General features: G+C 64.6%; 58 protein-coding genes (2 of these 58 running past the window's edge). 40 read left to right on the forward strand and 18 right to left on the reverse strand.

Translation table 11 applies throughout. The features are described from left to right. Positions 1–457: the 3' portion of a L,D-transpeptidase family protein gene (locus tag NDO48_RS07930; RefSeq protein ID WP_026227657.1), read on the forward strand. Its footprint begins 47 nt before the window's first position; 457 of the gene's 504 nt are visible here — the last part of the coding sequence; its start codon lies beyond the left edge, outside the window; it ends in the stop codon at positions 455–457. Positions 458–562: 105 nt separating this feature from the next. Here NDO48_RS07930 and NDO48_RS07935 read toward each other — a convergent pair whose 3' ends face one another. Beyond that, a complete protein-coding gene (locus NDO48_RS07935; RefSeq protein ID WP_040457101.1) occupies positions 563–811 on the reverse strand; it encodes a hypothetical protein in 249 nt (82 codons plus the stop codon). 133 nt (positions 812–944) lie between these two features. Here NDO48_RS07935 and gcvA point away from each other — a divergent pair, with 133 nt between their 5' ends. Further along, the gene (gene gcvA / locus NDO48_RS07940) at positions 945–1862 is read left to right on the forward strand and encodes a transcriptional regulator GcvA (protein ID WP_018430282.1); all 918 of its coding nucleotides are present in this window, start codon (positions 945–947) and stop codon (positions 1860–1862) included. A gap of 121 nt (positions 1863–1983) precedes the next feature. Here the strand turns inward: gcvA and NDO48_RS07945 are convergent, their stop codons facing one another. The 5 genes from NDO48_RS07945 to tsaD all read right to left on the reverse strand — a co-directional run bounded on the left by NDO48_RS07945 (position 1984) and on the right by tsaD (position 5493). Then, the gene (locus NDO48_RS07945; protein WP_267321332.1) at positions 1984–2583 is read right to left on the reverse strand and encodes a class I SAM-dependent methyltransferase; all 600 of its coding nucleotides are present in this window, start codon (positions 2581–2583) and stop codon (positions 1984–1986) included. 68 nt (positions 2584–2651) lie between these two features. Further along, entirely contained in the window at positions 2652–3086 is a 435-nt protein-coding gene (locus NDO48_RS07950; RefSeq protein ID WP_018430280.1) for an EVE domain-containing protein, read from the reverse strand. A gap of 21 nt (positions 3087–3107) precedes the next feature. Next, entirely contained in the window at positions 3108–3404 is a 297-nt protein-coding gene (locus NDO48_RS07955) for a YciI-like protein (RefSeq protein ID WP_018430279.1), read from the reverse strand. A gap of 23 nt (positions 3405–3427) precedes the next feature. Continuing rightward, positions 3428–4411, reverse strand: a complete 984-nt coding sequence (locus NDO48_RS07960; protein ID WP_267321267.1) for an NAD(P)H-dependent glycerol-3-phosphate dehydrogenase — start codon at positions 4409–4411, stop codon at positions 3428–3430. Then, positions 4408–5493: a tRNA (adenosine(37)-N6)-threonylcarbamoyltransferase complex transferase subunit TsaD gene (gene tsaD, locus NDO48_RS07965; RefSeq protein WP_198292914.1), complete on the reverse strand. Its 1086-nt coding sequence runs from the start codon at positions 5491–5493 to the stop codon at positions 4408–4410. Before tsaD ends, NDO48_RS07960 begins: the two co-directional genes overlap by 4 nt. 98 nt (positions 5494–5591) lie before the next feature. Between tsaD and hemC the strand changes: the two genes are divergently transcribed. The 6 genes from hemC (at position 5592) to NDO48_RS07995 (ending at position 11552) form a co-directional block, all read left to right on the forward strand. Beyond that, positions 5592–6521, forward strand: a complete 930-nt coding sequence (hemC, locus tag NDO48_RS07970; RefSeq protein ID WP_026227654.1) for a hydroxymethylbilane synthase — start codon at positions 5592–5594, stop codon at positions 6519–6521. After that, complete coding sequence (locus NDO48_RS07975) at positions 6522–7238, forward strand: uroporphyrinogen-III synthase (RefSeq protein ID WP_018430275.1); 717 nt, start codon at positions 6522–6524, stop codon at positions 7236–7238. Between the two features lie 110 nt (positions 7239–7348). Beyond that, positions 7349–8716, forward strand: a complete 1368-nt coding sequence (locus NDO48_RS07980; RefSeq protein ID WP_018430274.1) for a COG4223 family protein — start codon at positions 7349–7351, stop codon at positions 8714–8716. Between the two features lie 10 nt (positions 8717–8726). Further along, positions 8727–10310, forward strand: a complete 1584-nt coding sequence (locus NDO48_RS07985) for a heme biosynthesis protein HemY (protein ID WP_018430273.1) — start codon at positions 8727–8729, stop codon at positions 10308–10310. 44 nt (positions 10311–10354) lie between these two features. Next, a complete protein-coding gene (locus tag NDO48_RS07990) occupies positions 10355–10828 on the forward strand; it encodes a TerB family tellurite resistance protein (RefSeq protein ID WP_018430272.1) in 474 nt (157 codons plus the stop codon). A 7-nt stretch (positions 10829–10835) separates the two neighbouring features. Further along, the gene (locus NDO48_RS07995) at positions 10836–11552 is read left to right on the forward strand and encodes a glutamine amidotransferase (RefSeq protein WP_026227653.1); all 717 of its coding nucleotides are present in this window, start codon (positions 10836–10838) and stop codon (positions 11550–11552) included. 38 nt (positions 11553–11590) lie between these two features. Here the strand turns inward: NDO48_RS07995 and NDO48_RS08000 are convergent, their stop codons facing one another. The 5 genes from NDO48_RS08000 to NDO48_RS08020 all read right to left on the reverse strand — a co-directional run bounded on the left by NDO48_RS08000 (position 11591) and on the right by NDO48_RS08020 (position 16078). Then, positions 11591–12046 (reverse strand): SgcJ/EcaC family oxidoreductase, encoded by a 456-nt coding sequence (locus NDO48_RS08000; protein ID WP_018430270.1) that lies wholly within the window; start codon positions 12044–12046, stop codon positions 11591–11593. A 142-nt stretch (positions 12047–12188) separates the two neighbouring features. Further along, on the reverse strand, positions 12189–13430 hold the full coding sequence (locus NDO48_RS08005; protein ID WP_018430269.1) for an MFS transporter: 1242 nt from the start codon (positions 13428–13430) through the stop codon (positions 12189–12191). A 110-nt stretch (positions 13431–13540) separates the two neighbouring features. Then, a complete protein-coding gene (locus NDO48_RS08010) occupies positions 13541–14806 on the reverse strand; it encodes an AGE family epimerase/isomerase (RefSeq protein ID WP_040457096.1) in 1266 nt (421 codons plus the stop codon). A gap of 127 nt (positions 14807–14933) precedes the next feature. Next, positions 14934–15848 (reverse strand): LysR family transcriptional regulator, encoded by a 915-nt coding sequence (locus NDO48_RS08015; protein ID WP_018430267.1) that lies wholly within the window; start codon positions 15846–15848, stop codon positions 14934–14936. Then, a complete protein-coding gene (locus tag NDO48_RS08020; RefSeq protein WP_157632821.1) occupies positions 15845–16078 on the reverse strand; it encodes a hypothetical protein in 234 nt (77 codons plus the stop codon). The genes NDO48_RS08015 and NDO48_RS08020 overlap by 4 nt, the downstream gene beginning before the upstream one ends. Here NDO48_RS08020 and NDO48_RS08025 point away from each other — a divergent pair. From NDO48_RS08025 to NDO48_RS08060, 8 genes are all read left to right on the forward strand, one after another. Then, a complete protein-coding gene (locus tag NDO48_RS08025) occupies positions 16062–17036 on the forward strand; it encodes an ABC transporter permease (protein WP_018430266.1) in 975 nt (324 codons plus the stop codon). The two genes, NDO48_RS08020 and NDO48_RS08025, sit on opposite strands and share 17 nt — an antisense overlap. Further along, positions 17033–17938, forward strand: coding sequence for an ABC transporter permease (locus tag NDO48_RS08030; protein WP_018430265.1), 906 nt, complete (start codon positions 17033–17035; stop codon positions 17936–17938). Before NDO48_RS08025 ends, NDO48_RS08030 begins: the two co-directional genes overlap by 4 nt. A 1-nt stretch (position 17939) precedes the next feature. After that, positions 17940–18905: an ABC transporter ATP-binding protein gene (locus NDO48_RS08035; protein ID WP_018430264.1), complete on the forward strand. Its 966-nt coding sequence runs from the start codon at positions 17940–17942 to the stop codon at positions 18903–18905. After that, positions 18902–19933 carry an ABC transporter ATP-binding protein gene (locus tag NDO48_RS08040; RefSeq protein WP_018430263.1) on the forward strand — a complete coding sequence of 344 codons (1032 nt, stop codon included), beginning with the start codon at positions 18902–18904 and terminating at the stop codon, positions 19931–19933. The genes NDO48_RS08035 and NDO48_RS08040 overlap by 4 nt, the downstream gene beginning before the upstream one ends. Before the next feature lie 23 nt (positions 19934–19956). Next, positions 19957–21531: an ABC transporter substrate-binding protein gene (locus NDO48_RS08045; protein ID WP_267321268.1), complete on the forward strand. Its 1575-nt coding sequence runs from the start codon at positions 19957–19959 to the stop codon at positions 21529–21531. Positions 21532–21538: 7 nt separating this feature from the next. After that, positions 21539–23476, forward strand: a complete 1938-nt coding sequence (locus NDO48_RS08050) for a CocE/NonD family hydrolase (protein WP_018430261.1) — start codon at positions 21539–21541, stop codon at positions 23474–23476. A 484-nt stretch (positions 23477–23960) separates the two neighbouring features. Further along, positions 23961–24665, forward strand: a complete 705-nt coding sequence (locus NDO48_RS08055; RefSeq protein WP_018430259.1) for a GntR family transcriptional regulator — start codon at positions 23961–23963, stop codon at positions 24663–24665. 122 nt (positions 24666–24787) lie between these two features. After that, positions 24788–25750: a dihydrodipicolinate synthase family protein gene (locus NDO48_RS08060; RefSeq protein ID WP_018430258.1), complete on the forward strand. Its 963-nt coding sequence runs from the start codon at positions 24788–24790 to the stop codon at positions 25748–25750. A gap of 218 nt (positions 25751–25968) precedes the next feature. On the opposite strand, the gene NDO48_RS08065 is transcribed toward NDO48_RS08060, so the two are convergent. Next, positions 25969–27006 (reverse strand): Ldh family oxidoreductase, encoded by a 1038-nt coding sequence (locus NDO48_RS08065; RefSeq protein ID WP_026227652.1) that lies wholly within the window; start codon positions 27004–27006, stop codon positions 25969–25971. A 151-nt stretch (positions 27007–27157) separates the two neighbouring features. On the opposite strand from NDO48_RS08065, the gene NDO48_RS08070 reads away from it, so the two are divergent. The 24 genes from NDO48_RS08070 to NDO48_RS08185 all read left to right on the forward strand — a co-directional run bounded on the left by NDO48_RS08070 (position 27158) and on the right by NDO48_RS08185 (position 50320). Further along, complete coding sequence (locus NDO48_RS08070; protein WP_018430256.1) at positions 27158–28675, forward strand: aldehyde dehydrogenase (NADP(+)); 1518 nt, start codon at positions 27158–27160, stop codon at positions 28673–28675. A 188-nt stretch (positions 28676–28863) separates the two neighbouring features. Beyond that, positions 28864–29670, forward strand: a complete 807-nt coding sequence (locus NDO48_RS08075; protein ID WP_018430255.1) for a transporter substrate-binding domain-containing protein — start codon at positions 28864–28866, stop codon at positions 29668–29670. 70 nt (positions 29671–29740) lie between these two features. Next, positions 29741–30406, forward strand: a complete 666-nt coding sequence (locus NDO48_RS08080) for an amino acid ABC transporter permease (RefSeq protein WP_267321269.1) — start codon at positions 29741–29743, stop codon at positions 30404–30406. Between the two features lie 12 nt (positions 30407–30418). Next, positions 30419–31072: an amino acid ABC transporter permease gene (locus NDO48_RS08085; protein ID WP_026227651.1), complete on the forward strand. Its 654-nt coding sequence runs from the start codon at positions 30419–30421 to the stop codon at positions 31070–31072. Then, positions 31065–31787: an amino acid ABC transporter ATP-binding protein gene (locus tag NDO48_RS08090; protein ID WP_018430252.1), complete on the forward strand. Its 723-nt coding sequence runs from the start codon at positions 31065–31067 to the stop codon at positions 31785–31787. Before NDO48_RS08085 ends, NDO48_RS08090 begins: the two co-directional genes overlap by 8 nt. A gap of 4 nt (positions 31788–31791) precedes the next feature. Further along, positions 31792–33039: an FAD-dependent oxidoreductase gene (locus NDO48_RS08095; protein ID WP_018430251.1), complete on the forward strand. Its 1248-nt coding sequence runs from the start codon at positions 31792–31794 to the stop codon at positions 33037–33039. A 14-nt stretch (positions 33040–33053) separates the two neighbouring features. Next, positions 33054–34055 carry a 4-hydroxyproline epimerase gene (locus NDO48_RS08100; protein WP_018430250.1) on the forward strand — a complete coding sequence of 334 codons (1002 nt, stop codon included), beginning with the start codon at positions 33054–33056 and terminating at the stop codon, positions 34053–34055. After that, positions 34052–35743, forward strand: coding sequence for an aconitase X (locus NDO48_RS08105; protein ID WP_018430249.1), 1692 nt, complete (start codon positions 34052–34054; stop codon positions 35741–35743). Before NDO48_RS08100 ends, NDO48_RS08105 begins: the two co-directional genes overlap by 4 nt. 61 nt (positions 35744–35804) lie before the next feature. Beyond that, positions 35805–36833 (forward strand): trans-3-hydroxy-L-proline dehydratase, encoded by a 1029-nt coding sequence (locus tag NDO48_RS08110; RefSeq protein ID WP_018430248.1) that lies wholly within the window; start codon positions 35805–35807, stop codon positions 36831–36833. Between the two features lie 204 nt (positions 36834–37037). Beyond that, the gene (locus NDO48_RS08115) at positions 37038–37598 is read left to right on the forward strand and encodes an RNA polymerase sigma factor (protein WP_018430247.1); all 561 of its coding nucleotides are present in this window, start codon (positions 37038–37040) and stop codon (positions 37596–37598) included. Next, positions 37595–38155 (forward strand): hypothetical protein, encoded by a 561-nt coding sequence (locus NDO48_RS08120; RefSeq protein ID WP_018430246.1) that lies wholly within the window; start codon positions 37595–37597, stop codon positions 38153–38155. The genes NDO48_RS08115 and NDO48_RS08120 overlap by 4 nt, the downstream gene beginning before the upstream one ends. A gap of 303 nt (positions 38156–38458) precedes the next feature. Further along, complete coding sequence (locus NDO48_RS08125; protein ID WP_157632820.1) at positions 38459–38626, forward strand: hypothetical protein; 168 nt, start codon at positions 38459–38461, stop codon at positions 38624–38626. 478 nt (positions 38627–39104) lie between these two features. Further along, positions 39105–41096 carry a methyl-accepting chemotaxis protein gene (locus NDO48_RS08130; protein ID WP_018430245.1) on the forward strand — a complete coding sequence of 664 codons (1992 nt, stop codon included), beginning with the start codon at positions 39105–39107 and terminating at the stop codon, positions 41094–41096. 7 nt (positions 41097–41103) lie between these two features. Further along, positions 41104–41406: an STAS domain-containing protein gene (locus NDO48_RS08135; RefSeq protein ID WP_018430244.1), complete on the forward strand. Its 303-nt coding sequence runs from the start codon at positions 41104–41106 to the stop codon at positions 41404–41406. Then, entirely contained in the window at positions 41403–41768 is a 366-nt protein-coding gene (locus NDO48_RS08140; protein WP_018430243.1) for a response regulator, read from the forward strand. Before NDO48_RS08135 ends, NDO48_RS08140 begins: the two co-directional genes overlap by 4 nt. Positions 41769–41786: 18 nt before the next feature. Next, positions 41787–43958, forward strand: coding sequence for a chemotaxis protein CheA (locus NDO48_RS08145; RefSeq protein WP_416377187.1), 2172 nt, complete (start codon positions 41787–41789; stop codon positions 43956–43958). Positions 43959–43962: 4 nt separating this feature from the next. Next, entirely contained in the window at positions 43963–44427 is a 465-nt protein-coding gene (locus NDO48_RS08150) for a chemotaxis protein CheW (protein WP_026227648.1), read from the forward strand. Beyond that, complete coding sequence (locus NDO48_RS08155) at positions 44424–45320, forward strand: CheR family methyltransferase (protein ID WP_018430240.1); 897 nt, start codon at positions 44424–44426, stop codon at positions 45318–45320. Before NDO48_RS08150 ends, NDO48_RS08155 begins: the two co-directional genes overlap by 4 nt. Next, on the forward strand, positions 45317–46387 hold the full coding sequence (locus NDO48_RS08160; RefSeq protein ID WP_018430239.1) for a protein-glutamate methylesterase/protein-glutamine glutaminase: 1071 nt from the start codon (positions 45317–45319) through the stop codon (positions 46385–46387). Before NDO48_RS08155 ends, NDO48_RS08160 begins: the two co-directional genes overlap by 4 nt. After that, positions 46365–46754 (forward strand): response regulator, encoded by a 390-nt coding sequence (locus NDO48_RS08165; RefSeq protein ID WP_018430238.1) that lies wholly within the window; start codon positions 46365–46367, stop codon positions 46752–46754. Before NDO48_RS08160 ends, NDO48_RS08165 begins: the two co-directional genes overlap by 23 nt. Beyond that, positions 46751–47293, forward strand: coding sequence for a hypothetical protein (locus NDO48_RS08170; RefSeq protein WP_018430237.1), 543 nt, complete (start codon positions 46751–46753; stop codon positions 47291–47293). Before NDO48_RS08165 ends, NDO48_RS08170 begins: the two co-directional genes overlap by 4 nt. Before the next feature lie 77 nt (positions 47294–47370). Beyond that, positions 47371–47694 (forward strand): hypothetical protein, encoded by a 324-nt coding sequence (locus NDO48_RS08175; protein WP_018430236.1) that lies wholly within the window; start codon positions 47371–47373, stop codon positions 47692–47694. A gap of 153 nt (positions 47695–47847) precedes the next feature. Further along, complete coding sequence (locus tag NDO48_RS08180) at positions 47848–48822, forward strand: AraC family transcriptional regulator (RefSeq protein ID WP_267321270.1); 975 nt, start codon at positions 47848–47850, stop codon at positions 48820–48822. Positions 48823–49147: 325 nt separating this feature from the next. Continuing rightward, positions 49148–50320 carry a MalY/PatB family protein gene (locus NDO48_RS08185; RefSeq protein ID WP_026227647.1) on the forward strand — a complete coding sequence of 391 codons (1173 nt, stop codon included), beginning with the start codon at positions 49148–49150 and terminating at the stop codon, positions 50318–50320. Positions 50321–50401: 81 nt separating this feature from the next. On the opposite strand, the gene NDO48_RS08190 is transcribed toward NDO48_RS08185, so the two are convergent. The 6 genes in view from NDO48_RS08190 to NDO48_RS08215 are tightly spaced (at most 19 nt apart) and all read right to left on the reverse strand, a layout consistent with a single transcriptional unit that may run on beyond the window. Further along, complete coding sequence (locus NDO48_RS08190; RefSeq protein ID WP_018430233.1) at positions 50402–51853, reverse strand: M81 family metallopeptidase; 1452 nt, start codon at positions 51851–51853, stop codon at positions 50402–50404. A 19-nt stretch (positions 51854–51872) separates the two neighbouring features. Further along, a complete protein-coding gene (locus tag NDO48_RS08195) occupies positions 51873–52787 on the reverse strand; it encodes a CobW family GTP-binding protein (RefSeq protein ID WP_018430232.1) in 915 nt (304 codons plus the stop codon). Then, on the reverse strand, positions 52784–54277 hold the full coding sequence (locus NDO48_RS08200; RefSeq protein ID WP_267321271.1) for an amidohydrolase family protein: 1494 nt from the start codon (positions 54275–54277) through the stop codon (positions 52784–52786). The genes NDO48_RS08195 and NDO48_RS08200 overlap by 4 nt, the downstream gene beginning before the upstream one ends. Next, the gene (locus tag NDO48_RS08205; protein WP_267321272.1) at positions 54270–55091 is read right to left on the reverse strand and encodes an ATP-binding cassette domain-containing protein; all 822 of its coding nucleotides are present in this window, start codon (positions 55089–55091) and stop codon (positions 54270–54272) included. Before NDO48_RS08205 ends, NDO48_RS08200 begins: the two co-directional genes overlap by 8 nt. After that, positions 55084–55911, reverse strand: coding sequence for an ABC transporter ATP-binding protein (locus tag NDO48_RS08210; RefSeq protein ID WP_018430229.1), 828 nt, complete (start codon positions 55909–55911; stop codon positions 55084–55086). Before NDO48_RS08210 ends, NDO48_RS08205 begins: the two co-directional genes overlap by 8 nt. 2 nt (positions 55912–55913) lie before the next feature. Further along, a protein-coding gene (locus tag NDO48_RS08215; protein ID WP_018430228.1) for an ABC transporter permease crosses the window boundary here: on the reverse strand, positions 55914–56493 show its 3' portion. It continues 308 nt past the right edge of the window; 580 of the gene's 888 nt are visible here — the last part of the coding sequence; its start codon lies beyond the right edge, outside the window; it ends in the stop codon at positions 55914–55916.

Here is a 56493-nt window from a genome sequence, read left to right on the forward strand (position 1 = left end):
CAACCAGGTGTTTCCCTGCGCGCTCGGGCGCGGCGGCATCACCTCAAACAAGCGCGAAGGCGATGGCGGCACGCCGCTGGGGACGATGCGTTTGCTTTCGGGTTACTTCCGCAACGACCATTTTCGTGGACGCGGCACGCGATTGGCGATGAGCCCGATCGATGCGGACCTCGGCTGGTGCGAGGTGCCCGATGACCGCAACTACAACAGGCCGGTGAAGATACCCTATGGCGCCAGCCATGAGCGGATGAAGCGCGATGACCGCCTTTATGACGCCTGCATCGTGCTCGACTGGAACATCAGGCCACGCCGGCGCGGGCGCGGCAGCGCCATTTTCTTTCATCTGGCGCGGCCCGGCTTCACGCCGACACAAGGCTGCGTGGCGGTGACCGACAAGGTCATGGCGCGGCTGTTGCCGCTCCTGTCCAGCCGGACAGTGCTGAAGGTGGTTCGCTAGAGCAGACCCGGAGTGCCAAAAAAAGCGGCCCGAAGATCCCAGGGGATCGTCGGGCCTTAGGTACTGCTTCCAATGTAGCAGTGGGAGATGCGGAGTAAGGTCGGCTCAGCGGCGCGTGGGGCGGCGCGGCTGCTGCCAGCCAATGTCGAGCAGGCCAAGATGGCCGAGTTCGGCGTCGACCGCCTTGGCAATGTCTTTCCGGGCAATGCCGGTGTCGCGGAGGTAGTGCTCGGACAGCTCGGCCGCATCCTGCGCGGGCACGTTGAGGGCTGCCTTCATTTGGCGAAACCAATCGAAAACCTGATGCAGTCGTGCCGGCTGGGCATAGGTGGCTTTCAGGATATCGGTCGTCATGGTCATTTCCGTTCGTCCGGATATCAAATCCGGTTTGACATTGTTTCAACTGGTCCCATGATGGAGCGCGGAAAGACAAAAGAGAAACGAGTAGTTCTTTCTCGATCATCAAGTTTGGTTTGAAGATCCTGCGATGCGTTCGATGCCTGGGACACGTGCGCTGAGGACACTTGAGGCTGCCGGCCGGCACCTCAATTTCACGCGCGCCGCCGACGAGCTGGGGCTGACGCCGGCGGCCGTCAGCCATCAGATCAAGGAAATAGAGGACCAGCTCGGCGTGGTGCTGTTCACCCGCACAAGCCGTAGCATCAGGCTGACGGAGGCGGGTGCTGCACTCTGCGACGCAGCGGCAGATGCCATTGACGTGCTCAATCGGGCCGTGTCGAGGGCGCGAAAGCTGACGCGCGGCACGGCGTTGCTGAAGGTGACGCTCGATGCGCAGTTCGCTTCGAAATGGCTGATGCGGCGCATCGACGGCTTCCGCAAGCTGCATCCCGATATCGAACTGCGCTTCGACATCAGCTACGACGTGCGCGACTTCGACCTCGACGACGTCGATGTCGGCATTCGCTTCGGCACGGGCAAATATCCGGGGCTGGGTGCCGACCGGCTGTTCGACAACATGATCATTCCGGTGTGCAGCCCCAGGCTGCTGCGCTCGGGGCCGCCGCTGCGTGTGCCGCGCGACCTGTTCCACCACACGCTGGTGCATATCGAATGGTCACAGCAGGGCGTGACCTGGCCGAACTGGCGCATGTGGATGGCGGCGGCCGGTGTCGACGACTTCGACGACAGCCGCTCGGTCGTGTTCACCACCTCGTCGGATGCGGTGCAGGCGGCGATCGACGGCAGTGCCGTGGCGCTGGCCGATTTTGCCATGGTCGCCAACGACCTGTCGGAGGGGCGGCTGGTGCGGCCCTTTGACCTCGGCATCCGGGTGTCGCGTGAGTTCGCCTATTTCCTGGTCTATCCCAAGGCAACGGCAGACGATCCGCGCATCGCGGCGTTCAGGGCCTGGATCCTGGACGAGGCGGAGAAGACGCAGGCTTGAAGAAGCAGATCCTTGGGCTCTCGCGTTCCTTCGCCCCCCACAAGGGGGAGATCAGCAGCTTCGTCCTTGCCGCTCATCCTTCCAAGTTTCGCTTCACCGGCCCGAGATGACGGAGGCAGCGTCAGGCGAAGCGCCAGACGGTGGTGCGCTTGACTTCGGCGTCTTCGAGGGCGCGGGTGACCGACACCTCGTAGGTCGCGAGCTTCTGCAGCCGGTCCTTGGGAAGGTAGGCGCGGCCGGGGTCGCCGACGAGGACCTCGGCGCCGCGGGCCCGCAGCGCTTCGAACCATGGCACGAGGCGGTCGGCGAACGGTTTTTCGTAGAAGACGTCACCGGCGAGCACGACGTCCCAGCCGTCGTCATGGCCGACGAGGTCGGAGCCTTCGAAACCGACCACAACGTTGTTGGCCTTGGCGTTGAGGCGGATGGCCGCTTCGCAGAACGGATCTATGTCGGCGCCGATGACGGAGGCCGCACCCGCCTTCATCGCCGATATGGCAACAAGGCCTGAGCCCGAGGCGAAGTCGAGGACGCGTTTGCCGGCCGTCGTTTCAGGGTGATCGAGCACATAACGCGCCAACCCCTGGCCGCCGGCCCAGGCGAAGGCCCAGAAGGGCGGCGGCAAGCCGATTTCGGACAGCTCTTCCTCGGTGCGGTGCCAGAGGTCATGCGCCTCGTCGGCGAGGCGCAGCGAAATCTCGGGCACATGAGGCGGCTGCATCAGCGCCGTGTTGGCAAAGATGAAGCTTTCCGCGCTTTCGGGCGTCAGACGGGCAGAGAGAGCAGCGGTCACGGTGCCTTGGCGAGCCCGGCCATGCGGCAGACTTCCCGCCATTCGTCAGGCGTGACCGGCTGGACGGACAGGCGCATCGAGGTGACCAGCGCCATCTTTTCCAGGGCCGGGTTGGCCTTGACGTCGGCTAAGGTGACCGGCTTCGGGATTTCGCTGTGGTAGCGGATGTCGACGCATTCCCAGCGCGGGTCTTCTGTTGTGGTGTCGTGATGGGCGAGCGCGCAGACCTCGGCGATGCCAACGACCTCCAGGCCTTCATTGGAATGGTAGAAAAAGCCGAGGTCGCCGATCTGCATGGCGCGCATGTTGTTGCGGGCGAGGTAGTTGCGCACGCCGTCCCACTGGGTGCCGTCTTTACCCTTGGCCTTCAGCATCTCGAAGGAGAATTTGAACGGCTCGGATTTGAACAGCCAGTATTTCTTCTCGCTCATGTCGTCCCCTCGATGTGCCGATCAGGCGCTGGCCGGGTTGTTGAACACCCAGTTCCATGGGCGGATGTCGACACTGTCGAACAGGCCGGCCTTGGCGTAAGGATCGGTGTCGGCGATCGCCTTGGCCGCCGCTGCGTCAGCCGCCTCGATGACCACCAGGCTGCCGTCCGGCTTGCCGTCTGCGTCGAGGAAGGGGCCAGCGAACTTCAGCGTGCCCTTGGCGTTGAGGTCGTTGAGAAAGGCGACATGATCAGGGCGCGCGTCGAGGCGGACCTGGAGATGACCAGGCTTGTCCTTGCAGATCAGTGCGAAAAGCATCGTTGTCCCTCTATGGCTGAATTTCAGTCGGCTTCGGCACGCAGCGGGCGGGTCATCAGCCCGGCGACGGCCTCGTTGATGGTGATGGCATTGTCGAGCAGGGCAGCGACGGCCTCGATGATCGGCGCGTCAAGGCCTCGCTCGCGGGCGATGCGGGCGGCGATGTAGGCGGTAGCGACGCCCTCGGCGAGCGGACGGCCGGAAAGCTCCTCGCCTTTGCCGAGCGCCACGCCATAGGCGAAGTTGCGCGACTGCACCGACGAGCAGGTCAGCATCAGGTCGCCGAGGCCGGACAGGCCCATCAGCGTTTCGGGCCGGGCGCCGAAGGCAGCACCGATGCGGCGCAGTTCGACGAAGCCACGGGTGACGAGCGCTGCCTGCGCCGAGGCGCCGAGGCCGGCACCTGTCACGGCGCCCGCGGCAATGGCAAAGACGTTCTTCAATGCGCCACCGATCTCGACGCCGATGAGGTCGTCGGAAGAATAGCACCGCAGGTTGGCGGCGGAAAAGCGCAGGGCGAGCGCCGAGGCGCGGGCCTCGTCCTCAGCTGCGACGACGACTGCCGTGGGCAGGCCGCGCGAGACGTCGGTGGCGAAGCTCGGGCCGGAAAGGGCGGCTACCGGGTTCTGCGGCAGGGTCTCGGCGGCAATGTCTGACAGAAGTCGGCCCGTGTCGCGTTCGATGCCCTTGGCGCACAACACAAGCGGGACATGAACGGCGACATGCGGCTTGGCCTCCGACAGCACGCTGCGCAGGGCCTGTGCCGGGGTGACGACCAGAACACAGTCGGCACCGGCGAGGGCGGTTGCCAGGTCGGTGGTGGCGACTATGCCTGTTTCGAAGCTGATGTTGGGCAGGTAGCGCGGGTTCTGGCCCTTGGCTATGGCCGCAACGCTGTCGGCATCGCGGGCCCATAGCGAGACGGCATGGCCGGCGCGCAGCATGGCGAGTGCCAGGGCCGTACCCCAGGCGCCGCCGCCAAGAACCGTGACCTTGTATGTGCTCATGCCTTGGCTCCTCGTCTGCCGGAGCCGACGACAGGGGCCGACACGCTGTCCAGCGGCCAGCGCGAGCGCGGCACGAAATCGAATGCGTCTTGCTCGACAAGATCGGCGCGCAGCCGCTCGATGCCAGCCCAGGCGATCATTGCGGCGTTGTCGGTGCACAGCGCCATGGGCGGTGCGATGAAGGCAAAGCCGTTCTTGGCGCAGAGTGTTTCAAGCCGGGTACGGATCTGCTTGTTGGCGGCGACGCCACCGGCAACCACGAGTGCCGGGGCAGCAACGCCGGGGAATTCGTCACGGAAGCGGGCCAACGCGCGCTTGACGCGGTCGCCGAGCGTGTCGGTTACGGCGGCCTGGAAGGAGGCACAGATGTCGGCGACGTCCTGGTCGCTGAGCGGCGCGACAGATGTCGCTGCCTGGCGCACAGCCGTCTTCAGCCCCGAGAAGGAGAAATCGGGCTGGGCCGAGCCCTTCATCGGGCGCGGAAAGACAAAGCGGCTGGCGTCGCCCGAGGCTGCCGCCATCTCGACATTGGGGCCGCCGGGATAGGGCAGGGCCAGCATCTTGGCGGTCTTGTCGAAAGCCTCGCCGAGCGCATCGTCGATGGTGGTGGCCCAGCGCTGGTAGTCGCCGACGCCGCGCACCAGCACGATCTGGGTGTGGCCGCCGGAAACGAGAAGCAAAAGATAGGGAAATTCGAGCCCGTCGGTCAGCCGCGCCGTCAGCGCATGGCCTTCGAGATGGTTGATGGCGATCAGCGGCTTGCCGGCTGCGGCAGCCACGGCCTTGGCGGTCATCAGACCGACGATCAGGCCGCCGACGAGGCCGGGGCCGGCAGTGGCGGCGACAGCGTCGATGTCAGCAAGCGAAACGCCGGAATCCTCGAGTGCTGCCTCGACGATGCCGTCGAGCGCCTCGACATGGGCGCGGGCCGCGATCTCGGGCACGACGCCGCCGAATGCCGCGTGTTCCTCGATCTGGCTGAGCACCGTGCTCGACAGGATCACCGGCGCCTTGCCCGGTTCGAGCGCAACGACGCTGGCCGCGGTTTCGTCGCAGCTTGTCTCGATGCCAAGAACACGGATCAATTGGTCGCTACCCTGCATGATTGCCCGGTGGTAATTTCCTAGATAGGAGGTACGGAACCGCCCCGCCAGCGCGGGGTTATCACGGACCGGGCGTCATGCAAACCAGAGCCTTGAAAATCGGAACCCGCGGCAGTCCGCTTGCCCTTGCGCAGGCGCAGGAGACGCGTGCGCGGCTGATGGCGGCGCATGGCTTGCCGGAAGAGGCGTTCGAGATCGTGGCGATTTCGACCAGCGGCGACCGCATCCAGGACCGCCCGCTGTCGCTGGCCGGCGGGAAGGGGCTGTTCACCAAGGAACTGGAAGAGGCGATCTATGCCGGTGAGGTCGATTTTGCCGTGCATTCGTCCAAGGACATGCCGACGCAGCTGCCCGACGGGCTCGAGCTTTCGGCTTTCCTGCCGCGCGAGGATGTGCGCGATGCCTTCATCGGCCGCGCAGCAAAGAAGATCATGGACCTGCCCGATGGTGCTGTCGTCGGCTCGTCGTCGCTGAGGCGCCAGGCACTGATCCGCCGCATGCGGCCGGACCTTGAGGTGGTGATGTTCCGCGGCAACGTGCAGACCCGGCTGAGGAAGCTGGACGAGGGCGTTGCCGAGGGTACGATCCTTGCCCATGCCGGCCTGCGCCGGCTCGGGCTGGCCGACATCATCACCGACCTGATGCCGGTGGACCAGTTTCCGCCGGCGCCGGGGCAGGGCGCGATCTGCATCGAAAGCCGCATTGGCGACGCACGCGTGCGCGACATGCTCGATGCGATCGACCACAAGCCGACAGGGCAGGCGCTGGCCTGCGAGCGGGCGTTCCTCGCCGCACTCGACGGTTCCTGCCGCACGCCGATTGCCGGCTACGCCGAGATCGAGGGCGACAGGCTGTCCTTCTCCGGGCTGATCCTGACGCCCGACGGCACGCAATGGCATGAAGCGAAAGCCGAAGGGCGCGCTGCCGACGGTGCTGAGATCGGCCGCAAAGCCGGCGAAGAGGTCAGGGCACGCGCCGGAGAGCAGTTCTTCGAGGGGTGGAGCTAGATGGCACGCCGCGTACTGGTGACGAGGCCGGATCCCGGCGCCACCCGTACCGCGCGGCGCCTCGAAACGCTCGGCTTCGAGCCGGTGCTTCTGCCGCTTTCCGAAACGCGTCCCGTGCCTGTGGCGCGTGATATCGTTCCGATCAATGCAACTGCGGTTGCCGTTACCAGTTCCAACGCGCTGCGCCATGCGCCCAGCGGCCTGGTCGAGCGTCTCAGCCACCTGACCTGCCATGCGGTGGGCGCCAAGACCGCTGACAGCGCCCGCCAGGCCGGCTTCACCTCGGTCAGGGAAGGCCCAGGTGATGCGGCAGCGCTTGCCGACCAGGTGGCACGCCAGCTCGGCAAGGCGACGCTGGCCTATCTCTGCGGCCGGGTGCGGATGCCGGAATTCGAACGTCGCCTCGAAGTGGGTGGCGTGCGGGTGATATCGATCGAAACCTATGACACCGTGGCGCTGACGCCCGACCCGGGGCTTGTCCGCCACAGGCTGGGCGGGCAGCCGGTCGATGCAGTGCTCGTCTATTCGGCGCGGGCAGCGGCAGCCTATGGCGAATTGCTTGCGGCCCATGTCGAGGCCGACATGCTGATGCGCCGGGCGCGCTGCCTGTGCCTGTCGGGGCGGATCGCTGCGGCCATGGGCGAGGGGCTCAACATCGAAGTGGCGCTCGATCCCAACGAAGACGCGCTGCTGGCACTTCTCGGCGATCCCGATTGACTGTGCCTTATGCTGGCCTTTTTTCGAAGGCCGGTGGATGTTACTGATTTTTATCTTCGACCCCGCAATGGTCGCGGGACTGTGCCAACGAAAATCGCGGAGCCCCAAGCATGGTCAAGACGCCGAAGACGCGCCATTCGAAATCGCACCGCGAGCCGGTGACAATCGAGCTCGAGCCGGGCGCCGTCTCGCGCGTCGAAGAGGCCAATGCTTCTGCTGACAGCGGCGCAGAAAACGTTGCCGCCACTGTTGGCGACGAGGCCGTGACCGAAGCCCCGACTGAGGCCGCTGCATCTGAGGCGAAAGCCGAGGCCGCCCCTGTCTACGACTACAGTTTCGAAAACACTAAGCCGGCGAATGAGCCGAAAGCCGAGGCCAAGGCTTCCGCCCCATCGAGCGCTGCCGGCAACGGTTCCAGGGCATCGAGCTCCGCGCCGAAAAACGCGCCGGCGCGCCAGCCGACATCGGGCCTGCTGCCCGGCCTGGCCGGAGGTCTTGCCGCATTGGTGATTGCCGGCGGGCTGCAATATGCCGGTATTCTGGGCGCGCCGTCGTCGGGCGCCGACGACAACGGGCAAACGCAGGCCGAAATCGCATCGCTGAGATCGCAGATCGCCGACCTCGCCGCGGCGCGCAATGGCGGCGACGACGCGGGGCGGATGGAGGGCCTGTCGAGCGAGATCGCCCAGATGAAATCGGAGGTCGAGGCACTCAAGTCCGCCGGCAGCAAGGCTGGAGCACCCGAAGCGCTTGCCGGTCTCGACCAGCGCATCAAGGATGTCGAGGCGGCGGTGACGTCGCTTGGGCAGGGTGGTGGCGCCGCAGGCGAGATCGCGGCGCTGAACGACAAGGTCGGCGCGCTCGATACGGCATTGAAAGCCGCCGGCGAGACGGCAACCGCCGATGACGGCAAGATCGCCTCGCTGGAGCAATCGGTGTCGCAGCTGACGTCAAAAGTCGATGCGCAGGCGTCGCAGCCGAAGATCGCGCTGGCGATCGCGGCTTCGGCGCTCAAGTCGGCTGTCGACAGGGGCGGCGCGTTCAAGGCGGAACTTGAGACCTTTGCGGCGATTTCGCCCGAGGCGCCGGAGCTTGCGACGCTGCGCGCCCATGCCGAAAAGGGCGTTGCGACGCGTGCCGACATCGTCGCCGAGACGGACGCTGCGGCCAATGCGATGATCGCGGCGGCCAAGCCCGTCAACCCCGATGCCGGCATCGTCGAGCGACTGGTGTCGAGCGCCGAATCGTTGGTCAAGGTTCGGCCGATCGGCGCCGTGGAAGGGCCAGGCGTGCCGGAAACGGTGGCACGCATGGAGTTCGCCGTGAGCCAGGGCGATCTCGCCAAGGCGCTCGCCGAATACGAGACCTTGCCGGAGCCGGCCAAGGCAGGGGGCGCTGAATTCGCCGCCAAGCTCCAGGCGCGGCTGGAGGTGGAGGCGCTTGTCGACCAGCTCGTCGCCGGCGCGATGAAGGCGTGAGGCGCACCAGATGATCCGCATCCTGTTCTATCTTGCCGTCGTCTTCCTGCTCGGGCTGGGCTTTGCCTGGCTCGCCGACCGTCCAGGCGAAATGGTGGTGACCTTCAGCGGCTATCAGTACCAGGTCAGCCTGATGGTGGCGGCGGTGACCGTAACTGCGATCGTGGCTGCGGTGATGCTGCTGTGGTGGCTGACCAAGTCGATCTGGAACAGCCCCTATGCGATCGCCCGGCATTTTCGCGCCCGCCGGCGTGACCGCGGCTACCAGGCGCTGTCGACCGGCATGATCGCCGCCGGCGCCGGTGACGCGGCACTTGCCCGCAAGAAGAACAAGGAAGCAGCCAAGCTGATCCGCTCCGACCAGGAGCCGCTGATCCATCTGCTCGAGGCGCAGGCGTCGCTGCTTGAAGGCGACCATGACGCGGCACGGCAGAAATTCGAGGCTATGCTCGACGACCCCGAGATGCGTCTGCTCGGCCTGCGCGGCCTTTATCTCGAGGCAGAGCGGCTGGGCGACCGTGCCGCAGCCCGCCATTATGCCGGACGCGCGGCAGGCCACGCACCGCAGCTGGCCTGGGCAGCGGATGCGACGCTCGAGGAAAAGGCCGAACGCGGCGATTGGGACGGCGCGCTGGCGCTGATCGAGGCGCAGAAGTCGTCGCGGCAGGTCGAGCGCCACATCGCCAACAACAAGCGCGCGGTGCTGTTGACCGCCAAGGCTATGTCGCTGGGCGACAGCGATGCCAATGCGACGCGCACGGCGGCACTGGAAGCCAACAGGCTGCGGCCCGAATTCGGACCGGCGGCGATGGTGGCGGCCAAGGCGCTGTACCGCCAGAACGACGTGCGCAAGGGCTCGAAGGTGCTTGAGGCCGCGTGGAAGGCCGAACCTCTGCCCGAGATCGCTGATCTTTATGTTCACGGTCGGGCGGGAGATGCGGTGCTCGACCGGTTGGCTCGGGCCAAAAAATTGCAGTCGCTGCGGCAGAACCATCCGGAATCGTCGCTCGCCGTGGCGCGCGCGGCGCTGGAAGCGCAGGACTACAAGCTGGCGCGTTCCGAGGCTGAAGCCGCCGCACGGATGCAGCCGCGTGAAGGCGCCTATCTATTGCTCGCCGACATCGAGGAGGCGGAGACCGGCAACCAGGGCAAGGTGCGGCAGTGGCTTGGCAAGGCGGTGCGTGCGCCGCGCGATCCGGCCTGGGTTGCCGATGGCGTCGTGTCCGAACGCTGGGCGCCGTTCTCGCCTGTGACCGGACGCCTCGACGCTTTCGAGTGGAAGGCGCCGGAAGAGCGGCTTGGCCACCTGATCGAGCAGGACGAGGAGCCGGCCGAGCGGGTGTCGATCCCCAGCATCCCGGCAGCCCAGCCGGCGGGCGACGACATTGTCGAGGTGGAGCCCGAAACGGAGAGCACACCGACGCCGCCGCAAGTGGCCAAGGCCGACGCCGCCGATGACGGTGCGGCGGACCTCAAGGCTGAGAAGGCAGGCGAGGGCGACGCAGAAGATCTCTCCGAGCCTATCCGCCTGCCCGACGATCCCGGCGTCGACCCCGATGAGGCGCGCGACAAGGGCCGCTTCCGGTTGTTTTGACGGCCGTCGCTGCCTAAATCCACGGCAACAAACAGGATTTGCCGATGTTCGAACGCATGATCTCCTTCCTCAAGGACCTGCCATCCGCAGGCGCCAGACACACCCGAGAAGACGATGTGCGTGTTGCCGCGGCGGCACTGCTCTACCATGTCATGGATGCCGACGGCGAGCGCCAGGACATCGAGTGGGAGCGGCTGAAGCAGTTGCTGGCGCAGGCCTACGGTCTTTCGGGGGCCGAACTCGAGCGCCTGGTGAAGGCCGGCGAGCAGGCCGACAACGAGGCTATCGACCTCTATGCCTTCACCAGCGTGCTGAAGCGCAATCTCGACGAACAGGCGCGCAAGGACTTCATCGGCATGATGTGGGAACTGGTCTATGCCGACGGCGACGTGCGCGAGATGGAGGACAACACCATCTGGCGGGTAGCGGAACTGATCGGCGTCGAAAGCCGCGACCGCATCGAGGCCAAGCGCAGGGTGGCGGGCAAGGCGGCTCATCCGGCCGCCAGCGACGACTAGGCCCGTCATGCCGGGGACAGCGCGGCCCAGGATACTGGTGGTTCTGCACCAGGAGCATTCGAGCGCAGGCCGCGTCGGCCATGTGCTGATCGAAAACGGCTTCGACCTCGATATCCGCCGGCCTCCGCTGGGTGATCCGCTTCCCGAAACACTCGATCGACATGCTGGTGCTGTTGTCTTCGGCGGGCCGATGAGCGCCAACGACCATGACGAGTTCGTGCGCCGCGAGACCGAATGGCTGGCAGTGCCGCTCAGGGAGAACCGGCCGTTTCTCGGCATTTGTCTCGGCGCGCAGATGCTGGTCAACCATCTCGGCGGCAAGGTCGAGGGTCATGGCGATGGGCTGGTGGAGATCGGCTGGTATCCGATCAAGGCGACCGAAGAGGGTCGCAAGCTGATGCATTGGCCCGAGATGGTCTACCAGTTCCATCGCGAGGGCTTTTCATTGCCGGGCGATGCCGTGCTGCTGGCGTCCTCGGACAGCTATCCAAACCAGGCGTTTCGTTATGGCGACAACGCCTGGGGCATCCAGTTCCACGCCGAGTTGACGCGGGTGATGATGCAGCGCTGGGTGGTGCGCGGCGCGGAGCGCTTCGTGCTGCCGGGGGCTCAGCCGGGCCGCGACCATCTTGGCGGACGGCTGATCTGGGACATGCATCTCAAGCGTTGGCTGGACGAATTCCTGCAGGTCGTTTTCAGCCGGCCGGCCAAGGCGCGCCGCTGATTCTTTTCCCTGCCGCACGCGTACGCGCTCTCCGCGAGTTACTTCTTGCCGTCGCGCGTTTCGATTTCCGTCTGTTGCGTGTCGATGGCTGATGTCTGGACCTTGGTGTTCTGGCCGGCGCCGATCATCCAGCGTCCGTTCTCCTTGACCAGCACATAAAGCGGCGCTCCTTCGAGGTCGCCTTCGATCGGCGTGCCGTCCTTGTGCACCGGGCGCTGGCGCACGTTCACGGCCGCCACGTTGGGGCTGAGCATGGTGATGTTGGCGATATCGTAGCGGGCATACTGGTCGCCGAGATCAGGGGTGAGCACCTTGCGGGTAAAGGCGGCGATCTCGTCCTTGCTGGAGAAGCGCCGGCCGAAGGCGGTGACCCAGACCGCATCGGACCGGAACAGCGCCAGGAAATCGTCGGCGGAGCGTTCGTTCTGGGCGCGCTCGACCAGCGCAATCAGCTTGCTGATCTCAGCGAGATCGGTGTCGTCGATCCTTATCATGTCATCCCCCAACAGGCGATTGACGCGCTTCCGGGCGCAACAATCGTGCGGGGCGAAGGCAGTGCAGGCCCCGCTTCTGTAGGTGAATGTATGAATGCCGGCGCCAATTGCAACGCCGGCTTACTGTCGGATGCCGGAAAACTCAGACGCGGCCGTCGAGCCGCCTGACCTTGCGCAGTTGCGGGAAGGCCCAGCACCAGATGCCGGCGACCGCGACAGCGCCGACGCCGCCGATAACCACCGCGGGCACCGTGCCGATCAGGGCGGCCATGGTGCCGGCGCGGAACTCGCCGAGCTCGTTGGAAGCGCCGACGAAGACACCGTTGACGGCATTGACGCGGCCACGGACACGGTCGGGCGTCCACAGCTGGATCAGCGTTTCCCTGATGTAGACGCTGACCATGTCGGTGGCGCCGAGCAGCGCAAGGGCCGTGATGGACACCCAAGGGATGGTCGAAATGCCGAAGACGGCGGTGCAGATGCCAAACAGGGCGACGAAGAACAGCATGACCATGCCGGCATGGTCGCGGATCGGATGGCCGGCCAGCCAGACGGCAACGACAATGGCGCCGACGGCCGGCGCGGCGCGCAGCAGGCCAAGGCCCCAGGGGCCGAGATCAAGGATGTCGCGGGCATAGACCGGCAGCAGGGCGACCGCGCCCGACAGAAGCACGGCGAACAGGTCGAGCGAGATGGCGCCGAGCACGATCTTTTCGCCCCAGATGTAGCGGAAGCCGGCAAACAGCGTTTCGACAGTCGGTTTGGCGCTTTCGCTGCGCTGAGCGGGCTTGGGGATCGAGAAGATCAGGATGGTCGAGGCCAGCATGACCACGGTCGCGGTGCCATAGGCAGCCTCGGCCGAGATGCCGTAGAGCAGGCCGCCGGCAACCGGGCCGACGATGGTGGCGGTCTGCCAGGCCGACGAATTCCAGGCGACTGCGTTGGCAAAGACCTCTGCTGGCACGAGATTGGCCACCAGCGATGCCGATGCAGGGCCGAAGAAGGCGCGGGCGATGCCGAACATGGCAAGCACCAGGAATATAGGAGCAGGGCTGGCGAGACCGTGCAGCGCGAGCATGAGCAGGGCCGCAGCGCAGCCTGCCTCGACAAGTGCGGCGAGGCCCATGACCAGGCGGCGGCCGAAACGGTCGGCGACAACGCCGGTGACAAGCACCAGCAGTAGCGCCGGAGCAAACTGGATGACGCCGACCATGCCGAGGTCGAACGGATTGCGCGTCAGATCGTAGATCTGCCAGCCAACGCCGACGGAGACAATCTGGGTCGAGAAGGTGGCAAGGAAGCGCGCGATCCAGAAGCGCGAGAAGGCGCTGTGGCGGAAGGCGGCGAAGCGCTCCTGCGGCGCTTGGGCAGGTTGGGAGGTCATCGATCCGGAAGCTGTTGCGACGCCGGCGATCGACCGGCGTCGGTGCCATAGCGCAGATTCAGGCACAGCGCGCGCCCAAATCGCCTTGGATCAATCAATTCCGTGCAGCGTCAGAGCCTGATGCCCGTCTTGACGAGCCCGCGGGTGATGGAGCCCGTGGTCGGCAGAAGCGGGATCAGGCAGGCTTGCAAAGCGTGGTAGATATCAGGCTTGCCATAGAACGGGCCGGCATTGGGCTTGAGGTCGTTGTCGAGCTGGGCGTGCCAGCCGCCGTTGCGGCGGTCGATGAAGCGGGTGGCGCAGAAGTTCCAGACACGGCGGTACCACTCCTCATATTCGGGAGCGCCGTCGATGGCGTTGAGCACGCTCGCCGCCCCTATGGCCTCGCAGCATGGCCACCAGTAGCGGTCGCGGATGCGGGCTGAGCCATCCCATTCGAGCGTGTAGTAGAAGCCTCCCCTGGCCGCGTCCCAGCCGTCCGATGTCGCCTGGGCGAACAGGTTCTTCGCCGCGTCGGGCAGCCAGCCGAGCTTGCGCCCACCAAGCTCCCAGAGCTGCAGCAGTAGCCGCGCCCACTCCAGCGAATGGCCCGGCGTGGTGCCGAAGGGACGGAACATCGGGTCACCGGAATAGTCGCGGTCGAGTTGCCAGTCCGAGGTGAAATGCTCGGGCAGGCGCCAGCCGGCGGTGGCCGCATGCTTTGATATGATGAGGTCGGCGATGCGCTCGGCCATGGCGAGGTAGTTGGCGTCGCCAGTGGCTTCGAAAGCGGCCATCAGCGCCTCGGTCAGGTGCATGTTGGAGTTCTGGCCGCGATATGTGTCGTAGGACTTCCAGTCGGCGGTGAATTCCTCCGCCACAGCGCCATGCGCCTGTTCCCAGAATTTCTCTGACAACACGGTCGAGATGTCGGTCAGCAGACGGTCGGCATCCGGGTGCCCGGCGACCTTGGCGCTGGAGGCGGCAAGCAGCACGAAGGCATGGCCATAGGCCTGCTTGGTGTCGTTGGACGGTCCTTCGTAGCCGACGCCCCAGAAATAGCCGCCATTGGCCTGGTCGCGATGACCGTTCCAGAGAAAGTCCATGCCGTGGTCGACAAGCGCATCAGCGCCGGGGCGGCCCATCAGATGGGCGATGGCGAAGCAATGGACCATGCGTGTCGTGACATGGATCTGGCGGCCGGCATGCTTGCCGGGCACGGCGCCTGCCGCAAAGGGACGGCCATGGTCGTCAAGCTCGTAGAACCCGCCGAGCGGATTGAGGCTTGCGCGCTCGAAGAAGGAAAACAGGGCTTCCGCCTGTTGCAGCAGCCACAGGCGGTGGGTCTGCAGCGTCGTCCACTTCGCCGCGCCGGGCTGAAATTGCAGTGAAGCCATGATCGTGTCCTTGCCTGATCCCCGGGCGCGCTTCATCGCAACGCGCCATATGCGACGTAAGCCGTTCCCGGCCCTCCGCTCAACTGGAAAACGCTGGGCGTGCGGATTTGGGTTTCGGTGGGCGCGCTTAACCTATCGCCTTGGTCATCACGCCGTCGCCGACCAACCGTTCTTTGAGCATCTCGATGAAGCCAAGCACGGGCCGGGACAACTGGGTGTCGCGCAGGGTGGCGATGCCGTAGTCGTTCCACAGCGGCGGCGAGAAGGGGCGCATGACGACGCGGTCGGATTTGAGCAGGTTGCCGATCAGCGCCGGGATGATCGAAACACCGATGCCTTCGGCGACCATCGCCACGCTCGATTCGACCGAATGTGTCTCGACACGGCAGCGCACCGTCCCCTGGGCGCGGCGCAGCCTTTCCTCGATGTCCTCGCGGCTTGACCGCAAGCGACCGAGCAGCACGAGGTCGGTTCGCGACAGATCGTCGGCACTGACGGCATCCTGCTCGGAGAGCGGGTGGCCAACGGGCAGGGCACAGAGCTGGCCGCTCGAAACCAGCGGCATGGTCTGCAGCCCGCGATCCTCCGTCGGCAGCCGGACGAAACCGAAGTCGACAGTGCGGCCCATGACAGCGCGCTCGATGGCGTCATAGGGTCCTGCCACGAGTTCTATGCTCACCTCGGTCTGCATGGCGAGGAAATCGCGGACCAACGCGGGCAGCAAGGTGGTCGTCAGCGAATGAGGAAAGCCCATCTTGATCAGCGTCTTGCCCGACCAGCCGGCGCTGAGTTCGTCGGTGCGGCGCTTAAGGCGGGCGAGCACGTCGGACAATTCGCCGACTTCCTGCAGCAGGGCGGCGGCCTCGGGCTTGGGGATCAGTCGGCCTTTTTCGCGGCGGAACAGCTCCAGCCCGATCTCCTCTTCGAGGCTGGTGAGCTGGCGGCTGATCGCCGATTGCGACAGGCTGAGCACGCCCGACGCGCCGATGGTCGAGCCGGTCTGCATGACCGCCCGGAAGACTTCGAGCTGACGCAGGTTCATCCGCCCGCCTCTGAAGCGGGCAGGCCGATCACCGCGCCAAACGCTGCTTTCGCATCGGGCAATGCACAAAACTCATAAGATTGCGCCTCTGTCGACGTCACTGCTAACTCGATCCTCAAATGGCAGCCGGCCGAACCGGCGCAGCGAGGAGAACACTCTTTTGCCACCCAAGCCAAGCCCTTGCGGGCGAGCCAGGCCGGACGGCCGCGCACGATGACCGTCTTCATCATCCGTCGGGTCGTACAAAGCCTGCTCGTGCTGTTGGCGACCTCGGTTCTTGTCTTCATCGGCATCTACGCCATCGGCAACCCGATTGACATCATGATCCCCGCCGATGCCAGCGCCGCCGAGCGCGACGCGGCGATCCAGGCGCTTGGCCTCGACCGACCGCTGATCGTGCAATACTGGTCCTTCCTGGTCGATGCGCTGCATGGCGATCTCGGCCGCTCCTTCGTCTTCAACCAGCCGGCTGTCGGCCTGATCTTTCAGCGCCTGCCCGCCACGCTGGAGTTGGCCTTCGTGGCTCTCGCCATTGCGCTCATCCTTGGCATCCCGCTTGGCCTGATCGCCGGCCTCAGGCCGAAGTCGGTCACCGACGAAACCATCATGACCGGCTCGATCCTTGGCTTCAGCCTGCCCAACTTCTGGCAGGGCATGATGCTGATCATGATCTTCTCGGTCTGGCTCGGTTGGCTGCCGTCGTCTGGACGCGGCGAGACCGGCGAAATCTTCGGCATCACCACGAGCCTCGCCAGCCTCGACGGCCTCAAGCACCTGATCCTGCCGGCAACGAACCTTGCGCTGTTCAAGCTTTCACTCGTGATCCGCCTGACGCGCACCGGCGTGCGCGAGACGATGCCGCTCGATTTCATCAAATTCGCCCGCGCCAAGGGCCTGTCTGAGCGCCGCATCATCTTTGTCCATGTGATGAAGAACATCATGATCCCTATCGTGACGGTGGTCGGCATGGAGTTTGGCTCGGTCATCGCCTTTGCGGTGGTGACGGAAACCATCTTTGCGTGGCCGGGCATCGGCAAGCTGCTGATCGATTCCATTACCGTTCTCGACCGGCCCGTGGTCGTGGCCTACCTGCTGGTGGTCGTGACGATGTTCATCCTCATCAATCTTGTCGTCGACATCGTCTATTCGATCCTCGATCCCCGGATACGTCTGGGAGACGGCCAATGATCACATCCGCTCTCAAGCTCAACGACAGCCAGGCATTCTGGGCGCGCTCGCTGCGCGGCATTCTGGAGAGTCCCAAGGCCACGGTCGGCCTGGTGGCCTGCCTGTTCCTTATTCTTGCGGCTGTCTTCGGCCCCTATCTGGTGCCGCAGAACCCCTACGATCTGACGGCAATCGACTTTTTCGACGCGCGGCTGCCGCCGATGTCGCAAAGCATGAACGGCACGCTCTACCTGCTCGGCACCGACGGCCAAGGCCGCGACATGCTGTCGGCCATGGTCTACGGTCTCAGGACGTCGATGGGCGTCGGCCTGTTCGCAGGCGTCGTAGCTCTTGCCGTCGGCACCGCGCTCGGCCTCGCCGCGGCCTACTTTGGCGGGCGCATCGACACGCTCATCATGCGACTGGTCGACTTGATGCTGGGCTTTCCCACCATCCTCGTCGCGCTGATGCTTTTGGCGTTGCTTGGGCAAGGCGTATGGAAAGTCGTGCTGGCGCTGGTCATCGTGCAGTGGGCGCAGTTTGCCCGTGCCGTGCGCGCCGCTGCCCTGGTCGAACGCGGCAAGGAATATGTCGAAGCGGCAGCCTCGCTCGGCCTTTCCAGGCCTCGCATCCTGTTCGGCCACATGCTGCCCAACTGCCTGCCGCCGATCATCGTCATCGGTACGCTGCAGATCGCCAACGCCATCTCGGCGGAGGCAACGCTGTCTTTCCTCGGCATCGGCCTGCCGATCACCGAGCCGTCGCTCGGCTTGCTGATCGCCAATGGCTACCAGACGCTGCTGTCGGGCCAGTACTGGATTTCGGTCTATCCGGGCCTTCTGCTGCTCTCGCTCGTCTTCAGCATCAACATCGTCGGCGACCGGCTGCGCGAAGTGCTCAACCCTCGTCTGTCGGAGCGCTGAGATGACGCTCAAGGTCGAAAACCTCTCCACCCATTTCTTCACCCGCGACGGTGTCGCCAAGGCGGTCGACGGCGTGTCCTTCGAGATCGGTCGCGGCGAGATTCTGGGACTCGTCGGCGAGTCTGGCTCGGGCAAGTCGATCACCGGCTTCTCCATCCTCGGGCTGGTCGACCCGCCGGGACGCGTGACTGGCGGCAAGATCCTGTTCCAGGGCCAGGACCTCGTCGGACGCTCGCCCCAGGAGATGCGCGCCATCAGGGGCAAGAAGATTGCCATGATCTTCCAGGACCCGATGATGACGCTCAACCCGGTGCTGTCGATCGAGACCCAGATGGTCGAGGCCGTGCGGGCCCACGACAAGGTGTCGAAGGCCGATGCCCGGGCGCGCGCCGTCGAAGCACTTGGCCTCGTCGGCATACCTTCGCCGGACGAGCGGCTGGCGGCGTACCCGCACCAGTTTTCGGGCGGCATGCGCCAGCGTGTGGCCATTGCGATTGCGCTGCTGCACCGACCTGAGTTGATCATCGCGGACGAGCCCACCACCGCACTTGATGTCACCATCCAGTCGCAGATCCTGGCGGTCATCCAGCGGCTCAGCGGCGAATTCGGCATGTCGCTGATCTGGATCAGCCACGATCTTGGCGTGGTCGCCGGCCTCGCCCAGAAGGTCGCGGTCATGTATGCGGGCCGCATCGTCGAGACAGGCACGGTCGACGATGTGCTCGACCGCCCTGTTCATCCCTATACGATCGGCCTGATGCGCTCGGTCCCCGCCAATCTCGATCGCGGCGAGGCCTTGACGCCGATCCCCGGCATGGCGCCCTCGCCCCTCAGGCGGCCGTCCGGCTGCCCGTTCAGGCTGCGCTGTTTTGCAGCCACCGCCGCCTGCGAGGCGGAACCGGAGGCTTCGGCCTTCGACGGTCATCTCTATCGCTGCTTCAACCCACAATTCGAGAGGGCAGCATGACCCCGCTGATCGAAGGCATCGGCGTGTCCAGGCGCTTCTCGCGCGGCCTGGACTATGCCGAAAAGCTGGCCCGCATGTTCGGCGCCAAGCTGGAAGAGCGTGTCGTTCATGCCGTCGACGATGTCTCGCTGGCCATCAATCCGGGCGAGGTCGTCGGCCTTGTTGGCGAATCCGGCTGCGGCAAGTCCACGCTCGGGCGCATCATGGCGGGCATCCTGCCCCAGTCCACTGGTACGATGCGCTGGGAGGGTAAGGACATCTCGGCGCTGCCCCGGCAGGAGGCCAAGGCTGTCCGGCTGACCTCGCAGATGATCTTCCAGGATCCGATGTCGTCGCTCAACCCGCGCAAGACGATCCTCGACATCATCGGCGAGGCGCCTGTGGCCCATTGCATGGTGCCGAAGCGCCAGGCGCCTGACATGGTGGCTGCGTTGATGGAGCGTGTCGGCCTCGACCCGTCCTATCTCAAGCGCTACCCACACCAGTTCTCTGGCGGCCAGCGCCAGCGTATCGGCATCGCCCGGGCGCTGGCGGTCAAGCCACGCTTCCTGATCTGCGACGAATCGGTGTCGGCGCTGGACGTGTCTATCCAGGCGCAGATCCTGAACCTGTTCATGGAGCTGAAGCAGGAGTTGGGGCTGACCTACCTTTTCATCAGCCACGATCTCGGCGTGGTGAAACACATCTCCGACCGCGTCGCGATCATGTATCTCGGCCGCATTGTCGAGAGCGCACCGGCCGATGCGTTCTTTGCCGCGCCGAACCACCCCTACACGATGGCGCTGCTGTCGGAGGTGCCGACCATCAAACAGCGGCGACGCCAGTTCAATCCGGTCAAGGGCGAGATTCCGTCACCGTTGCACCCGCCGAGCGGCTGCCATTTCCACCCGCGTTGCCCGCATGCCTTCGACCGCTGCCGCCGGGAGCGGCCGTTGCTGCGCGAGATCGCGCCGGGGCACATCAGCGCCTGCCATCTCAATGAAACGCCGGTGAGCGTGATCGCCCGCCCGGCCGAGATCACGACCTAACCAACACAAAGGGGAGCCTAAAAATGAACCTGATCCGATCCACAGTCGCCGGCCTGCTTCTGGCCACCAGCCTGTCGACCGCGGCCCTTGCCGCCGACCTCGTCGTCGGCATCTCTACCGAGCCGTCGTCGGTCGATCCGCAGTTTTCGCGCACCGGCAACAACCAGAACCTGGCGCAACAGGTGTTCGGCCGCCTGGTCGAGCCGGATGCCAATCTGCAGGTCAAGCCGAACCTTGCCGAGAGCTGGAAGAACGTCGACCCGCTGACCTGGGAGGTGAAACTGCGGTCCGGCGTGAAGTTCCATGACGGCTCGCCGCTGACCGCCGAGGACGTGGTTTACTCGCTTGAGCGCATCTCCAAGATCGAGAATAGCCCGGCGCCGTTCACCGCCAATGTCGGGCCGATCGCCAAGATGGAGATCGTCGATCCGCAGACCATTCGTTTCACCACCAAGAAGCCAACGCCGCAATTCATGGAACTGGCCGGCATGGTCTACATCGTCTCGAAGAAGGCGACCGAGGGCAAAACCAGCCAGGACTTCATCGGCGGCGCCGCTGCCATCGGAACCGGTCCTTACAAGTTCGTCGAATGGGTGCCCGGCGACCGCCTCGTGCTCCAGCGCAATGACGATTTCTGGGGCGACAAGCCGGAATTCGAAAAGGTGACTTTCCGCGCCATTTCCAACGATGCTGCTCGGGTCGCTGCCCTTCGCTCCGGCGCGGTCGACCTGATCGACGCCGTGCCACCGGCCGATGTCGCGACGCTCAAGGGCATCGAGAACATCGCACTGCATTCGACCCCGTCGGCGCGTATCGTCTATCTGGCGCTGGACTCGGCGCGCGACGAAAGCCCCTTCGTTACCGACAAGGACGGCAAGAACCTGGTGCCGAACCCGCTCAGGGACACGCGTGTTCGCCAGGCAATGTCCAAGATGGTCGACCGCCAGCTTTTGATTGACCGCATCCTGTCCGGTGCAGGCGTGCCGGCGGGGCAACTCGTGCCCGAGGGCATCGGTGGCCATTCCGACAAGCTCGAGCCAGGTGCTATCGACCTTGAGGGGGCCAAGAAGCTGCTCGCCGAGGCCGGCCATGCCGATGGCTTCGGTATCACCATCCACTCGTCCAACGACCGCTTCGCCGGTGACGCCGACGTGGCGCAGGCGCTGGGCCAGCTTTTCGCGCGCGGCGGCCTCAAGGTGAACGGCGTCGTTACCCAGCCCTACAGCGTCTATGCAGGTGCCGCCGGCAAGCAGGAATTCAGCGCCTTCATCTTCTCCTTCGGCACCACCACGCCGTCCTCGGCATCGGGCATGAACAACGTTCTGATGACCTACGACAAGGAGGCCGGCACCGGCTCGTTCAACCGCGCCCGCTACTCGAACCCGGCCTATGACGAGAAGATGCGTGCAGCATTGTCGGAATTCGATGTCGACAAGCGCAATGCCCTGCTCGCCGAAGCCGCGGAGATTGCCTTCGGCGACGCTGCGATCCTGCCGCTCTATTGGCCTGTGGTGACATGGGCGAGCCGCGCCGACATCGACTACACCGCCAACAAGGCAGAGGACACGCTGGCCGCCTATGCGCGGACGGCAAAGTAAGCACGACATGGAAGCGACTGCCGAAGCGATGGATGTTTTCGTATTGCCGGCGCCAGAGCCGGTTGCCGGGGGCGTCGTGGTTCACCGCGACGTCATGGTGACGATGCGTGACGGGATCCGTCTGGCCACAGACATCTATCGCCCGGCTCAAAATGGAGTACCGGCGGGGCAAGCCCTGCCGGTTCTCCTAGAGCGCACGGCCTACGGCAAAAGCGAGCGCTCGCGCTCGGAAATCGAAGTCGGCATGGAACGGCCGATGACGCGTGCCGAGGTGGCGACACATTTCGTTCGCCACGGCTACGTCGTCGCCTATCAGGATTGTCGTGGCCGCAATGGTTCGGAAGGCGAGTTCGTCAAATATCTCGCCGAGGGACCCGACGGCTACGACACCATCGCCTGGCTGGTCGAGCAGCCCTGGTCGAATGGCCGGGTCGGCACCATGGGCCTTTCCTACGCGGCGCATACGCAGATGGCGCTTGCCTGCCTCAATCCGCCAGGCCTCGCCGCGATGGTGCTGGACTCCGGCGGCTTCTCCAACGCCTTCACCTGTGGCATCCGCCAGGGCGGGGCGTTCGAGCTGAAGCAGGCGACCTGGGCCTACAATCACGCGCGCGAGGCAGGGGCTGCAAAGGACAATCCTGATCTGCTTAGGGCGCTTGAGGCAGAGGACGTCAGGGAGTGGTTCAAAGCCATGCCCTGGTCGGAGGGGCGTTCGCCGGTGCGCTGGGTTCCCGAATATGAGGGCTATCTGCTCGAGCAATGGCGCCGGGGCACATTCGACGATTACTGGAAGCAGCCAGGGATCTATGCCCTGGACAGCTACGACACCTTCCCCAATGTGGCCGTGGCGCTGGTGTCGAGTTGGTACGACGCCTATGTGCGGACGACCTTCGAGAACTACGAGGGCCTGTCGCGAGATCCGAACCGACCGCTGTCGGTGGTGATGGGCCCCAACCTGCACGGCAACCGCAATGCCACCTTTGCCGGGGATGTCGATTTCGGCAGCGCTGCGCCGCTTGGCGGCAATGTCGCCGAAAGCTGGCTGGAGTTCCGCCGCCGCTGGTTCGACCGCTGGCTGAAGAACGTCGACAATGCAGTCGAAGCCGATCCGCGCGTCCGCCTGTTCCTGATGGGCGGCGGTTCGGGACGGCGCACCGCCGAAGGCCGCATCGACCATGGCGGTCGCTGGATCGCCGCGCCCGATTGGCCATTGCCGGCAGGCAGCAGGCTCGCGCTGAACCTGCATCCAAATGGCAGCTTGTCGGAGACGCTTCCCAGCGTGGACGCTGCCCCCTTCGTCTACGACTTCGATCCGAAGAACCCGGTGCCTACGATCGGTGGGGCGCTGACCAGCGGCCAGCCGGTGTTTGAGGGCGGCGGTTTCGACCAGCGCGAAAGCAGCCGGTTCTTTGGCTGCGGCGATACAAACATGCCGCTCGCAGCAAGGCTCGACGTGCTGTCATTCGAGACCGAGCCGCTTGGCGAGGACATGGCGGTGGTGGGACCCGTCGAGATCGAGCTTTTCGCCGCGACCGATGGCCTCGACACCGACTTCACCGCCAAGCTGGTCGATGTCTACCCGCCGAGCGAAGAGTTTCCGACCGGATTTGCGATGATCGTCACGGACGGCATCTTCCGCTGTCGCTATCGCAACGGCTTCGCAGCACCGCAGCCTTGCGTGCCTGACGAGATGATGAAGATCACCATCGAGCCTTTCGCGACCGCCAATCTGTTCAAGAAGGGTCACAGGCTGCGGCTCGATATCTCGTCGTCAAACTTCCCGAAATACGACGTCAATCCGAACACAGGTGCGCCCGAAGGGCGTGGCCGCACAAGTCGCGTCGCCCGCAACACGGTGTTCTGCGATGCAGCCAGGCCGTCGCGCCTCAACCTTCAGGTTGTGGCCGCAGACAGGTTCGAGCCGTTGTCACCGCTGAAGCCGTAGAGGGCTTCCTTAGGGCTCGTCAGGCGTCGTAAGCATGCCTTGCGACGCGAGTTGCTGTCGTATGAGGTCGCGAACCGCATCCTGGCGGTTGGCGTCGGGCAAATATTGTCGCCTATAGTTGTCGATGGCGAATGCGACCGCGTCCGAGAATCTCAAATGCACTGCCACGCTGCCGCCGCTGGGCGGTCGCCCGCGCTTCGTCTTGTTCCCCGCCATTTTTCAACTCTTTCCCTTAAAGAATATAAAATTCTTATAGGGAAAATTATGGATTTCAAGCAGAGACACATGCCTGGTTCTGGATTCAGTGCAGCTATGGCGAGGGGCAGGACCCTTGCCAGGGCCGCATCTGGCGAACTCGCCAACGGGGGAGCGAGTTAGCTGGTTTTCCGCTGGAGATTTCTGCGATCCGGTCACACAGGCTCGGGAAAAGGTTGATCATGAAGGGAACGAGAAGTATTTCTCTTGTCGACAAAAGGATTGCCAGATGACCGAAGCCGATACGAACACCATCCCTGAACGCAAGCGCGGCTCTGGCGTGAAGATGGTCTATGACCTTCTGCGCGACGAGATTCTCGATCTCGTCCTGCTGCCGGGCAGCCCGATCGACGAGGTGCAGCTTGCCGAGCGTTTCAAGATGTCGCGCACGCCGATCCGCGAGGCGCTGGTGCGGCTGGCGGGCGAGGGCCTGATAGATACGCTGCCCAACCGCTCGACCATGGTGTCGAATATCGACTTCCTCAACATGCACACCTATTTCGACGCGCTGGTGCTAATGTACCGCGTGACCACAAGGCTGGCGGCCCAATATCACCGCCCCGAGGACCTCAAGGTGATCCGCGCCCACCAGGCCGAATTCGCCGCCGCCGTGCAGGCGCAGGACGCACTCGCCATGATCGCCACCAACGCGGCCCTGCACCAGGCGATCTCGGAGGCCGGGCGCAATCCTTATTTCACCAGCCTGTTCAACCGGCTGCTCGACGAGGGGCGGCGCATCCTTAGGCTCTACTACCAGTCCTACGAAGACCGGCTGCCGCAGCGTTTCGTCGACGAACACGAGGACATGATCGCGGTGATTGCGGCTCGCGACGTCGACGCCGCTGACCAGCTGGCCAAGGCGCATGCCGAGCAGATCGTGCACCAGATCCAGAAGCTCTTTACCCGCAATGACAGGCTTGAAGTGGCGTTGTAAGTTTCTGTCGATTTCTTGTCGACAAATAAAATGCAAAGCGTATAATCGACGGCGAGGGCACGGAAACGGCGTCGTTTTGACGTGGCGGTCGTGCCGATATGACAGGCCCAGAGGAGTTTGAGATGAAGGCGAAGATTTTCACTGGCGTAATCCCCGCACTGATGACCCCCTGCAAGGAGGATCGCACCCCCGATTTCGACGCGCTCGTCCGCAAGGGCAAGGAGCTGATCGCGCAGGGCATGTCTGCCGTTGTTTATTGCGGCTCCATGGGTGATTGGCCGCTGCTCACCGACGAGCAGCGCATGGAAGGCGTCGAGCGCCTAGTGAAGGCCGGCGTGCCTGTCATCGTCGGCACCGGCGGCATCAACAGCGCCTCGGCCGTGGCTCATGCCGCGCACGCCCAGAAAGTTGGCGCGCATGGCCTGATGGTCATCCCCCGCGTTTTGTCGCGTGGCCCGTCGCTCACCGCCCAGAAGGCGCATTTCAAGGCGATCCTGTCGGCGGCTCCCGATCTGCCCGCGGTCATCTACAACAGCCCGTACTACGGCTTTGCCACTCGTGCCGACCTGTTCTTCGCGCTCCGTGCCGAGCACAAGAACCTCGTCGGTTTCAAGGAATTCGGCGGCAACGCCGACATGCGCTATGCGGCCGAGAACATCACCAGCCGCGATGACGGCGTTTCGCTGATGATCGGCGTCGACACGGCTGTCTTCCACGGCTTCGTCAATTGTGGCGCAACCGGCGCCATTACCGGCATCGGCAACGTGCTGCCGAAGGAAGTGATCCACCTCTGCAACCTGTCGCAGGCTGCGGCTGCCGGCGACGTCGATGCCCGCCAGCGCGCGCTGGAGCTGGAGCAGGCGTTGGCCGTGCTGTCGTCCTTCGACGAAGGCCCCGACCTCGTCCTCTACTTCAAGCACATGATGGTGATGAAGGGCGACAAGGAGTACACGCTCCACTTCAACGAGACCGACGCCCTGACTGACAGCCAGCGCGGCTATTGCGAGGCACAGTTCAAACTGTTCAACGCCTGGTACGGCGCATGGAGCAAGCTTCCCGGCGCGGTCGAGAAGTACAAGGGTTGATCTGGTCCCGAGGCGAATGAAAAAGAAAGGCCCTCCCGAGTGATCGGGAGGGCCTTTTTTGTTTGGGTTGAGGGTCGGTCTTTTTTGAGCTCGTGTGTGACTGGTAGCGCCCCGCTCCGCGTTGCTTTTGCGAGGCACCTCCCCGCAGTCGATCGGGGGGAGGTGTTTGCGCAGCAAGCCGGGGTCGGAGGCGATTTTCCGGAAGGTGGTCGGGCCCGTTACGAGACCGCGTCGAGCCCCTGCGCCAGCAGGCGGTCGAGCAGCTCCATCTCGGCTGCGTTGAGCACGATGCCTTCCGCCTCCGATTTGGTGCGGGCGACGTAGCGGCGCTGGGAGGGCAGGCGGGCGCCCTGGCCGGCGATGGCTTCGAACAGCGTCTCGGCGCGGGCGAAGGGATCGCCGGGACGGCCGGCGGCGAAGGCCTTGGGCGAGAAGGCGAGGATAAGCTCGCCATGCGGCGGGGCCAGCGTCGTGGTGCCCAGATATTCCAGCACTTCCGGGCTGGTCAGATCGCCGATCATGATGCCGGCGAGCAGCTCGATCATCGTGCCGATGGCCGAGCCCTTGTGGCCGCCGAAGGGCAGCATGGCGCCGGCAAGTGCCGCCGTCGGATCTGTGGTCGGCTTGCCGTCTGCGTCGATGGCCCAGCCCTCAGGCAGTGGCTTGCCGGCACGGCGATGCAGTTCGATCTCGCCGCGCGCGGCGACCGAGGTGGCGAAATCGAAGACGTAGGGCGACTTGTCCGGGCGCGGCCAGCCAAAGGCGAAGGGGTTGGTGCCGAGCAGCGGCTTGTTGCCGCCTGCGGGCGCCACCGAGGCGTAGCTCGGGCACATTACCAGGCCGGCCAGACCCTGATCGGTGATCGCCTCGACCTCCGGCCAGAGGGCGGAAAAATGGGTGCAGTCGTTGATGACAAGCGCCGCAAGGCCAAAGGAGCGGGCGCGTTCGACCAACGCCGGCAAGCCGAGCTCGAAGGCCGGATTGGCGAAACCGCTCCTGGCATTGACCCTGACGATGGCCGAGCCTTCCTGCGGCAGCAATTCCGGCTCGGCGTCGGGCTTTACCTTGCCGGCCTTGACCGTGCGTAGCGTGCCTTCGATGCGGTAGATGCCGTGCGATTTGCAGGCGTCGCGCTCGCCGGCAACGATCACCCGGGCCAGCGCGCCTGACTGGACGGCATTCAGCCCTGCCTTGCGGAAGATCGCCTCGACGCGCTCGTGCAGCGCGCTGATGGGCAGGGCAGTGGTCTCACTCATCTCGTCTCTCTCATGCATGGCTGGGCCTGACAGGCGGGCACGGCGGTTGAAGTTTTGCATACATAGAGTATACAAATACTCGACAAGTGCAATTCGACTGCGCGTCGATCGTCACCAAAGGACGCGCCGGTCATCCAGAAAGGAACGTCGCATGGCTTTCACTCCCAAGGGAAAACACCTCGTTGCGGGCGAATGGCTCGACGGAGCCGGCACCTTCGCCAGCGCGCCTGCGCATGGCCCCGTGCACCAGTTTGCCGCGGGCACCGTCGATCTGGTTAACCGCGCGTGCGAAGCAGCCGAGGATGCCTTCTGGAGCTACGCCAATTCGTCGCGACAGGAACGCGCCGCCTTCCTGCGCGCAATTGCCGACGAGATTGAGGCACGCGCCGCCGAGATCACCGAGATCGGCAGCCAGGAAACCGGCCTGCCGGAGGCCCGCCTGCAAGGCGAGCGTGGCCGCACGACCGGTCAGCTTCGCCTGTTCGCCGACCATATCGAGAAGGGTGACTATCTCGACCGTCGCCTGGATGCCGCATTGCCCGACCGCCAGCCGCTGCCGCGCCCGGAGATAAGGCTGATCCAGCGCCCGGTGGGTCCTGTCGCAGTGTTCGGCGCCTCGAACTTCCCGCTCGCGTTTTCGACTGCCGGCGGCGACACGGCGGCGGCACTCGCAGCCGGCTGCCCGGTCGTGGTCAAGGGCCACTCGGCCCATCCCGGCACCGGTGAGATCGTCGCCCAGGCGATTGCCGCGGCGATTGCCAGCACGGGCGTTCATCCGGGCGTGTTCTCGCTGATCCAAGGCGGCAGCCGCGACGTCGGCCATGCGCTGGTCAAGCATCCGCTGATCAAGGCCGTGGGCTTCACCGGCTCGCTCGCCGGCGGCCGTGCCCTGTTTGATCTCTGCGCGCAGCGTCCGGAGCCGATCCCGTTCTTCGGCGAGCTCGGTTCGGTCAACCCGATGATGATGCTGCCGGAAGCGATGAAGGCGCGTGGCGAAGCCCTGGGGCAGGGCTGGGCCGGGTCGCTGACCATGGGGGCTGGCCAGTTCTGCACCAATCCCGGCATCGCCGTGGTGATCGACGGCGCCGATGCCGACCGCTTCGTGGCTGCCGCCACCGAAGCGCTTGCCAAGGTCGGGCCGCAGACCATGCTGACCGACGGCATCGCCAAGGCCTATCATGAGGGTGCAGCACGCTTTGCCACGCGCAACACGGTCAAGCCGCTGCTGACGACCGAATCGTCGGGTCGCAGCGCGACGCCGAACTTGTTCGAGACGACGGGCGCGCAGTTCGTGTCCGACCATCTGCTCGGCGAAGAGGTCTTCGGGCCGCTTGGCATGGTCGTTCGTGTCGGCTCGCTCGACGAGATGGAGCAGATCGCGCGCGGCTTCGAAGGTCAGCTGACCGCGACAATCCATATGGACGCCGCCGACCTCGAAGCGGCCCGTCGCCTGCGCCCGGTGCTCGAGCGCAAGGCTGGCCGTGTGCTGGTCAACGGCTTCCCGACCGGTGTCGAGGTGGCCGATTCGATGGTGCATGGCGGGCCCTATCCGGCCTCGACCAATTTCGGCGCAACCAGTGTCGGCACCATGTCGATCCGCCGCTTCCTGCGCCCGGTTTCCTACCAGAACATGCCGGAAGGCCTGCTGCCCGAAGACTTCCTCGGCTGATCTCTCGATTTGCCGGCTAAGTCCGGACCTCCCCTTGCGGGAGGCCCGGCGCCGGTGGCGTCGTAAGCCGACATTTCGGATACTTTTTGTATACGACTTGTATTTTTAATTTGATTTACGCTCTCCGACGCGGAATAGTGCGCCGCCGTCAACCGACAGACAGACCTACTCAGGGAGAGAGTGTGACAATGAAGACTTCGGTTCTCGCCTTCGGCCTCATGGCCGCCACCGCACTGACCGGCCAGGCTCACGCCGACAAGCTGGACGACATCATCGCTTCGGGCACGCTGCGCTGCGCCGTCGTGCTCGACTTCCCGCCGATGGGTTCGCGCGACGCGAGCAACAACCCGATCGGCTTCGACGTCGACTACTGCAACGATCTGGCCAAGGCGCTCGGCGTCACCGCCGAGATCGTCGAGACGCCGTTCCCCGAGCGCATTCCCGCGCTGATGTCGGGCCGCGTCGATGTCGGCGTCGCCTCGACCTCGGATACTCTGGAGCGCGCCAAGACCGTCGGCATGACGGTTCCCTACTTCGCATTCCAGATGGCCGTCACCTCCAACGACAAGACCGGCATCAAGTCATTCGAGGACATGAAGGGCAAAGTCGTGGGCGCCACCGCCGGCACCTATGAAGCCATCGCTCTCGAAAAGCAGGTCAAGGAATGGGGCGTGGGCGAGTTCCGTCCTTACCAGACCCAGGCCGACGTGTTCCTGGCTCTGAGCCAGGGTCAGCTCGACGCCACCGTGTCGACCTCGACGGTTGCCCAGGCCAACGTCAAGACCGGCAAGTTCCCCGGCATCTCCGTGGTCGGCAACGCGCCATTCGACATCGACTATGTCGCGCTGTTCACCAACCGTGAGGAATACGGCCTCATCAACTACCTGAACCTGTTCATCAACCAGCAGGTCCGCACCGGCCGTTACAAGGAACTTTACGAAAAGTGGGTCGGCGGCGAGCTGCCGTCTCTTGCGGTGAACGGCGTTTACCGCTGATCTGACCGTTTCTATGGCGGCGCGAGGCTAAGCCTCGCGCCGTTGATCCTTTTCGAAAGGTGAGACGGCAATGTTCAACTACACCTTCCATTGGAATCAGGCCCTCAAGGCCCTGCCGCAGATGCTTGATGGCGCGCTGGTCACCCTGCAGATCGCGCTGCTGTCGATGATCATCGGGATGGCGATCGCCATCGCGCTGACCTTCTTCCGGTTGTCCGGCAATCGCCTTCTTGGCGGTTTCGCCACCGCCTGGGTCGAAATCGCGCGCAACACGCCTGCGCTGTTCCAGATCTACATGGCCCATTTCGGCCTCGGCAATTTCGGCATCCACCTGAGCCCATTCATCGCGCTCCTGGTCGGCATCGCCTTCAACAATGCAGGTTATCTGGCTGAGAATTTCCGTGGCGCGCTCAAGGCGATCCCGGAGACGCAGACACGCGCCGGCCGCTCGCTTGGTATGACATCGCTGCAGGCTTTTCGACTGATCGTGATGCCGCAGATGTTGCGCGTCGCATTCCTGCCGGCCACCAACCAGATGGTCTGGGCGATCCTGATGACCTCGCTTGGCGTCACCGTCGGCATGAACACCGACCTCGCCGGCGTCACGCAGGAGCTGAATGCGCGCTCGTTCCGCACCTTCGAGTTCTTCGCCATCGCAGCAGTCATCTACTACCTCATCGCCAAGGCGGTGACGCTGGCTGCCCGCGTCTTCGCCGCGCGCATGTTCCGCTACTGAGAGAGGTGAGAGATGTTCAACACTGCCCTCTCGTGGAGTGACCTGGCCTTCCTTGCGCAAGGCGCGGGGATGACGCTTGCCGTCACCGCCGTGTCCGTCGCCGCCGGTACCGTGCTCGGCATCCTGTTCGGTATCATCCGTTTCCAGATCGGCCCTTACTGGGCCGCCCCGCTGACCTTCATCCTCGACGTCTTTCGTTCGGTCCCACTGCTCATCCAACTGGTCCTGGGCAATGCGCTGCAGGCCATCATGAAGCTGGGGTGGGCGCCGTTCACCACCTCCTGCGTGGTGCTGTCGCTCTACACGGCCGCTTATTGTACAGAGATCGTGCGCGGCGGCATCGATTCCGTACCGACGAACACGCGCCGTGCCGCACGCTCGCTCGGCATGACCTGGTGGCAGGACATGCGTTACATTGTGGCGCCGCTCGCCATCCGCGTTTCACTGCCTTCGTGGATCGGATTGACGCTGGGCGTGATGAAGGACTCCGCACTGGTGCTGTGGCTCGGGCTGATCGAGTTGTTGCGCGCCTCGCAGATCCTCGTCACCCGCCTGCAGGAGCCGCTGTTTATCCTGCTGATCTGCGGCGCCATCTATTTCATCATCAGCCTTCCCATCGCCCGACTTGGCGGGTATCTCGAGAAACGGTGGTCCCCCAATGATTGAGATCGAAAACGTCCGCAAATCCTTCGGCCAGCTGGAGGTCCTCAAGGGCATCAACCTCACCGTCCAGAAGGGTGAGGTCGTCACCATCATCGGCGGTTCGGGCTCGGGCAAGTCGACGCTTCTGACCTGCATCAACGGTTTGGAGTCGATCGCCGCGGGCCGTGTGGTGATCGACGGCACCGACGTGCATGCCAAGGGCACAGACCTCAACAAGCTGCGCCAGAAGGTCGGCATCGTGTTCCAGCAGTGGAACGCCTTCCCGCATCTGACGGTGCTGGAAAACGTCATGCTTGCCCCCCGCAAGGTGCTTGGCCTCTCCAAGGAAAAGGCTGAGGAAATGGCGGTGAAGCAGTTGACCCATGTTGGTCTTGCCGAGAAGCTTTCGGTCTACCCGAACCGCATGTCAGGCGGCCAGCAGCAGCGCATGGCCATTGCCCGTGCGCTCGCCATGTCGCCCACCTACATGCTGTTCGACGAGGTGACCTCGGCGCTCGATCCGATGCTTGTGGGCGAAGTGCTCGACACGCTGCGCATGCTCGCTTCCGAGGGCATGACAATGATCTGTGTGACGCATGAGATGAAGTTTGCGCGCGAGGTTTCCGACCGCGTCGCCTTCTTCCACCAGGGCATCATGGCCGAGATCGCGCCGCCGGAGCAGCTGTTCGACGCGCCCCAGCACGCCGAGACCAAGAAGTTCCTTGCGGCAACGCATTGAGGGCATGATGAACGAGCAGGCCGACGTCATCGTCATCGGAGCGGGAGTTGTCGGGCTCTCGGCGGCGATCGCCGCGCAGGCGCGCGGGCTGAAGGTTACGGTGCTGGACCGCGAGGGGCCGGCAGCCGGTGCCTCGGCCGGCAACGCCGGGGCCTTTGCCTTCACCGATATCCTCCCATTGGCCTCTCCAGGTATTCTGAAGAAAGCGCCGAAATGGCTGCTCGATCCGCTCGGCCCGCTGTCGGTGCCGCCAGCCTATGCCTTCCAGATCGCGCCTTGGATGTTCCGTTTCTGGCGGGCCTGCTCGGCGAAGCGCGTGGTGCATTCTACCACCGCCCAGACGGCGATGATGGACCTGTCCAAGGCCGAGCTCGAGCCCTTCCTGCACCAGACCGGCACGGCGCCGATGCTGCGCAAGGAAGGCAATCTCCAGGTCTATGAAGGCGAGGCCGAACTCAAGGCATCGCTGCCGGGCTGGCAGGCGCGTGAAGTGCATGGGATCGAGTTCCATCACCTCAACGCGGCCGACATGGCGGAGATTCAGCCGGGTCTCGCCAAACGCTTTACCCATGGCACGTTCACGCCGGGCTGGTTTTCGATTTCCGATCCCAGGCTCTATGTGCTGGCGCTTGCCGAGTATTTCCTGACGTCGGGCGGTTCCATCGAACGCGCCGAGGTGACGGCATTGCGGCCGGTCGAGGGCGGGGTCGAACTCGCCACGGCAGACGGCAGTGTCCGCCGTGCCGGCAAGGTCGTGCTGTCTGCTGGAGCCTTCTCGCACCGGATCGCCAAGACCCTTGGCGAGAGCATCCCGCTGGAGACCGAGCGCGGCTACAACACCACGCTGCCTTCCGATGCCTTCGACCTGCGCACGCAGGTGACCTTCGGTGGCCACGGCTTCGTCGTCACCAGGCTTTCGACGGGCATCCGCGTCGGCGGTGCGGTCGAACTCGGTGGCCTGAAGCTCGCGCCGAACTTCCGCCGCTCCGAAGCCATGCTGAAGAAGGCGCAGGCCTTCCTGCCGGGCCTCAAGCCGGGCGGCGGCGTGCAATGGATGGGTTTCCGCCCGTCGCTGCCCGACAGCCTGCCAGCCATCGGTGCTGCGCGCGCCACCGACCGCGTCATCTATGCATTCGGCCATGGCCATCTCGGCCTGACCCAATCGGCAGGCACTGCTCGGATCGTCGCCGATCTTCTGACCGGCAAGACGCCCGCCATCGACATCGCATCCTTCTCGCCTCAAAGATTCTGACAGGGGTCTAAACTATGGCCAATCATACTTTCTCGTGCCTCGACGGACACACATGCGGCAATCCCGTCCGTCTCGTTTCGGGCGGCGGCCCGCGCCTCGAGGGCGCCAACATGCTGGAAAAGCGCGCGCATTTCCTGCGCGAGTTCGACTGGATCCGCACCGGGCTGATGTATGAGCCGCGCGGCCACGACATGATGTCGGGCTCGATCCTCTATCCGCCGACGCGCCCGGACTGCGACGTTGCCGTGCTGTTCATCGAGACTTCGGGCTGCCTGCCTATGTGCGGACACGGCACCATCGGCACCATCACCATGGCCATCGAGAACGGCCTGATCACCCCGCGCGAGCCCGGCAAGCTGTCGATCGACGCGCCGGCCGGCAAGGTCGACATTACCTACCGCCAGGAAGGCCGTTTCGTCGAGGAAGTGCGCCTGACCAACGTTCCCGGCTTCCTCTATGCAGAGGGCCTGACCGCTGAGGTCGAGGGCCTGGGCGAGATCGTCGTCGACGTCGCCTATGGCGGCAATTTCTACGCCATCGTCGAGCCGCAGAAGAATTTCCGAGATATGGCCGACCACACGGCCGGTGAAATGGTGGGCTGGAGCCCGAAGCTGCGCGCAGCGCTCAACGCCAAATACGAGTTCGTCCACCCCGAGCACCCGGAGATCCAGGGACTCAGCCACATCCAGTGGACCGGCAAGCCGACGGTCGAAGGCGCGCATGCGCGCAACGCCGTTTTCTACGGCGAGAAAGCCATCGACCGCTCGCCCTGTGGCACCGGCACGTCGGCGCGCATGGCCCAGCTCGCGGCCAAGGGCAAGCTGAAGGTCGGCGACGAGTTCTGGCATGAATCGATCATCGGCTCGATCTTCAAGGGCCGGGTCGAAGCGGCGACCAAGGTGGCCGACCGCGACGCGATCATCCCGTCCATAGCCGGCTGGGCCCGGCAGACCGGCATCAACACCATCTTCATCGATGACCGCGATCCATTCGCACACGGCTTCGTGGTGAAATGAGCCAGGAAGCACCCGCTCGCAGCATCCTGGGCGGCGCGGCCAGCGGGCCGGTCATCGCCTCCCGCGAAGCGTTGAGTTTCTGGGGCGGGGTTAATCCCGCCACCGGAAGCGTCATCGACGTTCACCATCCGCTGCACGGTACGTGCCTGACCGGCAGCATCCTGATGATGCCGTCGAGCCGGGGCTCGTGCACAGGCTCGGGCGTGCTTCTGGACCTCGTCCTGACTGGCCGCGCGCCGGCGGCGCTTGTGTTTTCCGAAGCCGAGGATGTGCTGACGCTTGGCGCGCTGATCGCTTCCGAGCTGTTCGGCAAGCCGCTGCCGGTGCTTCGCCTGGCGCCCGAGGCTTATGAGGCTCTGTCGCGGGCCAAGTCGGCGAGCATCACCGACGCGGCCATCGAGGCCGACGGCCTCGTGCTGCCGGTCAGTCCGCCTGCCACATCCGAACTCGAACTTACCGAGACCGACCGCGCCATGCTCGACGGCGACGAGGGCGTGGCCGTGCAACAGGCGATGCGCATCATCTCGGCCATGGCAGCGCAACAGGGGGCGCGCCGACTGGTTGATGTGACCCAAGTCCATATCGACGGCTGCATCTATGCCAGCCCGGCGAACCTGACCTTTGCCGAAAAGATGGCCGACATGGGCGCGCGCGTCCGTGTTCCCTCGACGATGAACGCCATCTCTGTCGACCGCGCCAACTGGCAGGTGCAGGGCGTGCCCGACGACTTTGGCGATCCGGCCGCAAGGCTGGCCGATGCCTATGTCCGCATGGGCTGCCGGCCGACCTTCACCTGTTCGCCCTATCTGCTCGACAGCGCGCCCGGACGGGGCGAGACGATCGCCTGGGCGGAATCCAACGCGGTGATCTTTGCCAACACCGTACTTGGCGCTCGCACGGCGAAGCACCCTGATTTCCTCGACCTCTGCATCGCGCTGACGGGCCGTGCGCCGCTATCGGGCGTCTATCTCGACATCCACCGCAAGGCTATGCGCGTCATCGACGTCGAATTGCCCGAAGCCGTGGATGACGCGTTCTGGCCGCTGGTCGGCTATCTCGCCGGCAAGGCGGCGCCCGATCGCATCCCGCTATTGCGTGGGCTCGCCGCCGGAAGCCCGTCGCGTGACGACCTCAAGGCACTCTGCGCGGCCTTCGGCACGACATCGGCGGCCCCCATGCTGCACATTGATGGTGTGACGCCGGAGGCAGAAGGTGCTGCTGACAGGGAGGCGGAGCGCGTGGCGATTACGCGAGCCGACATGACTGCCGCATGGAAGGTGTTGAACGCCGGACCGGCAGAGGTTGAGCTGGTGGCCATCGGCAGCCCTCACGCTTCACTCGACGAATGCCGCTCGCTTGCTGCAGCGCTCGACGGCCGCAAACGCAGGCCCGATGTGTCAGTGATCGTTACTGCCGGCAACCAGGTGATTTCGGATGCCCGTGCCGACGGCACGCTGGCGCAGCTTGAGGCGAGCGGCGTGCAGGTGCTCCCCGACCTGTGCTGGTGCTCGATCTCGGAGCCGGTGTTTCCGACGCGGACGCGGGCGCTGATGACCAATTCCGGCAAATACGCCCATTACGGCCCTGGCCTTTCCGGGCGCGCTGTACGTTTCGGCAACCTCGCCGATTGCGTCACCGCAGCCCTAACCGGGCATGTGCCCGAGCGTTTGCCGGCCTGGCTTTCCTAGTTCGTCTTACGCAGTTCTGTCCGGGAACCGCTCCGATCAGGAATTGCCCCGAGGAGGTAACATGCGCAGTACAAAGACCATCCATGTGATTTCGGCCCATGCCGAGGGCGAGGTCGGCGACGTCATCGTCGGCGGCGTGACGCCGCCGCCAGGCGATACGATCTGGGAGCAGAGCCGCTGGATCGCCCGCGACAACACCTTGCGCAATTTCGTGCTGAACGAGCCGCGTGGCGGCGTGTTCCGCCATGTCAACCTGCTGGTGCCGCCGAAGCATCCGGAAGCAGACGCGGCCTTCATCATCATGGAGCCGGAAGATACCCCGCCCATGTCTGGCTCGAACTCGATCTGCGTGTCGACGGTGCTGCTCGACAGCGGCATCGTGCCGATGCAGGAGCCAATCACGGAAATGACGCTCGAAGCGCCCGGCGGCCTCGTCCGCGTCCGGGCCGAGTGCCGCAATGGCAAGGCCGAACGCATCTTCGTGCGCAACCTGCCGAGCTTCGCTGATCGACTGGATGCCAAGCTCGAAGTTGAGGGCCTTGGCACGCTCACTGTCGACACCGCTTATGGCGGCGACAGCTTCGTCATCGTCGACGCTGCTGCCCTGGGCTTCAGCCTGAAGGCGGACGAGGCTCACGACATTGCCAGGCTTGGCGTGAAGATCACCAATGCTGCCAATGCGTCACTCGGCTTCCATCACCCTGAGAATCCAGACTGGAAGCATTTTTCCTTCTGCTTGTTCGCTGGCCCGGTCGAGCGCACGGCCGAAGGCCTGCGTGCAGGGGCGGCAGTCGCGATCCAGCCCGGCAAGGTCGACCGCTCGCCGACGGGTACGGCGCTTTCTGCCCGCATGGCGGTGCTGCATGCCCGCGGCCAGATGGGGCTGGAAGACAGCCTGACGGCGGTTTCGGTGATCGGCTCAACCTTCACTGGCCGTATCGTTGGTACCACTGAAGTCGGCGGCCGCCCGGCCGTGCTGCCGGAAATCTCCGGCCGCGCCTGGATCACCGGCACGCACCAGCACATGCTTGACCCGTCGGACCCATGGCCGGAGGGCTATCGCCTGACCGACACCTGGGGCGCCCGGTAGAGCGCCATACATCGAGCCATACAGAGAAAGGGCGGGGCATTCCCGCCCTTTCTTGTTTTCGTAAAGGAGTTGCGGCCGGGCCTGTTTCAGCAAAGCGGCGGGGTACCCAAGTTAAAGGCGCCTCCACTTCGATTGTTGGGGTGGGTGGCAATTCAATAAGAAGAAATCCCGTAAGAAATCCTGTCCGAAGGCGACTACCTATTCATGACGACAGCGCCGGCAGATCTGAAGGACATCAGCGGCATCCCTGGGGATGCAGACGGGCGTTATCGTCTTGCCATCGACCTGCTCGGCACTGCGCTGGCTCGCCTGGCGGCAGGGTATGAGGCGAATGCGGCGGACCGGCAGGATCTGTTGCAGAACATCCATCTGCAGGTCTGGCGTAGCATGGCGTCCTTCGACGGCCGCTGCTCGCTGAGAACGTGGGTTTACCGTGTCGCCCACAATGTCGCCGCGGATCATGTCGCCATACAGCGGCGGCAGGGTGGCACGATCAGCCTCGGGGATCCCGACGGGGCCGGCGTAGAGGGGCGGGTGGAGTCGCATGAGGCTGTGGTCTCCGATCGCCTCGCTTTGGAGCAGATTCATGACCTCCTGCACCAGATGGCGCCAATCGACCAGCAGGTGATGCTTCTCTACCTGGAAGATGAAAGTGCCGCGACCATCGCCGAGGTCACCGGTCTATCGGCCGGCGCGGTCGCAACCCGAATCCATCGTCTCAAGCGCCGTTTGGCGGGCACCTTCGGCACGGAGGCAGGCTTATGAAGAAACTTCAGGACCATTGGAAGGATCAGGAGATGACCACGATCAGCCCCTCGCTTGATGATCTCAGGCAGCGCGAGGCGGAACTCGGCCTGATCACGCGCCGTCGCAACACCAGGGAGTATGTCGCCGGCGGCGTTGCAGCGGCCTTCTTGGCTGTGATGGGCGTGCTTGCTTTCGTGCGCGGCGAGGCGCCTGCCGACTTTGTCATGGCAGCCGGCTTCCTCGCGCTCACGGTGGGGCTGCTGCTGGCAGGCTGGCATCTGTTCCGCAGCAGCGGTCCTGTTGCTGGCGACCTCGCCGTCAGCGGCCGGGCGCATCTGCGCGCCCGGCTGGAACGGGAACACCGGCTGCTTGCCAGCGCCTGGCTGTGGTATGTCGGCCCGATGGTGCCTGGTTTCGTGCTGATCTATCTCGGCGCGTGGATGATCGATCCGGGCAAGCCGCTCTTTGTTGCCATCGCTGGCGGCCTGACACTGGTGCTGATGGCTGGTGTCGTGCTCGCCAATCGCCATGCCGCCAGGAATATCGAGCGCGAGATCCGCAAGCTCGACGAGTAGGAGGCGATTTATCGACATGTATAGGTTGCCGTCGAGATATCCGCTGCCTGTGTCGCCGACGGTAAAAACCCTTTGCGGCACAACCGTTTGGTGGGTTCGTTCTTGATGGATTCAACCGGCGGCAGCGGAAGGCAAAAGCCTTGATTCCACGCAATGGAGAGTCCCCCGAGCCGGCTTACAACCCCGGCGCGCAGGGGGCTCCTGGTGCGGCTGACTCAACGTCACCGACGAGGGCTGACGACGAAAAAAATCTGGCCCGGCCGGCGGAATCTTTGTCGCTCTGGCAGTGTGGATACAATCAAGTTGACATCCGTATTCATCAAGATCGCTGCTGATGTCGCCTTGCCTTTACGTGGAGTCATCCGTCAGCATCCGTCCGACGATGTATGCAAGGCGAAAGCCTCGACTATCGCTTTCGGAATGAATGAATCGTCGGCGACTGCGATTCAACGCGATTCAATTGATGAATGACCTTATCAGTGTATTGGATTTTCTTGAGGCATTCATTGCGGATACCGGAAGTTTATCTTCTTGTCGTTTCTTCGAGATTGCTAAAATTGCTTGCCGTACAAGTACCGAAGACTCGAAGCCTTCGCGGTGTTGTCGCTAATTTACAATTGGGTAATTTCTTGTGACTACGCCGAGGCATCGGGATTGCTAAATTTTTAAGTACAGGGAGGGGTTCCTGTCGGCGCTCTCGGGGGAACGGATACGCAGGCAAAGCATGAGCAGCTTTTGACAAGCCACGTTTGAAAACCTTCTTTTAGATCTCCCTTTTCGAAGAAAATCCACACGCTGGCGCCGCCGCCGGCGTCGCCTTTCCAATCACATTCTGCATGTCCTCAGCCGGTGCGAAGCAAAAAAGCTTTTCCCCGGACGGCCGAGATTTGCCGGCAAACAAGGTGTGCAGCCAGGCCAATTCGCTATCTCTACGGCAAGGAAACGCCACATGAGTATCACCTTCGACCAATCAACAGCCCACTATGGCGCACCGCCGCAGAGACGGGGTTTCTCACCCACCAATCTCAGCATCACGCGCAAGCTGGTGATGAGCTTCTCGGCGATCGTGCTCGTCAGCATCGTCGTCGCGCTGCTGCTGATGCGGGCGCTCAACCAGCTCGATGCCGCCAGCGCCGAACTGCAGGTGGCGAGCCGCGTGCTTACCACCATCGGCAAGGCGGAAGCGCTTCATCTCGATCGCGCCAACATCGCCCGTACCTACGTGCTGAGCCTGCGCGAGGACGTTGCCAAGCGCTATCACGACACGTCGCTGGCCGTCGACAAGACGATCGCCGATGCAAGGAACCAGCCGATCACGGACAAGGACGTGATCACGGCGATCGACAATTTCGAGACCGTTGCCAACAACTGGCGCATCGAGATCGGCGACCCGATCGTGCAGCTCGCCGGCAAGCCGGAAACCTATGAGCGCGGACGCGAGCTTGCAGCCTCGACGCGTGCATCAGAGGTGCAGAACACTGTCCGCAAGGCAGTCGCGGACATGCAGACCGAGATCTCCCGCTGGGAACAGCAGATCGCTTCGGTCAAGGACGAAGCCATCGCAACGGCGAAGTATCTGCAGCTTGGCGGCGCCGGCGTGACCATCGCCATTCTCATTGTCATCGCCATGTGGCTGTCGAGCCAGATCGCAACGCCCGTCAACCGCATGACCCAGGCCATGCGCAGCCTGGCTGCCGGCGATCACAAGGTTGCCGTTCCGGCGATCGGTCGCCAGGACGAGGTCGGCCAGATGGCGGCCGCCGTGCAGACCTTCAAGGAAGCAGCGATCGAAAAGGTGCGCCTCGAGGCTGAAGCCGCCGACACGCGTCGCCGCGTCGAGGAAGACAATGCAGCCCGTGCTGCACAGAAGGCCGAGGAAGACCGCCAGGATCACGTCGCCATCGTTGCGCTCGGCAATGGTCTCGATGCCCTGTCGAAGGGCGACCTGATGCACCGCATCGACGCACCGTTCCCCGACAAGCTGGTCAAACTGCGTTCGGACTTCAATGAATCGGTCGAGAAGCTGCAGCAGACCATGCTCAGCATCACGTCTTCCGTGAAGGCGATCCACGCCGGCACCGGCGAGATCTACACCGCAGCCGACGACCTGTCGCGCCGCACCGAACAGCAGGCAGCCAGCCTCGAAGAGACCGCAGCCGCGCTCGACGAGATCACCGCGACCGTCAAGAAGACGGCCGAAGGCGCGGTGCATGCCCGTGACGTCGTCTCCACGGCCAAGACCGATGCCGAGACCAGCGGCGTTGTGGTGCGCAAGGCAATCGATGCCATGGGCACGATCGAGAAGTCGTCCGAGCAGATCAGCCGCATCATCGGCGTGATCGACGAGATCGCTTTCCAGACGAACCTGCTGGCGCTCAACGCCGGCGTCGAAGCGGCACGTGCCGGCGATGCGGGACGCGGCTTTGCCGTGGTTGCCTCGGAAGTGCGTGCACTGGCTCAGCGTTCGGCCGAAGCCGCTCGCGAGATCAAGAGCCTGATCTCGGCGTCGACGACCCAGGTTGGCGAAGGCGTCAAGCTTGTCGCCGAAACAGGCAAGGCACTGGAACGCATCGTGCAGCAGGTGGCCGAAATCAACTCGGTGGTCACCAACATCGCGGCCAGCGCGCATGAGCAATCGACTGGCCTCGACCAGGTCAACTCGGCGGTCAACCAGATGGACCAGGTTACCCAGCAGAACGCTGCGATGGTCGAGGAATCGACTGCCGCCAGCCACTCGCTGTCGCAGGAGACCGAAGAGCTGTCGCGCCAGATCAGCACCTTCCGGCTCGGCAAGCTCTCGGTCGTCGAGACGAGCCGTCCGGCCAGTGCAAAGGCACCGGTGCGCGCGCCGCGGCCTGAGCTGAAGGTTGCGGTTGCCAGCTACGGCTCCAATGCCGCCCGGGCGATCGCCCCGGCCGCCGACGACTGGCAGGAGTTCTGAGCCGGCCATGACGACCGTTTCCGATCCATCGCCACGGATACTCGAGCTTGCCGCAGTGCTGGACTTCAGGGCGGCAGCGCCCCTGACAGAAAGCCTGCTGGCAATGCGCGGAACCGCGCTGACCATCGATACCTCGCGTGTGGAGCGGATCGGCGGCCAATGCCTTCAGGTTCTTCTGTCGGCAAAACAAACCTGGAGCGCGGATGAAACCGCGCTCTCCTTCACCAACCTGACGCCCGGCTTCGTCGAAAGCCTGAGGCTGCTGGGAATAGCCGAAGCGGATCTCACTAGGGAGGCAATGTCGGAATGAGCGCGACCATTTTGACCGTCGATGATTCTCGCACCATGCGCGAAATGCTCAAGCTCGCGCTGACGCAAGCCGGCTACCGGGTCGTCCAGGCCGAGGACGGCGTCCATGGCCTCGAGGTGCTGAAGGGCGAGACCCCGCAGGTGATCGTCACCGATATCAACATGCCCAGGATGGATGGCTTCGGCTTCATCGAGCATGTCCGCGCCGACGAGGCCTATCGCGGCATTCCGATCCTGGTCCTGACGACCGAGAGCGATGCCGAAAAGAAGGATCGCGCCCGGCGAGCCGGGGCGACCGGCTGGATCATCAAGCCCTTCGACCCTGCCAAACTGATCGACGCCATCCGCCGCGTGTCGGCCTGAACGAACGAACTGGGGAACATGTCCGTGGACGCAATGGCAGCGGTCAAGCAGACCTTCTTCCAGGAGTGCGAGGAGCAACTCGCCGAACTGGAAGCTGGCCTCCTCGCTATGGAGCGCGGGGAAGCCGAATCCGACACCGTGAATGCGGTCTTCCGCGCGGTGCATTCGATCAAGGGCGGCGCAGGCGCCTTCAGCCTCGAAGATCTGGTGCAGTTCGCCCATGTCTTCGAAACCACCCTCGACCATGTCCGCAATGGCGGTCTGGAGCCCACGGCCGACGTGATGGCCGTCATGCTGCGCGCCGCCGATCTTCTCGCCGACCTGGTTGTGGCGGCTCGCGACGGCCTTTCGGTCGATGGCGAGCGCAGCGCCGTGCTGGTTGCCGAGCTCAACGCGCTCTGCCCGGGCGGCTCCGCCGATGCGGCCGAAGAAGAAGACGACATGAGCGACTTCTCCTTCACGCCCGTCGGCGTGTCGTTCGACTTTTCCGATGCCGTGCCCGATGCAGGGCGCAGCTACACCATCACCTTCAAGCCCAGGCCGGAACTTTATGCCAAGGGCAACGAGACGTCGTTGGTGCTGCGCGAGCTGGAACGCCTTGGCGAGCTGGACATCACCTGCGACGCAAGCGGCCTGCCGTCGCTCGCCGAACTCGATCCGGAAGGCGCCTATCTCGAATGGACGATCAGGCTCACCACGGAAAAGGGCGAGGACGCGATCCGCGAAGTCTTCGAGTTCGTCGAGTGGGACAGCAGCCTGACCATCCAGGCCGACGGCGCCGAGGTCGGTTCGACCGAGGACGCGTTCGCCGCCTTGATGCGGTCGATCCAGGCGGATGCGGAGGTCGTTTCGGCTGAACCTGCAAACGTCATTTCGCTGCCGCTGGCCGAGGAGCCGGAAGCCGTGGCCGAGCCCGAGGCGCAGCCGGCCAAGGCAGCAGCTGCACGCAACAACGAAGGCGGTGCCAATGCCGGCGCTGCCGCCCCCCAGACAATCCGCGCCGATCTCGAACGTGTCGACCGTCTGATCGATCTCGTCGGCGAGCTGGTCATCAACCAGGCGATGCTGTCGCAGCGTGTCATGGAAGCCGGGCACGTTCCCGGGTCTGCCGTGGCTCTGGGTCTCGACGAACTCGAGCACCTGACGCGCGAGATCCAGGATTGCGTCATGGCGATCCGCGCCCAGGCGGTGAAGTCGGTGTTCCAGCGCATTCCGCGCCTGGTGCGCGAAGTCGCCGGCATGACCGGCAAGCAGGTTCGCCTGATCACCGAGGGCGAGGGCACCGAAGTCGACAAGACGGTGATCGACCGCCTTAACGACCCGCTGACCCACATGATCCGCAATGCCATCGACCATGGCCTGGAAAAGCCCGAAGTGCGCATTGCCAACGGCAAGCCGGCGGAGGGCGTCGTGCGCCTTTCGGCGATGCATCGCTCGGGCCGCATCGTCATCGAGGTCGCCGATGACGGCGCCGGCATCAACCGCGCGCGGGTCAAGGCGATCGCCGCCGAGAAGGGCCTGATCGCAGCCGATGCGGTGCTCTCCGACGAGGAGATCGACAATCTGATCTTCCTGCCGGGCTTCTCCACGGCGTCGGAAGTTTCGAACATCTCGGGCCGTGGTGTCGGCATGGATGTGGTCAAGCGCTCGATCCAGTCACTGGGCGGCCGCCTGTCGATCACCTCGCGGCCGGGCAAGGGCTCGACCTTCACCATGAGCCTGCCGCTGACGCTTGCGGTGCTCGACGGCATGGTGGTGACGGTGGCAGACCAGACATTGGTCGTTCCGCTCACCGCCATCATCGAGACGTTGCAGCCCAAGGCTCCCGATGTGCACGGCCTTGGCGGCAGCGCCCGTGTCATTGCCATTCGCGATGCCTTCACGCCGCTGGTCGACGTCGGCCGCGAGCTCAGCTTCCGCAGCCAGGCAACCGATCCGCTGGCGTCGGTCGCCATCCTCGTGGAAACCGAAGGCGGCCGCCGCAGCGCCCTGCTCGTCGACACGATCCAGGGGCAGCGCCAGGTCGTGATCAAGAGCCTTGAATCGAACTACAGGCACGTGCCGGGCATCGCCGCCGCCACCATCCTCGGCGATGGCCGCGTCGCCCTGATCATCGATGTCGACGCAGTGATCGCCAACTCGCAGTCCGACGCGACCATTCTTGAACCCGTTCTTGCAGCAGCAGGGTGAGGCCATGACCGAGACCACCAAACACGACAACAGCAGCCGCGAACTCATCGCGTTTCGTATCGGCGAGCAGGAATTCTGCGTCGACATCATGTCGGTGCGCGAGATCAGGGGCTGGGCGCCGGCCACCGTGCTGCCGAAGTCGCCGGCCTATGTCCGCGGCGTCATCAACCTGCGCGGCGCGATCCTGCCGATCGTCGACCTCGCAGCGCGTCTCGGCTTCCAGCCGCCGGAGCCGACCGTGCGCCATGTCATCATGGTGGCCCAGGTCGGCACGCAGGTGGTTGGCCTCCTGGTTGATGCGGTTTCCGACATCCTGTCGGTGACCGACGACGCCATCAAGCCGACGCCCGACGTCGCCTCCGACATGGCCAAGACCTTCGTGCGCGGCGTGCTTGCCATCGAAGGCCGCATGATCAGCCTGATCGCGCTCGACAACGTCCTGCCGACGCTTGAGCCGATCGCGGCATGACGAGTCTGCAGAACGTCGACAAACCGCGCAACCAGCGCCAGAGTCTGGTGGCCGGTGAGTTCGTGCTCACCGGCGAGGACATGCGGCAGATCGCGGCGATGCTGCATGCCGATGCCGGCATCCATCTGACAGAGGCCAAGGCGGCCCTGGTCTATTCGCGACTGTCCAAGCGCTTGCGTGCGCTTGGACTTGAAAGCTTCCGCGATTACTGCGCGCTCATCGCTTCCCGCGAAGGTCTCGACGAGCGCCAGAAAATGCTGGCGGCGCTGACCACCAACGTCACCAATTTCTACCGCGAGCCGCATCATTTCGAGCATCTGGCCAAGCAGGTCCTGCCGCCGCTGCTCGATGCGGCGCGGCGCGGCGGACGCGTCAGGATCTGGTCGGCGGCCTGCTCCAACGGCGCCGAACCCTATTCGATCGCGCTCACCATCCTGTCGCTGATGCCTGAAGCCGCCAACTACGACATCAGGGTTTTGGCGACCGACATCGACCCCAACATGGTCGCGATGGGCCGAGAGGGCGTCTACAGCGAGGCAGCGTTGCGCCCGGTGCCTCCGGATCTGCGCCGGCGCTGGTTCGCTCCGGTGCGTTCGGGCGACGGCAACTCGTTCGGCGCAAGCGAGGAAATGCGTACGATCGTGGCCTTCCGCGAACTCAACCTCATCGGCGCTTGGCCAATGAAGGGCCGGTTCCAGGCGATCTTCTGCCGCAACGTGGTGATCTATTTCGAAGAGGCGACCCAGTCGCGCATCTGGAGCCGTTTCGTGCCTCTGCTGACAGCGGGGGGTACCCTCTATATCGGCCACTCCGAACGCGTCTCGGGACCCGCCTCCGACGACTTCCAGCCGGAAGGCATCACGACCTACAAGCTGCGCGAGGGCGCCGCATGAAGCCGGTTCGCGTTCTTATCGTCGACGATTCCGCCACGATGCGCACCTTGCTTTCGGCGGTGCTGCGTCTCGACCCGGCCATCGAGGTGGTCGGCCATGCCGCTGACCCGCTGGAGGCACGCGCCAAGATCAAGGAGCTCAATCCCGACGTAATCACCCTCGACGTCGAGATGCCGAACATGAACGGTCTAGAGTTCCTCGAGAAGATCATGCGCCTGAGGCCGATGCCCGTCATCATGGTGTCCAGCCTGACATCGAGGGATGCCACGGCCACGATCACTGCGCTCGAGATCGGCGCTTTCGACTGCATCTCCAAGGCGTCGTTCAGCGATGACCGGGCCTTCGGCGCATTGCAGGCGACGGTGAAGGCGGCGGCACGTGCGCAGATCCGACCGCTGGCAACGAGCCAGCCGAGTGCCGTGCGCGAGCAGCCCGCTGCGAATGCCGACTATGTGCCCAACGGCAGCGTGGTTGCCATTGGCTCGTCCACCGGCGGCGTCGAGGCTCTGATCACTGTTCTGTCGCAGTTCCCGGAGAATTGCCCGCCGACCGTGATTACCCAGCATATGCCGGCCGCGTTCACCAAGAGTTTCGCCGACCGCCTCAACCGCATGTCGAAGCCACGCGTCAGCGAGGCCGTGGATGGCGCTCCGCTGACCACCGGACAGGTCTACCTCGCTCCGGGCGGCGCCACGCATCTCGAGATATCGGGGCCAGGGCAGCTGCGCTGCCGGCTGCGTGCCACCGATCCGGTCAACGGCCACCGGCCCTCGGTCGACGTACTGTTTGCCTCGGTCGCCAAGGCAACGGGCTCCAAGTCCGTCGGCGCGATCCTGACCGGCATGGGTCGCGACGGTGCCGCCGGCATGCTGCAGATGCGGCAAGCCGGTGCTCACACGCTCGGCCAGGACGAAGCCACCAGCCTCGTCTACGGCATGCCCCGGGTCGCCTTCGAAATCGGCGCGGTCGAGCGGCAGGCGCCGCTGGAGAAGATCGCCTCCCACATCCTCGCGCTGACGCGCTCGAATTCCAATGGAGCTAAAAATGTCCTTCCTCGAACACTTTAAGGTTCTCGTCGTCGACGACACGACGACCAGCCGCATTCTGATCACCGACGCGCTGCAGGAAATGGGCATCCGCAAGATCGCAATCGCTAAGGATGGCGAGCAGGCGCTGCGCGCGATGATGGAACAGCCCGCGCATATGGTGATCTCCGACTTCAACATGCCGAAGCTCGACGGACTGCAGCTGCTCAAGGCAATCCGTTCCTATGGTCCGACCCGCGCGACGCCGTTCATCCTTTTGACTGGCAAGGGCGACCGCAAGCTGCTGGAAGCCGCGGTTGCGCTTGGCGTCAACAACTTCCTGACCAAGCCGTTCACCGTTGAGCAGCTGAAGAAGGCCATCGAGGCCATCGTCGGAGTGCTTAAGTGACGCTTGCCGGCAAAAGCCACCGCGTCACCGTCATGCGCGGCGAGTATCATGTGGTCGATGAAGGGGACGTCGTGCTGACGACCATCCTGGGGTCGTGTGTTGCTGCCTGCATCCGCGACCCCTTCGCCCAGACCGGCGGCATGAACCACTTCCTCTTGCCCGGAAACAATGGTCGCGCCTCGCTCGATGCCCAAAGCTATGGCGTTCACCTGATGGAACTGCTCGTCAACGGCCTGCTGCAGCGCGGCGCTCATCGCCACCGGCTGGAGGCCAAGCTGTTCGGCGGTGCGCGCACCATCGAAGGCCTGTCCGACATTGGCGCGATGAATGCCGAGTTCGCCGAAACCTTCCTGCGCAACGAAGGGATCAGCATCGTCGGTGGCGATCTTGGGGGGGATCGCGGCCGCCGTGTCGAATATTGGCCTCAGTCCGGTCGCGCCCGCCAGGTTCTGCTCTCCGGCGACAAGGGCTTCGTCGCCCCGGCTCAGCCCAAGCAGCCGCTTGTTGCGCCGTCGAGCGGCTCTCTCGAACTCTTCTGATCTCCTGAACAGGTCATCCCGCCATGCCTTTGCGAGCCAGCATGTTACCCCAGCCGACGCTTACGCCCGTTGCCGAGATGCTCGGACGGGTAAGTTCCGAGCTGCAAGACCTTGCCGCCCAGGTGGAGCGGCTGCATCCGCTGGTTTCTGCCCAGGGCGGACAGGCTTCCAGCGAACCGCAACTGGTGCAGGCGCTGCAAAGCTTCGATCACATCGAACAGAAGTTGCGTTGCCTGGCCGGTTTTCTTGCTGACCTTGGCGATGCGGCGGCGCCTGGCTGGCAGCTCGACCCGGAGGCTGCCCTGGTTGCCGTGAACCTTTCGGAGCTCGCCACGCGCCTGGCCGGCAGGAGGCCCCTGGCGCAGGATGATGCGTCCTTCGGCGACTACGAGTTGTTCTAAGCTGAGCGACGGCCGAATGGCGGGCGCGGTAGAGCGGCGCGATCATGTGCTATTCATGGTTGCAATTTGGTGTTTCGGCAATTAAGAGTGGCGCGCATCGTCGATGGTGACTGCCCTCACCTGAGCTAGTCTTGGATTGCAGGAGCACACGCGTTGACCGCATATGAATTTGCGATGCAGCGCCTGACCACCGAGGATGTTCCCCGTCGCGAGCGGATGGCGTTCGTGCACGATTTCGTCGGTCGTCACATTGGCGGGTTGGATTTTCGGCCGCTCGACCGCGACAACATCCGCATCGACCTGGAGGCCATGTTCCTGCCGGGCGGGCTGACGGTCGGGCAGGGCCGGTTCGCACCTGTGCATGGCGCGCGCACCCGCGACCTGCTCCAGGACGGGCGCCAGCATTTCCTCATGTCCATTCACTATGAGGATTACGAGATCTCCGCCGACGGCAAGGCGCCGATCAAGGTGACCGCCGGCGACGTTACGCTGGTCGACGAGGGCGTGTGCTCGGAGTTCTGGTTCGGTCAGCCGATGGCGGTCGATGTCGTCGCGCTCGACCGGCGGCTGCTTGCCAAGCTGGCGCCGCGCGTCGACATGGAGGCGCTCTACATCCTTCCGGCTTCCGGGGCCGACATGCGGCTCCTGACGAGCTATGTCGGCGTGCTCCGCGCCAATCCACCGGGTTCGGAGAAAGCGCGCGAACTCGCCTCCCGCCATCTCTACGACCTCACCGCAATGGTTCTCGATAAGGTCGTTCGCGGCGGGGCCGAGCGCAACGAGCGCAGCATCGCCACAGCACGGTTAAAGATGATCCGGAGGGATATTCTCGAGCGCCTTTCCGACCAGGACCTGCACATCGACGCTGTCGCCCGGCGCCAAGGCGTCACGGCGCGCTACGTCCAGCGGCACTTCGAACGCGAGGGCACGACATTCTCGGATTTTGTCCGCGAGCAAAGGTTGGACCTTGCATCCAAGCTGCTGCAAACGCGCGACCTCGCGGCCTCCACCATCACCGAGATAGCCTTCGACGCCGGGTTTTCGGATATCTCGGCTTTCAACAGGGCGTTTCGCCGTCGCTTCGACGCCACACCCTCCGACATCCGCGCAACGATCCTCCCCAGATAACATTTTTTTGGGAGCAGCCCGGGAGTTGCGCCATGCGGCCTCGCCAGCGCGCGCGATGCCGTATGCCACGCGCCCTGATGGGCCGTGTTCTTGCTGCCGACCTTTCCTGCATGACCGAAGCCAGCGCGGGCACCTCGCACCCGCGTGACGGCAAACGCTGTGCGGGGACGGTTTGCCGTGAGCCTGCTTCGGCGGCAGTCTGTCTGTCGTTTTCGCCCTGCCGTTGTCACGGACGGGGTTGCGGGCTCAGGCAACACGCGATCTAAGGCTTACCTTCACTGAAGACGATCGCCATTCCAGAATTCTGTGCATCCCGGAGAAACCCATGATTTTTGACGAGCAAATAGATCGTCGCGGAACCAACTGTTCGAAATGGGACATGATGGAGCCGCTCTACGGCCTGTCGCCCGACGATGCGTTGCCGATGTGGGTTGCCGACATGGATTTCCGCCCTCCGGCGGCGGTGCAGCAGGCCCTGGAGCGGATGCTTCGCCATGGGGTCTATGGCTATTTCGGCGACGAAACCGCCTATCGGGAGGCAATCTGCTGGTGGATGGCGAACCGTCATGGCTGGCAGCTGGACCCAGCCACGATCTTCACGACCCACGGCCTCGTCAATGGCACGGCCCTTTGTGTCGACACCTGGACCCAGCCGGGCGACGCAGTGGTTCTGATGACGCCGGTTTACCATGCATTCGCCCGCGTTGTGCGTGCGGCAGGGCGTGAAGTGCGCGAGCTTCCGTTGGTCCAGCAGGATGGCCGTTATCGGATGGACTTCGACAATTGGCACGGGCGCATGACCGGTCGGGAGAAGATGCTGATCCTGTGCTCGCCTCACAATCCCGGCGGACGCGTCTGGACGCTGGAGGAACTGCGCGGGGTGGCCGATTTTGCCGCGCGTCACAACCTCATTCTGGTGTCCGATGAGATCCATCAGGATCTGGTGTTCCCTGGCCAGCGGCACATCCCCATGACCATCGCGGCGCCCGAGGCGGCCGAGCGCCTGGTCATGATGACCGCCTCGACCAAGACGTTCAACATCGCAGGCGCCCATATCGGCAATGTCATCATCGCCGATGAAAAACTCAGGAAGGCCTTTGCGGGGCGTCACTCAGCGCTTGGGATCTCGCCCAACTCCTTTGGCATGCACATGGTCACGGCGGCCTATTCGCCTGATGGGGCGGCGTGGCTCGACGATCTGGTCCGGTACCTGGACGGCAACCGGAAGGCCTTCGACGCGGGCATTGCCGCCATCCCGGGCCTGCGGTCCATGCCGCTGGAAGCGACCTACCTGGCCTGGGTGGACGGTTCAGGCGCAGGTCTGAGCAGCGAAGAGTTCATCGCGCGCGTCGAAAAGGAAGCCCGCATCGCGTCAAACCATGGCCACACGTTCGGCATGGGCGGCGACGGTTTCCTGCGCTTCAACTTCGCCTGTCGCCGGGCAATGGTCGATGACGCGATAGCGCGCCTGAAGGCCGCGTTCTCGGACCTGCAGTAGTCAGGATTGGCAGCAAATGCTGCACCCGTCACGCCAACGGGTGCAGTGCCACAACCGGTGCATCAATAGCTCCCCGCGACGTCAAGCGCGCTCAATCGGCCATTTCGGCAGCTTGATGCGGGTGTAGGGGAGGCTGGAGAGGTTGCTTGTGAGCGTGCCGGGCGAGGCCGCGTAGATGACGGCGCTGGCGACGCGCTCGTAGGAGGCGCGGAAGTGCTGGGTCGATTTAACCACCACGATCCGCTTCTTGCCGAGATCGCAGCCAATGCCCGTGAACAGGTCGGTGTCGATTGCTTGCGACCGCTCGGAGGAAATCAGCACCTCGACGCCGCCACAATCGAGCCAGGCGCAGTCGCCCATCGGCTGGGGCACGCCGCCGAGGCCGGTCATGACAAGGCCGCGCTTGAGGCCGAGCACGCGGCAGTTGGCATCGACCGGATCGCCAGAGGATGGGCCGACCTTGCCGCCTATGCGCAAGGGCAGAACCGCGCCTGCGCCCGCCTCGAAAGCCATGCGCACCGCGCCGGGATCCCACAGCGGCCCGACGATCGCATCGGTCATCTTGCGCTCAATCATGCGCCGCAGGAAGAAGGTCGAGTCGCTGGCCGCGCCACCTCCGGCATTGTCCGACGTATCGGCAACGACCACCGTGCCGGCCGATGAAGCCAGCGCCTCGTCGAGGGCCTCGTCGATCGACGGCATGGCCGGCGCGATCTGGTGGCGGTTGTCGTAGAGGTCCCGCGCCAGGTCCTTGGCGAGCGTTTGCGCCAGCGCCTGGTCGCCATCGGTGTAGACCACCACGCGGGTACCCATCTCCGGCACGTCGGCCCAAGGGAAGCCCTGCGCGATGGAAACCGACAGCACCTTGTCCTGCTTTTCGAGCTCATGCATGCGGCGGACGATGGAGAGGCCCGGCTCGGTGGTGGTGCGGATCAGGGTGATCATGCCGGTGTCGGCCAGCGCCGCAACGGGCTTGGCGCCGCCGGCCGCGATGCGCGCGCAGAGGTCGACCAGCTGGCCCCCGCATTCATAAACGTCGGTATGGGGATATTCCTTGTAGGTCAAAAGCACGTCGACGCTGTCGATCATCAGAGGAGTCATGTGGCAATGCGGATCGAGTTCGCAGCCAACCACGACATCGGGCCCAACGATCTCGCGAATGCGAGCCAGGGTGTCGCCTTCGCAATCGTCGTAACCGTCGGCGACCATGGCGCCGTGCATCGACATCAGCACCATGTCGACCGGCAGGACGGCGCGCAGGTCGTCGAGCAGCTGGTCACGCAAGGTCTCGTAGGCATGGCGGGTGGTTGTGCCGCCGGGTTCGGCCGAGGCGCTCAAGCCTTCGAACAGGGTCCAGCCCTCGCGCTTGCCGCGCTCGCGCGCCGCCCACAGCTGGCCGCCATAGAGCGTCATGTGATCGGGGTGCTGGCCCGCCGGATAGTAGTCGCCGCCATCGATGAAGGCCGTCAACCCGGTGGGGATGGGCGAGAATGTGTTGGTCTCGGTCGCCAGGACGGCACTGAACACGCGCATTTCCAAACTCCGTTTGCGGCTACTGCGCCGCTTCAAACATGTCCGACAGCAGGGTATAGGCCGCTTCGGAATTGAAGATCGTGGCTTCGCCGATCAGCACCAGGCGGCACTCCGGCTCACATCTCGAAAAGGGCTGCAGCGAGGCGCGACGGCCGACCATCTGCAAAAGAAAGCTCCTGCCCGGCTGCTCGACAAAATTGACGATGCCCTTGGCGCGGATCAGTTGGGTGGCGAGTTCGCCCATGGCCGCCTGGAAGCGGTCGAGATGCACGGCCCCGGTCGATTGCCATTCAACCGAAGTGAAACGCGATGCAACGACGGAAGAAGCGTCCTGCGTCGGCTGCGAACGGCCAGCGACGAACAGGGCCTCGATGGGCAGGTCGTCGTCGGCATCGAAGACCAGCGCTTTGGCTGCAAGCTCCGACCGCAACAGATTTGCGGTCTCATCGGCCTCAGGTGAAAGCCGGGTCTTGGACAGGGCGACGAAATCGGCCGCGGCAAGCTGGGCGTGCCAGAGTTCGTCTTGCCGGCGCCCCGGCGTGGCGGCGATGTCGTCGGCATCGACGACGGATAGCACGGCGTCCAGCCGGGTCGCGTCCCACAGGATTGGGTCCATCAGCGCGTCGACGATGCCTCGGGGGTCGGCGACCCCCGAGGCCTCGACGATGATGTGGTCGGGTTTCACCGGCTGCGATAGCACCAGCTTCAGCGTGCGCAGCAGATCGCCTTGCAGCGAACAGCAGATGCAGCCGTTCTTGAGACCGACCACCGTGTCGGCGGCATCAGCGATCAGTTCGGCATCGATATTTATGGCGCCGAAATCATTGACGATGGCGCTGATGCGCCGGCCTTCGGAGCGGGCCAGAAGGCGGTTGATGAAGGTGGTCTTGCCGGCGCCCAGGAAGCCGCTGACCACCAGCACCGGGACGGTCATGCGTCGCCTCGCCGGATGGGCCGGCCCGGCGCAGCGGAGACGTCGAGAACGCCGTCGGCGACGACCGACTGACCGTTGACGATGACATGGCGCATGCCCTCGGCTGGCAGGTTCATTTCGGCGAACGTCGCGCGGTCGGCGATGCTGGCGAGGTCGAAGACGACGATGTCGGCATCGCAGCCAGGTTGCAGGCGGCCCTTGCGGCGGAACAGCGGGGCGCAGCTCTCGACGATCCTGGCCGGGATCACAGTGCATTTGGCGATCGCCTCGACAAGCGGGATCGCGTCTCGCTCGCGAACCCATTGGCGCAGGAAGCGCGTGAAGGTGCCCGACGAGCGCGGATGCGCCGTCTTGTCGGGACCGAGCGGCCACTCGTCGCCCTCATAGGGCGTGCCGTCGGCCTGGCTCCACGGCATGGCATCGGAGGCGATGGCGCCGCCGGGATACATGACCGAGACGTCGAGCAGGGCGCGGTGGCGCGGATTGTCTTCGGTGTCGAGGAAGTGCCACAAAACCAGCGCGGAGGGATCGGCCTGCCGGACAGCCTTCAGGTCGTCCACGCCTTCGAGGCGTCGATGGCTGGCGACCAGCTCGATGGCGTTGTAGCCGGTGCCGGTGCGCGCCGAAAAAGCCGGGTCGACAAAGAAGCCGGCGCTGACCACGGTCGAGCCGGTGCCATAGGGATAGGCCTCGGTGGTGATCTTCAGCCCTTGCGCCTGCGCCCTGGCGATGACGGCCGCGGCACGCTCGACATCCTGCAGGCTGGTCGAGTTGAGGTGGCAGATGTGCATATGCGCGCCGGTCGCTCCGGCCAGCCCGATCAGCGTGACATAGGCCTCGATGGAACTCTTGGGGTCGATGTTCGACATCTGGGCGATGTGGGTATAGGTCGGCGTGTCGGTCTCGGCGGCGAGATCGCAGACTAGGCTCATTTCCTTGGCGCCTGCGCCCGGCGCATAGCCTGCGGGAATGCCGATGCCCAGCCCGCCCTCGTCGATGCCCTTTCGGGTCAGCGCAACGATCTCGGCGGCCTGCAATTCGGTGGCGGCATCGGTCGACCAACGCGGATCGTCAAAGCCGCGCCCCATGACGGTGATCGGCGCTTCGCCGGCCTTGAGCTCCAGTCCGATCATCACGGCCTTGCGGGCAAAGATCCATGCGGATGCGGTGCCGTAATTCAGCAGGCGCGCAGTCTTGGCCTGCGCCTCATACCAGCCGCCGACCGGCAAGGCGCCGACCTCTAGCTCCAGCGCCGTCGTCACGCCGTCGAAAGCCTGCATGCGGTCGGCGGGCACCGACTGACCATGGGCGTGCAGATCGATGAAGCCGGGCGCGACGACGAGGCCGGTCGCATCGATCACCTTGCGCGCCGGGCCAAGATCGGTGCCGATGGCGCTGATGCGGCCGCCTGAAATGGCGACATCTGCCATCTCGTCGCGACCGGTCTCAGGGTCGATGACGCGGCCGCCCTTGATCAGCAAATCATGCATGGGCGGTCTCCTCGACGGTGCGGCGCTTCCTGCCGGGGACGGCATCGATCAGCCGCCGGGTGTAGTCGGTCCGGGGCGAGCGGAAGATTTCCGATGTCGGCCCCATCTCCTCCAGGACGCCGTGATTGAGCACGCCGACACGCTGGCAGAGATGATCGACGACAGACAAGTCATGTGAGATGAACAGCATCGCCAAGCCATGCTCCTGGCAGATACGGCGCAGCAGCTTGAGCACTTGTGCCTGACTGGAGACATCGAGCGCCGATACCGGCTCGTCCGCGATCAGCAGGCGCGGGTTGGAGGCAAGCGCACGAGCAATAGCGATGCGCTGGCGCTGGCCGCCGGAAAACTGATGCGGGAAGCGGTCGAGCCAGTCGGGGTTGAGACCGACCTGATCGAGCAGTTCGGCGGCTCGATGCGTCAGCGCCGCGCCCGTGAGATCGGTGTAGGCTTTGAGCGGTTCGGCGAGGATGTCGCGCACCCGCCAGCGTGGATCAAGCGAGGCATAGGGGCTCTGGAACACCATCTGCACGTCACGGCGCTTGTCGCGCAGGGCCCGGCCGCGCAATGCCAGCCAATCCATGCCGTCGAAAGTGACTGATCCGGCGGTGGGTTCGGTCAGGCGGGCAACGATCCGGCCGATGGTCGACTTTCCGGACCCGCTTTCGCCGACCAGTCCGAAGGCTTCGCCGCGCCGGATCGAGAAGCTGACGTCGTTGACGGCAGTCAGGGTACGTGGCTTCTCGAACAGCCGGCCGGACAAGGTGAAGGTGCGGACAAGGCCGCTGACTTCAAGCAGCACGTCGTCAGACATGGACGGCCTCCGCCATATGGCCGGCGCCGAAGCTCGGCCGCGCCGAAAGGAGCTCGCGCGTGTAGGCATGCCGCGGACGGCCGAGCACATCATCGACACGACCCGTCTCGACGATCACGCCGTCCTTCATCACGGCCACGTCCTGGCAGACGTCGCCGACGACATCGAGGTCGTGGCTGATCAGGATCATGGCGGTGCCTTGTTCGCGGCTGAGGTCGTTCATCAGTTTCAGGATCTGCGCCTGGACAGTGACATCGAGTGCCGTGGTGGGCTCGTCGGCGATCAGCAGCGCCGGCTTGAGCGCGATGGCTGCAGCGATCACCACGCGCTGGCGCATGCCGCCGGAGAGCTGGTGCGGGTAGGCATCGATGCGGCGCGACGCCTCCTGGATGCCGACGCGTTCGAGCAGCTCCAGGCTGGCGGTGCGGATCGCCTTGCGCGACATGTCGGGGCGGTGCCAACGGAACACCTCGCCGATCTGGTCGCCGACAGGCATGACCGGGTTCAGCGTCGCCATCGCGTCCTGGAACACCATGGCAATGCGGTTGCCACGCAGCTGGCGCCATTCCTTGCGCGACAGGGCGAGCAGGTCGCGGCCTTCGAAGCTGACACGGCCGCCCAGCGTTGCTTTCGAGGCATCGGTCAACCCCATCAGCGCATAGCCGATGGAGGATTTGCCGGAACCGCTTTCGCCGACTACGCCGAGCACGGAGCCCGGCGCGACGGAGAAGCTGACGCCATTGACGGCGCGCACCGGACCGCTGCGGCTGGGGTAGTCGACGGTCAGGTCGCGGACAGACAACAAGGACGAGGCTGTCATCGTCACATCCTCTCCAGTCGCGGATCGAAATAGTCGCGCAGGAAATCGCCGAACAGGTTGATGCCGACAGACGAGATCAGCACGGCTATGCCGGGTGCAATCACGATCCAAGGCTGCTCGTAGAGGAAGTCGCGGCCTTCCGAGATCATGACGCCCCAGGATGCGGTGGGCGGTTGCACGCCGAGGCCGAGGAACGACAGGGCTGCCTCGGAGATGATGACCAAAGCGATGTCGAGCGTGGCCACCACCAGCACCGCCGGCAGCACGTTGGGCAGGACGTGGGTGAAGATGATGCGGAGCTGCGACACGCCCATGGTGGTGGCCGCGTCGACATAATCAAGGGTGCGGATGCGCATGGTTTCGCTGCGGACGATGCGGGCGAAGTTGATCCACAGGGCGAAGGCCAGGGCCATGACCAGCGTGGCAAAGCCGGGGCCGAGCACCGCCATGAAGATCAGCGCGAGCAACAGGAACGGGAACGCGAGCTGGAAGTCGACCAGCCGCATGATGATGGTGTCGATCAGTCCGCCGAAATAGCCGGCCAGCGCGCCGAGGAGCGATCCGACGACCAGTGCGATCGAC

It is taken from the genome of Aminobacter sp. MET-1 (genome assembly GCF_026521175.1).
In the GTDB taxonomy this organism is placed as follows: domain Bacteria; phylum Pseudomonadota; class Alphaproteobacteria; order Rhizobiales; family Rhizobiaceae; genus Aminobacter.

Coding starts and splice junctions, on each gene's coding strand:
- NDO48_RS07935 (WP_040457101.1), bottom strand. CDS start 811: ATGACGACCGATATCCTGAAAGCCACCTATGCCCAGCCGGCACGACTG.
- gcvA (WP_018430282.1), top strand. CDS start 945: ATGCGTTCGATGCCTGGGACACGTGCGCTGAGGACACTTGAGGCTGCC.
- NDO48_RS07945 (WP_267321332.1), bottom strand. CDS start 2,583: ATGCAGCCGCCTCATGTGCCCGAGATTTCGCTGCGCCTCGCCGACGAG.
- NDO48_RS07950 (WP_018430280.1), bottom strand. CDS start 3,086: ATGAGCGAGAAGAAATACTGGCTGTTCAAATCCGAGCCGTTCAAATTC.
- NDO48_RS07955 (WP_018430279.1), bottom strand. CDS start 3,404: ATGCTTTTCGCACTGATCTGCAAGGACAAGCCTGGTCATCTCCAGGTC.
- NDO48_RS07960 (WP_267321267.1), bottom strand. CDS start 4,411: ATGAGCACATACAAGGTCACGGTTCTTGGCGGCGGCGCCTGGGGTACG.
- hemC (WP_026227654.1), top strand. CDS start 5,592: ATGCAAACCAGAGCCTTGAAAATCGGAACCCGCGGCAGTCCGCTTGCC.
- NDO48_RS07975 (WP_018430275.1), top strand. CDS start 6,522: ATGGCACGCCGCGTACTGGTGACGAGGCCGGATCCCGGCGCCACCCGT.
- NDO48_RS07980 (WP_018430274.1), top strand. CDS start 7,349: ATGGTCAAGACGCCGAAGACGCGCCATTCGAAATCGCACCGCGAGCCG.
- NDO48_RS07985 (WP_018430273.1), top strand. CDS start 8,727: ATGATCCGCATCCTGTTCTATCTTGCCGTCGTCTTCCTGCTCGGGCTG.
- NDO48_RS07990 (WP_018430272.1), top strand. CDS start 10,355: ATGTTCGAACGCATGATCTCCTTCCTCAAGGACCTGCCATCCGCAGGC.
- NDO48_RS07995 (WP_026227653.1), top strand. CDS start 10,836: ATGCCGGGGACAGCGCGGCCCAGGATACTGGTGGTTCTGCACCAGGAG.
- NDO48_RS08000 (WP_018430270.1), bottom strand. CDS start 12,046: ATGATAAGGATCGACGACACCGATCTCGCTGAGATCAGCAAGCTGATT.
- NDO48_RS08005 (WP_018430269.1), bottom strand. CDS start 13,430: ATGACCTCCCAACCTGCCCAAGCGCCGCAGGAGCGCTTCGCCGCCTTC.
- NDO48_RS08010 (WP_040457096.1), bottom strand. CDS start 14,806: ATGGCTTCACTGCAATTTCAGCCCGGCGCGGCGAAGTGGACGACGCTG.
- NDO48_RS08015 (WP_018430267.1), bottom strand. CDS start 15,848: ATGAACCTGCGTCAGCTCGAAGTCTTCCGGGCGGTCATGCAGACCGGC.
- NDO48_RS08025 (WP_018430266.1), top strand. CDS start 16,062: ATGACCGTCTTCATCATCCGTCGGGTCGTACAAAGCCTGCTCGTGCTG.
- NDO48_RS08020 (WP_157632821.1), bottom strand. CDS start 16,078: ATGATGAAGACGGTCATCGTGCGCGGCCGTCCGGCCTGGCTCGCCCGC.
- NDO48_RS08030 (WP_018430265.1), top strand. CDS start 17,033: ATGATCACATCCGCTCTCAAGCTCAACGACAGCCAGGCATTCTGGGCG.
- NDO48_RS08035 (WP_018430264.1), top strand. CDS start 17,940: ATGACGCTCAAGGTCGAAAACCTCTCCACCCATTTCTTCACCCGCGAC.
- NDO48_RS08040 (WP_018430263.1), top strand. CDS start 18,902: ATGACCCCGCTGATCGAAGGCATCGGCGTGTCCAGGCGCTTCTCGCGC.
- NDO48_RS08045 (WP_267321268.1), top strand. CDS start 19,957: ATGAACCTGATCCGATCCACAGTCGCCGGCCTGCTTCTGGCCACCAGC.
- NDO48_RS08050 (WP_018430261.1), top strand. CDS start 21,539: ATGGAAGCGACTGCCGAAGCGATGGATGTTTTCGTATTGCCGGCGCCA.
- NDO48_RS08055 (WP_018430259.1), top strand. CDS start 23,961: ATGACCGAAGCCGATACGAACACCATCCCTGAACGCAAGCGCGGCTCT.
- NDO48_RS08060 (WP_018430258.1), top strand. CDS start 24,788: ATGAAGGCGAAGATTTTCACTGGCGTAATCCCCGCACTGATGACCCCC.
- NDO48_RS08065 (WP_026227652.1), bottom strand. CDS start 27,006: ATGAGTGAGACCACTGCCCTGCCCATCAGCGCGCTGCACGAGCGCGTC.
- NDO48_RS08070 (WP_018430256.1), top strand. CDS start 27,158: ATGGCTTTCACTCCCAAGGGAAAACACCTCGTTGCGGGCGAATGGCTC.
- NDO48_RS08075 (WP_018430255.1), top strand. CDS start 28,864: ATGAAGACTTCGGTTCTCGCCTTCGGCCTCATGGCCGCCACCGCACTG.
- NDO48_RS08080 (WP_267321269.1), top strand. CDS start 29,741: ATGTTCAACTACACCTTCCATTGGAATCAGGCCCTCAAGGCCCTGCCG.
- NDO48_RS08085 (WP_026227651.1), top strand. CDS start 30,419: ATGTTCAACACTGCCCTCTCGTGGAGTGACCTGGCCTTCCTTGCGCAA.
- NDO48_RS08090 (WP_018430252.1), top strand. CDS start 31,065: ATGATTGAGATCGAAAACGTCCGCAAATCCTTCGGCCAGCTGGAGGTC.
- NDO48_RS08095 (WP_018430251.1), top strand. CDS start 31,792: ATGATGAACGAGCAGGCCGACGTCATCGTCATCGGAGCGGGAGTTGTC.
- NDO48_RS08100 (WP_018430250.1), top strand. CDS start 33,054: ATGGCCAATCATACTTTCTCGTGCCTCGACGGACACACATGCGGCAAT.
- NDO48_RS08105 (WP_018430249.1), top strand. CDS start 34,052: ATGAGCCAGGAAGCACCCGCTCGCAGCATCCTGGGCGGCGCGGCCAGC.
- NDO48_RS08110 (WP_018430248.1), top strand. CDS start 35,805: ATGCGCAGTACAAAGACCATCCATGTGATTTCGGCCCATGCCGAGGGC.
- NDO48_RS08115 (WP_018430247.1), top strand. CDS start 37,038: ATGACGACAGCGCCGGCAGATCTGAAGGACATCAGCGGCATCCCTGGG.
- NDO48_RS08120 (WP_018430246.1), top strand. CDS start 37,595: ATGAAGAAACTTCAGGACCATTGGAAGGATCAGGAGATGACCACGATC.
- NDO48_RS08130 (WP_018430245.1), top strand. CDS start 39,105: ATGAGTATCACCTTCGACCAATCAACAGCCCACTATGGCGCACCGCCG.
- NDO48_RS08135 (WP_018430244.1), top strand. CDS start 41,104: ATGACGACCGTTTCCGATCCATCGCCACGGATACTCGAGCTTGCCGCA.
- NDO48_RS08140 (WP_018430243.1), top strand. CDS start 41,403: ATGAGCGCGACCATTTTGACCGTCGATGATTCTCGCACCATGCGCGAA.
- NDO48_RS08145 (WP_416377187.1), top strand. CDS start 41,787: ATGTCCGTGGACGCAATGGCAGCGGTCAAGCAGACCTTCTTCCAGGAG.
- NDO48_RS08150 (WP_026227648.1), top strand. CDS start 43,963: ATGACCGAGACCACCAAACACGACAACAGCAGCCGCGAACTCATCGCG.
- NDO48_RS08155 (WP_018430240.1), top strand. CDS start 44,424: ATGACGAGTCTGCAGAACGTCGACAAACCGCGCAACCAGCGCCAGAGT.
- NDO48_RS08160 (WP_018430239.1), top strand. CDS start 45,317: ATGAAGCCGGTTCGCGTTCTTATCGTCGACGATTCCGCCACGATGCGC.
- NDO48_RS08165 (WP_018430238.1), top strand. CDS start 46,365: ATGTCCTTCCTCGAACACTTTAAGGTTCTCGTCGTCGACGACACGACG.
- NDO48_RS08175 (WP_018430236.1), top strand. CDS start 47,371: ATGCTCGGACGGGTAAGTTCCGAGCTGCAAGACCTTGCCGCCCAGGTG.
- NDO48_RS08185 (WP_026227647.1), top strand. CDS start 49,148: ATGATTTTTGACGAGCAAATAGATCGTCGCGGAACCAACTGTTCGAAA.
- NDO48_RS08190 (WP_018430233.1), bottom strand. CDS start 51,853: ATGCGCGTGTTCAGTGCCGTCCTGGCGACCGAGACCAACACATTCTCG.
- NDO48_RS08195 (WP_018430232.1), bottom strand. CDS start 52,787: ATGACCGTCCCGGTGCTGGTGGTCAGCGGCTTCCTGGGCGCCGGCAAG.
- NDO48_RS08200 (WP_267321271.1), bottom strand. CDS start 54,277: ATGCATGATTTGCTGATCAAGGGCGGCCGCGTCATCGACCCTGAGACC.
- NDO48_RS08205 (WP_267321272.1), bottom strand. CDS start 55,091: ATGTCTGACGACGTGCTGCTTGAAGTCAGCGGCCTTGTCCGCACCTTC.
- NDO48_RS08210 (WP_018430229.1), bottom strand. CDS start 55,911: ATGACAGCCTCGTCCTTGTTGTCTGTCCGCGACCTGACCGTCGACTAC.